General features: G+C 40.1%; 57 protein-coding genes, 4 pseudogenes and 1 riboswitch (2 of these 62 only partly in view). Of the genes and pseudogenes, 53 read left to right on the top strand and 8 right to left on the bottom strand.

The genetic code is table 11. The features are described from left to right. The 26 genes and pseudogenes from BN1356_RS10350 to BN1356_RS10215 all read left to right on the top strand — a co-directional run. Nucleotides 1-310, top strand: the final stretch of a protein-coding gene (locus BN1356_RS10350) for a DEAD/DEAH box helicase (protein ID WP_093651307.1). 1034 nt of this gene lie to the left of the window's left edge; the window shows 310 of its 1344 coding nt (coding positions 1035-1344); its start codon lies off the left edge, out of view; its stop codon occupies nucleotides 308-310. A gap of 117 nt (nucleotides 311-427) precedes the next feature. Then, nucleotides 428-655 (top strand): DUF4059 family protein, encoded by a 228-nt coding sequence (locus tag BN1356_RS10345; protein WP_093651306.1) that lies wholly within the window; start codon nucleotides 428-430, stop codon nucleotides 653-655. Between the two features lie 59 nt (nucleotides 656-714). Further along, nucleotides 715-1632, top strand: a complete 918-nt coding sequence (gene trxB, locus BN1356_RS10340; RefSeq protein ID WP_093651305.1) for a thioredoxin-disulfide reductase — start codon at nucleotides 715-717, stop codon at nucleotides 1630-1632. Nucleotide 1633: 1 nt separating this feature from the next. Beyond that, nucleotides 1634-2176: a YceD family protein gene (locus BN1356_RS10335; RefSeq protein ID WP_093651304.1), complete on the top strand. Its 543-nt coding sequence runs from the start codon at nucleotides 1634-1636 to the stop codon at nucleotides 2174-2176. A gap of 571 nt (nucleotides 2177-2747) precedes the next feature. Next, on the top strand, nucleotides 2748-4169 hold the full coding sequence (gene gndA, locus BN1356_RS10330; RefSeq protein WP_093651303.1) for an NADP-dependent phosphogluconate dehydrogenase: 1422 nt from the start codon (nucleotides 2748-2750) through the stop codon (nucleotides 4167-4169). A 3-nt stretch (nucleotides 4170-4172) separates the two neighbouring features. Continuing rightward, entirely contained in the window at nucleotides 4173-4862 is a 690-nt protein-coding gene (locus tag BN1356_RS10325; protein WP_093651302.1) for a response regulator transcription factor, read from the top strand. 199 nt (nucleotides 4863-5061) lie between these two features. Continuing rightward, complete coding sequence (locus BN1356_RS10320; protein WP_093651301.1) at nucleotides 5062-6177, top strand: AI-2E family transporter; 1116 nt, start codon at nucleotides 5062-5064, stop codon at nucleotides 6175-6177. 470 nt (nucleotides 6178-6647) lie between these two features. Next, nucleotides 6648-7784: a group II intron reverse transcriptase/maturase gene (gene ltrA, locus BN1356_RS10310; RefSeq protein WP_093651299.1), complete on the top strand. Its 1137-nt coding sequence runs from the start codon at nucleotides 6648-6650 to the stop codon at nucleotides 7782-7784. A 175-nt stretch (nucleotides 7785-7959) separates the two neighbouring features. Continuing rightward, a pseudogene (locus BN1356_RS10305) lies at nucleotides 7960-8151 on the top strand (ISAs1 family transposase); the annotation flags it as partial. Between the two features lie 171 nt (nucleotides 8152-8322). Further along, nucleotides 8323-8790 carry a transcriptional regulator NrdR gene (nrdR, locus tag BN1356_RS10300; protein WP_093651298.1) on the top strand — a complete coding sequence of 156 codons (468 nt, stop codon included), beginning with the start codon at nucleotides 8323-8325 and terminating at the stop codon, nucleotides 8788-8790. Between the two features lie 2 nt (nucleotides 8791-8792). After that, nucleotides 8793-9959 carry a replication initiation and membrane attachment family protein gene (locus BN1356_RS10295; RefSeq protein WP_245620337.1) on the top strand — a complete coding sequence of 389 codons (1167 nt, stop codon included), beginning with the start codon at nucleotides 8793-8795 and terminating at the stop codon, nucleotides 9957-9959. Further along, nucleotides 9956-10852: a primosomal protein DnaI gene (dnaI, locus tag BN1356_RS10290; protein WP_093651297.1), complete on the top strand. Its 897-nt coding sequence runs from the start codon at nucleotides 9956-9958 to the stop codon at nucleotides 10850-10852. Before BN1356_RS10295 ends, dnaI begins: the two co-directional genes overlap by 4 nt. Continuing rightward, nucleotides 10849-11562: an NADPH-dependent oxidoreductase gene (locus BN1356_RS10285; protein ID WP_093651296.1), complete on the top strand. Its 714-nt coding sequence runs from the start codon at nucleotides 10849-10851 to the stop codon at nucleotides 11560-11562. The genes dnaI and BN1356_RS10285 overlap by 4 nt, the downstream gene beginning before the upstream one ends. A 20-nt stretch (nucleotides 11563-11582) precedes the next feature. Continuing rightward, nucleotides 11583-12893, top strand: a complete 1311-nt coding sequence (gene der, locus BN1356_RS10280; protein WP_093651295.1) for a ribosome biogenesis GTPase Der — start codon at nucleotides 11583-11585, stop codon at nucleotides 12891-12893. Nucleotides 12894-13000: 107 nt separating this feature from the next. Next, complete coding sequence (locus BN1356_RS10275; RefSeq protein ID WP_093651294.1) at nucleotides 13001-16093, top strand: pilus expression-regulating Snf2 family helicase; 3093 nt, start codon at nucleotides 13001-13003, stop codon at nucleotides 16091-16093. A gap of 58 nt (nucleotides 16094-16151) precedes the next feature. Continuing rightward, a complete protein-coding gene (gene zapJ, locus BN1356_RS10270) occupies nucleotides 16152-16832 on the top strand; it encodes a divisome accessory protein ZapJ (protein WP_093651293.1) in 681 nt (226 codons plus the stop codon). A 4-nt stretch (nucleotides 16833-16836) separates the two neighbouring features. Continuing rightward, a complete protein-coding gene (murC, locus tag BN1356_RS10265) occupies nucleotides 16837-18168 on the top strand; it encodes a UDP-N-acetylmuramate--L-alanine ligase (RefSeq protein WP_093651292.1) in 1332 nt (443 codons plus the stop codon). A 163-nt stretch (nucleotides 18169-18331) separates the two neighbouring features. Further along, nucleotides 18332-19756: an endolytic transglycosylase MltG gene (gene mltG / locus BN1356_RS10260; RefSeq protein WP_245620336.1), complete on the top strand. Its 1425-nt coding sequence runs from the start codon at nucleotides 18332-18334 to the stop codon at nucleotides 19754-19756. A 79-nt stretch (nucleotides 19757-19835) separates the two neighbouring features. After that, entirely contained in the window at nucleotides 19836-20318 is a 483-nt protein-coding gene (gene greA, locus BN1356_RS10255) for a transcription elongation factor GreA (RefSeq protein WP_093651291.1), read from the top strand. A 281-nt stretch (nucleotides 20319-20599) separates the two neighbouring features. Next, nucleotides 20600-21522 (top strand): annotated as a pseudogene (locus BN1356_RS10245) (reverse transcriptase domain-containing protein); the annotation flags it as partial. Between the two features lie 301 nt (nucleotides 21523-21823). Further along, nucleotides 21824-23146 carry a trypsin-like peptidase domain-containing protein gene (locus BN1356_RS10240; RefSeq protein WP_093651289.1) on the top strand — a complete coding sequence of 441 codons (1323 nt, stop codon included), beginning with the start codon at nucleotides 21824-21826 and terminating at the stop codon, nucleotides 23144-23146. A gap of 557 nt (nucleotides 23147-23703) precedes the next feature. Beyond that, nucleotides 23704-24399, top strand: coding sequence for a cell wall-active antibiotics response protein LiaF (gene liaF, locus BN1356_RS10235; protein WP_093651288.1), 696 nt, complete (start codon nucleotides 23704-23706; stop codon nucleotides 24397-24399). Continuing rightward, entirely contained in the window at nucleotides 24399-25388 is a 990-nt protein-coding gene (locus tag BN1356_RS10230; protein ID WP_176694272.1) for an envelope stress sensor histidine kinase LiaS, read from the top strand. Before liaF ends, BN1356_RS10230 begins: the two co-directional genes overlap by 1 nt. 20 nt (nucleotides 25389-25408) lie before the next feature. Continuing rightward, nucleotides 25409-26056 carry a response regulator transcription factor gene (locus tag BN1356_RS10225; protein ID WP_093651286.1) on the top strand — a complete coding sequence of 216 codons (648 nt, stop codon included), beginning with the start codon at nucleotides 25409-25411 and terminating at the stop codon, nucleotides 26054-26056. 82 nt (nucleotides 26057-26138) lie between these two features. Beyond that, on the top strand, nucleotides 26139-27536 hold the full coding sequence (locus BN1356_RS10220) for a Cof-type HAD-IIB family hydrolase (protein WP_093651285.1): 1398 nt from the start codon (nucleotides 26139-26141) through the stop codon (nucleotides 27534-27536). A gap of 6 nt (nucleotides 27537-27542) precedes the next feature. Then, on the top strand, nucleotides 27543-27920 hold the full coding sequence (locus BN1356_RS10215; protein ID WP_093651284.1) for a S1 RNA-binding domain-containing protein: 378 nt from the start codon (nucleotides 27543-27545) through the stop codon (nucleotides 27918-27920). Between the two features lie 396 nt (nucleotides 27921-28316). Here the strand turns inward: BN1356_RS10215 and cysK are convergent, their stop codons facing one another. Together cysK and BN1356_RS10205 are read right to left on the bottom strand one after the other, a co-directional pair. After that, nucleotides 28317-29240: a cysteine synthase A gene (gene cysK / locus BN1356_RS10210; protein WP_093651283.1), complete on the bottom strand. Its 924-nt coding sequence runs from the start codon at nucleotides 29238-29240 to the stop codon at nucleotides 28317-28319. An 88-nt stretch (nucleotides 29241-29328) separates the two neighbouring features. Then, nucleotides 29329-29961 carry a YigZ family protein gene (locus BN1356_RS10205; protein WP_093651282.1) on the bottom strand — a complete coding sequence of 211 codons (633 nt, stop codon included), beginning with the start codon at nucleotides 29959-29961 and terminating at the stop codon, nucleotides 29329-29331. A 56-nt stretch (nucleotides 29962-30017) separates the two neighbouring features. Between BN1356_RS10205 and BN1356_RS10200 the strand changes: the two genes are divergently transcribed. The 3 genes from BN1356_RS10200 (at nucleotide 30018) to hpf (ending at nucleotide 32582) form a co-directional block, all read left to right on the top strand. Then, on the top strand, nucleotides 30018-31307 hold the full coding sequence (locus tag BN1356_RS10200; RefSeq protein WP_093651281.1) for an ATP-dependent helicase ComFA: 1290 nt from the start codon (nucleotides 30018-30020) through the stop codon (nucleotides 31305-31307). 238 nt (nucleotides 31308-31545) lie between these two features. Next, complete coding sequence (locus tag BN1356_RS12925; protein ID WP_245620335.1) at nucleotides 31546-31965, top strand: ComF family protein; 420 nt, start codon at nucleotides 31546-31548, stop codon at nucleotides 31963-31965. A gap of 77 nt (nucleotides 31966-32042) precedes the next feature. Continuing rightward, complete coding sequence (gene hpf / locus BN1356_RS10190; RefSeq protein WP_093651280.1) at nucleotides 32043-32582, top strand: ribosome hibernation-promoting factor, HPF/YfiA family; 540 nt, start codon at nucleotides 32043-32045, stop codon at nucleotides 32580-32582. A 130-nt stretch (nucleotides 32583-32712) separates the two neighbouring features. On the opposite strand, the gene BN1356_RS10185 is transcribed toward hpf, so the two are convergent. Further along, nucleotides 32713-33666, bottom strand: a complete 954-nt coding sequence (locus tag BN1356_RS10185) for an IS30 family transposase (protein WP_093651279.1) — start codon at nucleotides 33664-33666, stop codon at nucleotides 32713-32715. 75 nt (nucleotides 33667-33741) lie between these two features. Between BN1356_RS10185 and BN1356_RS10180 the strand changes: the two are divergent. From BN1356_RS10180 to BN1356_RS10165, 4 genes and pseudogenes are all read left to right on the top strand, one after another. After that, nucleotides 33742-33960, top strand: a pseudogene (locus tag BN1356_RS10180) (IS30 family transposase); the annotation flags it as partial. Between the two features lie 270 nt (nucleotides 33961-34230). Beyond that, complete coding sequence (locus tag BN1356_RS10175) at nucleotides 34231-34779, top strand: tRNA (cytidine(34)-2'-O)-methyltransferase (RefSeq protein WP_093651278.1); 549 nt, start codon at nucleotides 34231-34233, stop codon at nucleotides 34777-34779. 59 nt (nucleotides 34780-34838) lie between these two features. Next, a riboswitch (FMN riboswitch) is annotated at nucleotides 34839-35053 on the top strand. A 77-nt stretch (nucleotides 35054-35130) separates the two neighbouring features. Beyond that, nucleotides 35131-35703 carry an ECF transporter S component gene (locus tag BN1356_RS10170; RefSeq protein WP_093651277.1) on the top strand — a complete coding sequence of 191 codons (573 nt, stop codon included), beginning with the start codon at nucleotides 35131-35133 and terminating at the stop codon, nucleotides 35701-35703. A gap of 20 nt (nucleotides 35704-35723) precedes the next feature. After that, the gene (locus BN1356_RS10165) at nucleotides 35724-36374 is read left to right on the top strand and encodes a phosphatase PAP2 family protein (RefSeq protein ID WP_093651276.1); all 651 of its coding nucleotides are present in this window, start codon (nucleotides 35724-35726) and stop codon (nucleotides 36372-36374) included. Between the two features lie 217 nt (nucleotides 36375-36591). Here the strand turns inward: BN1356_RS10165 and BN1356_RS10160 are convergent, their stop codons facing one another. The 3 genes from BN1356_RS10160 to BN1356_RS10150 all read right to left on the bottom strand — a co-directional run bounded on the left by BN1356_RS10160 (nucleotide 36592) and on the right by BN1356_RS10150 (nucleotide 39348). After that, on the bottom strand, nucleotides 36592-38442 hold the full coding sequence (locus tag BN1356_RS10160) for an acyltransferase family protein (protein WP_093651275.1): 1851 nt from the start codon (nucleotides 38440-38442) through the stop codon (nucleotides 36592-36594). Continuing rightward, nucleotides 38432-38857 carry an MORN repeat-containing protein gene (locus BN1356_RS10155; RefSeq protein ID WP_093651274.1) on the bottom strand — a complete coding sequence of 142 codons (426 nt, stop codon included), beginning with the start codon at nucleotides 38855-38857 and terminating at the stop codon, nucleotides 38432-38434. The genes BN1356_RS10160 and BN1356_RS10155 overlap by 11 nt, the downstream gene beginning before the upstream one ends. A gap of 68 nt (nucleotides 38858-38925) precedes the next feature. Then, complete coding sequence (locus BN1356_RS10150) at nucleotides 38926-39348, bottom strand: low molecular weight protein-tyrosine-phosphatase (RefSeq protein ID WP_093651273.1); 423 nt, start codon at nucleotides 39346-39348, stop codon at nucleotides 38926-38928. A gap of 169 nt (nucleotides 39349-39517) precedes the next feature. Between BN1356_RS10150 and BN1356_RS10145 the strand changes: the two genes are divergently transcribed. Both BN1356_RS10145 and BN1356_RS10140 read left to right on the top strand, forming a co-directional pair. Beyond that, a complete protein-coding gene (locus BN1356_RS10145; protein WP_093651272.1) occupies nucleotides 39518-39835 on the top strand; it encodes a MazG nucleotide pyrophosphohydrolase domain-containing protein in 318 nt (105 codons plus the stop codon). Then, nucleotides 39832-40368, top strand: a complete 537-nt coding sequence (locus BN1356_RS10140) for an LOG family protein (protein WP_093651271.1) — start codon at nucleotides 39832-39834, stop codon at nucleotides 40366-40368. The genes BN1356_RS10145 and BN1356_RS10140 overlap by 4 nt, the downstream gene beginning before the upstream one ends. A 66-nt stretch (nucleotides 40369-40434) precedes the next feature. Here BN1356_RS10140 and BN1356_RS10135 read toward each other — a convergent pair whose 3' ends face one another. Continuing rightward, on the bottom strand, nucleotides 40435-41223 hold the full coding sequence (locus BN1356_RS10135) for a peptidylprolyl isomerase (RefSeq protein ID WP_093651270.1): 789 nt from the start codon (nucleotides 41221-41223) through the stop codon (nucleotides 40435-40437). Nucleotides 41224-41494: 271 nt separating this feature from the next. On the opposite strand from BN1356_RS10135, the gene BN1356_RS10130 reads away from it, so the two are divergent. The 3 genes from BN1356_RS10130 to gloA2 all read left to right on the top strand — a co-directional run bounded on the left by BN1356_RS10130 (nucleotide 41495) and on the right by gloA2 (nucleotide 44905). Next, entirely contained in the window at nucleotides 41495-42007 is a 513-nt protein-coding gene (locus tag BN1356_RS10130; protein WP_093651269.1) for a hypothetical protein, read from the top strand. A gap of 122 nt (nucleotides 42008-42129) precedes the next feature. Next, entirely contained in the window at nucleotides 42130-44517 is a 2388-nt protein-coding gene (locus tag BN1356_RS10125) for a DNA translocase FtsK (RefSeq protein WP_093651268.1), read from the top strand. Nucleotide 44518: 1 nt separating this feature from the next. After that, nucleotides 44519-44905, top strand: a complete 387-nt coding sequence (gene gloA2 / locus BN1356_RS10120; RefSeq protein ID WP_093651267.1) for an SMU1112c/YaeR family gloxylase I-like metalloprotein — start codon at nucleotides 44519-44521, stop codon at nucleotides 44903-44905. Between the two features lie 212 nt (nucleotides 44906-45117). On the opposite strand, the gene BN1356_RS10115 is transcribed toward gloA2, so the two are convergent. After that, nucleotides 45118-45474, bottom strand: coding sequence for a DUF3397 domain-containing protein (locus BN1356_RS10115; RefSeq protein ID WP_093651266.1), 357 nt, complete (start codon nucleotides 45472-45474; stop codon nucleotides 45118-45120). 154 nt (nucleotides 45475-45628) lie between these two features. Here BN1356_RS10115 and rplK point away from each other — a divergent pair, with 154 nt between their 5' ends. From rplK to BN1356_RS10045, 15 genes and pseudogenes are all read left to right on the top strand, one after another. Then, the gene (rplK, locus tag BN1356_RS10110; RefSeq protein ID WP_093651265.1) at nucleotides 45629-46054 is read left to right on the top strand and encodes a 50S ribosomal protein L11; all 426 of its coding nucleotides are present in this window, start codon (nucleotides 45629-45631) and stop codon (nucleotides 46052-46054) included. Nucleotides 46055-46148: 94 nt separating this feature from the next. Beyond that, a complete protein-coding gene (rplA, locus tag BN1356_RS10105; RefSeq protein ID WP_093651264.1) occupies nucleotides 46149-46838 on the top strand; it encodes a 50S ribosomal protein L1 in 690 nt (229 codons plus the stop codon). A 155-nt stretch (nucleotides 46839-46993) separates the two neighbouring features. Beyond that, nucleotides 46994-48628 (top strand): putative polysaccharide biosynthesis protein, encoded by a 1635-nt coding sequence (locus BN1356_RS10100; protein WP_093651263.1) that lies wholly within the window; start codon nucleotides 46994-46996, stop codon nucleotides 48626-48628. Nucleotides 48629-48820: 192 nt separating this feature from the next. Next, a complete protein-coding gene (locus BN1356_RS10095) occupies nucleotides 48821-49324 on the top strand; it encodes a transposase (RefSeq protein ID WP_093651262.1) in 504 nt (167 codons plus the stop codon). After that, nucleotides 49321-50202, top strand: coding sequence for a transposase (locus tag BN1356_RS10090; RefSeq protein ID WP_245620334.1), 882 nt, complete (start codon nucleotides 49321-49323; stop codon nucleotides 50200-50202). Before BN1356_RS10095 ends, BN1356_RS10090 begins: the two co-directional genes overlap by 4 nt. A gap of 189 nt (nucleotides 50203-50391) precedes the next feature. Beyond that, on the top strand, nucleotides 50392-51120 hold the full coding sequence (gene pyrH / locus BN1356_RS10085; protein ID WP_093651261.1) for a UMP kinase: 729 nt from the start codon (nucleotides 50392-50394) through the stop codon (nucleotides 51118-51120). Between the two features lie 9 nt (nucleotides 51121-51129). Continuing rightward, complete coding sequence (gene frr, locus BN1356_RS10080) at nucleotides 51130-51687, top strand: ribosome recycling factor (protein WP_093651260.1); 558 nt, start codon at nucleotides 51130-51132, stop codon at nucleotides 51685-51687. Between the two features lie 264 nt (nucleotides 51688-51951). Beyond that, on the top strand, nucleotides 51952-52809 hold the full coding sequence (locus tag BN1356_RS10075) for a CvfB family protein (RefSeq protein ID WP_093651259.1): 858 nt from the start codon (nucleotides 51952-51954) through the stop codon (nucleotides 52807-52809). A gap of 291 nt (nucleotides 52810-53100) precedes the next feature. Then, nucleotides 53101-53316 (top strand): YozE family protein, encoded by a 216-nt coding sequence (locus BN1356_RS10070; RefSeq protein ID WP_093651258.1) that lies wholly within the window; start codon nucleotides 53101-53103, stop codon nucleotides 53314-53316. Between the two features lie 328 nt (nucleotides 53317-53644). After that, entirely contained in the window at nucleotides 53645-54088 is a 444-nt protein-coding gene (locus BN1356_RS10065) for a MarR family winged helix-turn-helix transcriptional regulator (protein WP_093651257.1), read from the top strand. Nucleotide 54089: 1 nt separating this feature from the next. Beyond that, a pseudogene (locus BN1356_RS12920) lies at nucleotides 54090-54692 on the top strand (ABC transporter permease); the annotation flags it as partial. Nucleotides 54693-54743: 51 nt separating this feature from the next. Beyond that, on the top strand, nucleotides 54744-55664 hold the full coding sequence (locus BN1356_RS12915) for a glycine betaine ABC transporter substrate-binding protein (protein ID WP_245620342.1): 921 nt from the start codon (nucleotides 54744-54746) through the stop codon (nucleotides 55662-55664). Between the two features lie 35 nt (nucleotides 55665-55699). Further along, nucleotides 55700-56470 (top strand): ABC transporter ATP-binding protein, encoded by a 771-nt coding sequence (locus BN1356_RS10055; protein ID WP_093651255.1) that lies wholly within the window; start codon nucleotides 55700-55702, stop codon nucleotides 56468-56470. Further along, complete coding sequence (locus BN1356_RS10050; protein ID WP_093651254.1) at nucleotides 56463-57095, top strand: ABC transporter permease; 633 nt, start codon at nucleotides 56463-56465, stop codon at nucleotides 57093-57095. Before BN1356_RS10055 ends, BN1356_RS10050 begins: the two co-directional genes overlap by 8 nt. A gap of 90 nt (nucleotides 57096-57185) precedes the next feature. Continuing rightward, a protein-coding gene (locus tag BN1356_RS10045) for a PhoH family protein (protein ID WP_093651253.1) crosses the window boundary here: on the top strand, nucleotides 57186-57671 show its 5' portion. The gene runs 474 nt beyond the window's last position; the window shows 486 of its 960 coding nt (coding positions 1-486); the start codon lies at nucleotides 57186-57188; its stop codon lies off the right edge, out of view.

Here is a 57671-nt window from a genome sequence, read left to right as displayed (position 1 = left end):
GTACCAACCTAGCGATGATGCAGACATTCGTGAGTTGGAAAAACTCAACATTAAGTTTCTTCCGAAAGAAATGAAAAATGGAGAGTTTAAGGATACTTATGACCGTGATCGTCGTGTCAATCGGGAAAAGTCCCATGAAAAATTGGATTTGGAAATGATTGGTTTGGTCAAGAAGAAAAAGAAAAAAATTAAGCCTGGTTACAAGAAAAAAATTAAGTGGGCTGTTGACGAAAAACGCCGCATGACCAAACGAGTTGAAAACAGAGCTAAGGGGCGTGCGGAACGCAAAGCCAAACGCCAAGATTTTTAAAGCTTCAAGAAAAGTAGGAGGGGAAATTGAATTCTTTTCCTCTCTTTTCACACTAAAAACAAATGCGACTCTATCTATTATTTTGTAGATAGACTGAACTAGAAATTAGGAAGTCAGATGTTACAGACCATACTAAGCCTCTATCTTCAAAGTCTTCTCTTTTCAGCTATTGCAATAGTTATGACAAGCTTGATATGGTTTGTCTTTAGAGCCAGCAAGGGTCTAGATAGGACGCTTGATGAAAGAAAAGATTTTTTATATGACCTGCTCATTATCAATGTTATGACCATTCCCATTTTTGCCTTTGGAATCATTGGTATCCTCTTGATGGTGAAAGCATGGTAGCGTTTTTTGTAAAAATATAAACCAGTACGACTGGTTACTATTCGAGGGAGAAAAATAGAATGTACGATACACTCATTGTTGGCTCTGGTCCAGCTGGTATGACAGCGGCTCTCTATGCAGCCCGCAGTAACCTCAAAGTTGGGCTTTTGGAAGGCGGAATTTACGGTGGCCAGATGAACAACACAGCTGATATTGAAAATTATCCAGGATATGAATTGATTTCGGGTCCTGATTTGGCCGAAAAAATGTACCAACCATTGGAAAAATTTGGTGTTGAACACCTTTTTGGCCAAGCAGTGGATGTCCAAGTGGATGGTCGAATTAAAAAAGTCATCACGGAAGAAGAGGTTTTTGAAACAAAATCTCTCATCCTTGCTATGGGTGCTCAACACCGTCCACTGGAAGTGCCAGGTGAAGCCGAGTACAACAGTCGTGGTGTTTCCTACTGTGCGGTTTGTGATGGAGCTTTTTTCCGCGGCCAGGATCTGCTAGTGGTTGGTGGTGGTGACTCGGCAGTTGAGGAAGCTATTTTCTTGACTCAATTTGCTAAAACTGTAACTATTGTTCACCGTCGCGATGAGTTGCGTGCTCAGAAAATTATCCAAGATAGAGCTTTTGCTAATGAAAAAATTAAGTTTATCTGGGACTCGGTTGTAACAGAAATCAAAGGGGATGAGCGTAAGGTTCAGACTGTAGAGATTAAAAATGTCAAGACAGGCGAGATTTCAGAGCAGGCTTTTGGTGGAGTCTTCATCTATGTTGGATTAGATCCAATGTCCCAATCTGTTGTACAACTTGGTATCACAGATGAACAAGGTTGGATTGTGACAAATGAAGCGATGGAAACCAGTCAGCCTGGTATCTTTGCGATTGGTGATATTCGTCAAAAACAACTTCGTCAAATTACGACAGCAGTGGGTGATGGAGCAACCGCTGGTCAACAAGCTTATCACTATATTACCGAGTTGGAGGGATAGGATGACACAATTTCATATTTATGATCTAAAGAAAAATCCTGAAGGTCTTCATTTCGAGGAAAGTTTAGACTTAAAAGCTGAACTAATGGAACGAAATGCAGAAATTTTGGATTTATCTCCTGTAGATGTCGTTGGCGAAATTCGCTTTGAGGCCGGTTTTTATTTCTTAAATTATCAACTCTCTTATCAGATAAGTATGGCCTCCAGTCGTTCAATGACCCCAGTTCAATGGGCAGAATCCTATCCGGTCATGGAACTCTTTGTGGAAAACCAAGCCCTCCTTAAGGAAAAAGACTTGATAGATGAGGATTTAGTTCTCATCATCGAAGGAGATAGTATCGTTTTGGAGGATAGCATAGCGGATAATATCCTTCTCAATTTGCCTGCTAAGGTACTCACTCCAGAAGAAGCAGCAGGACAAAATATGCCATCTGGTGAAAACTGGACCGTCATGACAGAAGAAGATTTCCAAGCCCAAATGCAAGAGGAGAAAGAAGCAAATTCACCTTTTGCTCAATTAACTGGGCTATTTGACCAAGAATGAAATTGACAGAAAATTTGCAAAATCTTATTATACCGTGTATAATGAGGTAGATACGAGTAGGAAAGAGTAAGGGATTGCTACGATTTCTTTCTTGTTTTAATTGAACACGACCTAGGAGTTGTGCAAAAAAGATAATTTCTTCTAGAGCTTTTTCTGCTCTTCGTCAAAATTCCTATTTTTGCTCTACTCCTTACGGTCTTTGTATCTTATTTTTTTAATTGAACACGGCTACGACTCTTTGCAAATAGACAAAGCTTTCCTAGATGCTTTGCATCTTCGTCAACTTTTCTAATTTGCTGTGAATCGCTAACGCCTTTGTATCTTACTTAATTGAACACGACCTAGGAGTTGTGCAAAAAAGATAATTTCTTCTAGAGCTTTTTCTGCTCTTCGTCAAAATTCCTATTTTTGCTCTACTCCTTACGGTCTTTGTATCTTATTTTTTAACTGAACACGGCTACGACTCTTTGCAAATAGATAAAGCTTTCCTAGATGCCTTGCATCTTCGTCGACTTTTCTAATTTGCTGTGAATCGCTAACGCCTTTGTATCTTATTTTTAGGAGAAAAATCATGACTCAAGCTAATTTTGGTGTTGTTGGTATGGCCGTTATGGGTCGTAACCTTGCCCTTAACGTAGAATCACGTGGCTATACGGTAGCTATTTATAACCGTTCAGCAGACAAGACAGAAGATGTTGTTGCAAGCAACCCAAGTAAAAACTTGGTACCAAGCTACGATGTAGAAAGTTTTGTCAAATCCATTCAAACACCTCGTCGTATTATGTTGATGGTGCAAGCAGGACCTGGTACAGATGCTACTATCCAAGCGCTTTTGCCGCATTTGGATAAAGGCGATATCTTAATTGACGGCGGGAACACTTATTTTGAAGATACGATCCGTCGTTCAAAAGAGTTGGCTAATTCAGGGATTAACTTCATCGGTACAGGTGTGTCTGGTGGTGAAAAAGGAGCCCTTGAAGGGCCCTCTATCATGCCTGGTGGGCAAAAAGAGGCCTATGACTTGGTTGCGGATGTTTTGGAAGAGATTTCAGCTAAAGCTCCTCAGGATGGCAAGCCATGTGTCACTTATATCGGTCCAGATGGAGCAGGTCACTACGTGAAAATGGTTCACAATGGTATCGAGTACGGGGATATGCAATTGATTGCGGAGTCTTACGATTTGATGCAAAATCTTCTTGGTTTGGATGCTGCTGAAATGGCTGAAATCTTCACAGAATGGAATGCGGGTGAATTGGATAGCTACCTCATCCAAATTACAGCGGATATCTTGACGCGTAAAGACGATGAAGGTCAAGATGGTCCAATCGTAGACTACATCTTGGATGCTGCCGGTAACAAGGGGACTGGTAAATGGACCAGTCAAAATGCCCTTGATTTGGGTGTGCCATTGTCCCTCATTACAGAGTCTGTATTTGCTCGTTATATCTCCACTTATAAAGAAGAACGTGTGCATGCCAGCAAGATCTTACCTGGTGTAGACTACAAATATGAAGGCGATAAAGCGGAATTGATTGAAAAAATCCGTCAGGCCCTTTATTTCTCAAAAATTATTTCATATGCACAAGGTTTTGCTCAATTGCGTGTGGCTTCAAAAGAAAACAACTGGAACTTACCGTTTGCAGACATCGCTTCCATCTGGCGTGATGGCTGTATCATCCGTTCACAGTTCTTACAAAAGATTACGGATGCTTATAACCGCGAAGCTGACTTAGCGAACTTACTTCTTGATGAGTACTTCTTGGATGTAACAACCAAATACCAACAAGCGGTTCGTGATATCGTAACCATTGCCGTTCAAGCCGGTGTTCCTGCACCAACCTTCTCAGCGGCCATCACCTACTATGACAGCTACCGTTCAGCAGATCTCCCAGCCAATTTGATTCAAGCGCAACGTGACTACTTCGGTGCTCATACATACCAACGTAAAGACAAAGAAGGTACATTCCATTATTCATGGTATGACGAAAAATAAGCTATGGCTAAAAAGATTTTAATAGCAGGGAAAGAGCGTAATTTATCGCACTTTGTTTCTATGGAATTGCAGAAATATGACTATCTTGTTGATTATGCCTCCAATGGACAAGAAGCACTTTCTCTAGCTCAGGAAACAGATTTCGATTTACTACTTGTCAGTTATCAATTGGCTGATATGACTAGCACGGATTTGGCAAAAGATCTTCATCGTTTCAAACCAGCAGTTGTTATGATTGTTGTCGTTGAAAGTGATGAGGCTAAAAAATATGGTCAAGAAATTGAAAAATATGCTGTTTTCTATACCATCAAGCCTTTTGTTATTTCTGATTTGGTTGAGCAGGTCAATACCATTTTTCGTGGACGTGATTTCATTGATGAAAACTGTCAGCAAGTAAAACTTCATGCAGCTTATCGTGATTTGAAAATTGATTTTCAAAATCGAACGGTTCACCGTGGTCAGGAGTTAGTTGCTTTGACTCGGCGAGAATATGATCTTCTTGCCAACTTGATGGAAAGTCAAGAAACCATGACTCGTGAACAACTCTTGGAGCGAGTTTGGAAATATGAATCTGCGACGGAAACGAATGTTGTAGATGTTTATATCCGCTACCTAAGGGGTAAATTGGATGTGCCTGGTCAAGAGTCCTATATCCGTACAGTCCGTGGGATAGGTTACGCTATGCGAGATTAATAAAAGTAAAAAGTCTGGGACTTGTGAATACCCAGGCTTTTTACTTTTATGGCTTGAGCAGTTAGAAAAAGTTGAATGGCAATCTTGGATGAACTATCTTTCTCAACTTTTTCTAATTTTATTCTAGTTTTGTTTTAAGACTTTTGCTGATAGATAAGGTATACTAAGATAGTAAGCTAGTTTATGAAAGGGAAAATATATGAAAAATGCCATGAAAGAAAAAATGTTTTTGATTGCTTTTGCAGCTTTTGTATTATTAGTAGTTTTGAATTTTAACGATATTTATGGCCTCGTTGAGATTCTGTTAGCTTCTATGAATTCGCTTTTCATCGGTGCAATTTTAGCTTTTGTTCTTAATGTACCTATGAAAAAACTAGAGGAGTTGATTGCTAAAGTTCATTTCTTAGAGAAAATGAAACGCTCTTTGTCCCTAGCTGGAGTCTTGGTCGGCTTTTTCCTCATTGTGACAGGGGTGGTCATGATTATCTTACCAACTTTAAGCACGACCATTTCGCAAATTGTAACAGTTGCAAATGAAGCAGTGCCTAAGTTACTGGATAGTCTTCATGATAGTGGTTTCTTATCTGATAAATGGTCTGAACAGATTACAGATTATATTTCCCGTTTTACAGATTGGAGCAATCTTTCCTCTTATGCAACGGGTTTTCTCTCCGGTTTAGTAACTAATGTTGGAGGAATTTTCTCCAATGCTCTAACAGTTATCATGGCATTTTTCTTTACATTAGCAATTCTTACTAGTAAGGAACATTTGCAAAGCATGACTCTGAAATTTCTCTATGCTCTCTTTCCTGAAAAGTTTGTCAAAAATGTTACTTATGTTGGTGAAGTTATACTAGATACATATGATAAGTTTTTAATGAGCCAAATTGTAGAGGCTGTCATCATCGGTATGCTTATCTTTGTTTCCTACAGTCTTTTTGGTCTTCCCTTCGGAGCTATGGCTGGGATTCTAGCGGGTGTTCTTTCGTTTGTCCCTTATATTGGTCCCTTGGCGGCCTGTCTTATTAGTGCTCTTTTTATTTCCGTACAAAGTCCTCTTCAAGGACTAGGTTCTATTGTCTTATTTCAAGTCCTTCAGTTGATTGAAGGAAATATCATCTATCCTCGTGTAGTGGGACAATCGGTTGGTTTGCCTATTCTTTTCACTCTGGCAGCTGCTCTTATAGGCGGGAACCTCTTTGGGCTTTTGGGAATGGTCTTTTTTACACCAATTTTTGCAGTCATTTATCGCTTGGTCAGAGAGTGGACTTACCGTCGCTTGGACGAGAAATCTATCCAAGTTGATATAGAGTGAGAATGAAGAAGTCAGATTGAAAAAGAAAAAATGAGAAAAGTCTGGTTTTTCCAGTCTTTCTTTTCAGTACGACGGGCATGTCGTACATCTGAGGTGCAAGTCCTCCGTGGGCACCCGCTACCGGTGAACCCAATAGCGACTCCCAAGCCTGACTATCGCGAGGTAGCGGGGAGAGGAAGGGATAGCGAAATCGTGGCTCTACGAACAGAAACATGATATTAAGGCGTATATAGCGGATGAGGGGGCTGAAAACTCTAAAGTCCAAACAGGTAGTCGTAACCTATATGCGTAAATCACGAGAGTAATTGAAGTGGAGCGAAGGGCTTAACAATTAACCGAAGTAATCCTACTTCACTTGTGTCTGTAAAACTAGCGGTCTGATAGAACTGGATGCGGTCATGTATTGACTAGAGGAAGGTTCACCAATATAAGATGTCCCTCAGACACCGAAACAAGAAAGGAATACGCACATGTCACAGTTACTAGATACTATTCTATCTCGCTCCAACATGGTGGAAGCCTACAATCAAGTGAAAGTCAACAAGGGTTCAGCTGGAATTGATGGCATCCCAACAGTAATGGACAGAATGATTCAACAGGCCATCGTCCAAGTTATCAGCCCTCTGTGTGAACCTCATTTCTCCGAAACGAGCTATGGGTTTAGACCGAAACGGTCATGCGAAAAAGCCATCATCAAGTTACTAGAATACCTTAATGATGGCTATGAGTGGATTGTGGACATTGACCTTGAGAAATTCTTCGACACAGTTCCCCAAGATAGATTGATGTCTCTTGTCCATAACATTATCCAAGATGGAGATACAGAGTCTCTGATTCGTAGGTATCTTCATTCGGGTGTAGTTATCAATGGACAGCGCCATAAAACGCTGGTGGGAACACCACAAGGTGGGAATCTATCTCCCCTCCTGTCCAATATCACGCTCAATGAGCTGGACAAGGAATTGGAAAATCGAGGGCTTCGTTTCGTCCGGTACGCAGATGACTGTGTCATCACAGTTGGGAGCGAAGTATCTGCCAAACGTATCATGTATTCAGTTAGCCGATTCATTGAGAAGCGACTGGGATTGAAAGTCAATATGACCAAGACTAAGATTACCAGACCGAGTCAACTGAAGTACCTTGGATTCGGATTCTGGAAATCAGCTGAAGGTTGGAAAAGTCGTCCACATCAAGAGAGTATCCAGAGTTTCAAGAGGAAACTTAGGAAGCTCACAACACGCAAATGGAGCACTGACTTGGGTAGCCGTATTGAGAAACTCAACTGGCTTATTCGCGGATGGATAAACTACTTCGCATTGACTAACATGAAGTCAGTCATGGGAGAAATTGATAAACGATTGAGGACACGAATTAGAGTTATTATTTGGAAACAATGGAAGAAGAAGTCAAGGCGACTTTGGGGACTACTTAAACTAGGGACTCCCAAATGGATAGCTGATAAGGTATCTGGCTGGGGTGACCACTATCAATTAGTGGCACAAAAGTCAATTCTAAAACGAGCTATATCAAAACCAGTCCTCGCTAAACGTGGACTGGTTTCATGCCTAGATTATTATCTTGAACGACATGCGTTAAAAGTTAGTTGAACCGCCGTGTGCCGAACGGCACGCACGGTGGTGTGAGAGGGGCTAGGAATTAGTCTCTACTCGATTGCACGCCAAACGCATGAAGAAAATTTCGTTTTCAGAAATCGAAAAACATAATGACAAAATCAATCAAAGTAGTACACTATAGATAGAGGTGACTAGTATGATTGATTTTATTGTTTACCGAGAAGACCACAACCAGACCTTAGACAAGCGAGCAGCCTTCAATCTAAACGCCATTCGAAAATTGTGTCTTTATTTCTTGAAGGTTATTCAATTTCCTAAGAAGGATCTCAGTTATCGCAGAAAACAACGCTATATTTCTGTCCATTTGAATGATTATTTACCACAGTTATTTGGAAAGTAGGGACCAATTAATGATCAAACGAACTTTCTACCTTCTTAAAAATCGTTTCTAGGCACAAAAAGGTTAAGGGAAACTTTTCATGCGTACGGCGTGACTCGATTGAAGGCATTCTTTCATTCTAGTCCAATTTATGGTACAATGAGGTGATAATGATAAAATGGGGGAGATAAGATGCGTTGCCCGAAATGTAATAGTTTGAAATCCAGCGTTGTGGACAGCCGACAAGCCGAAGATGGCAATACCATCCGTCGCAGAAGAGAGTGTGAAAATTGCCATTTTCGCTTTACAACTTATGAGCGTCTAGAAGAAAAAACCCTCGTTGTGGTCAAAAAAGATGGAACGCGGGAACAATTTTCGCGTGAGAAAATCTTTAATGGCATCATTCGTTCGGCACAAAAACGTCCTGTTACCAGTGCAGAAATTGATGAAGTTGTTAACCGCATTGAGCAAAGAGTAAGAGCTCAAAGTGACAGTGAGATTGAAAGTGATGTCATTGGTAATCTGGTTATGGAAGAATTGATGGATTTAGACGAAATTACCTATGTTCGTTTTGCATCTGTTTACCGTTCCTTCAAGGATGTCAGTGAGATCGAAAACCTCCTCAAGCAGATCACAAAAAGTGATCGTCAGAAGAAATAAAGATGATTATGAGACCTAACCACACCTATTCTTTTGTGGGTAAGCTAGCAATTTGGCCGGACTCGGTCAGTCTGAGTACTTGTTATCAGCCCATTATCGGCTTGCAGGCTTTCGCCCTCTATCACTACCTTTGTGTAAGCAATGACCAGGGTTTTGGTCGCTATCGATTTAGTCAAATTTTAAACCATCTCAATTTTGGTACTCAGGCTCTAGAACAAGCTTTTGACCTTCTGACTGCCATGAAACTTCTGTCCATTTACCAAAAAGATGAGGAGTTCATCTTAGTATTACAAGCACCTCTGTCAAAACAAGAATTTTTAAACAATGAGCTCTATCGTGCTCTTTTGGTCAAAAAAATCGGAGAGTCAGCTGTGGAGCAGATGAAGATTAACCTGCCAAATCCAGAAAAGAATATCTCCAAGCCTTTTTCTGAAGTTTTCCAAATGGATGGTCAAATTGATCCTCTTAAGAATATAGTCCATCGCTTTGATTTGGGTGCTTTTAAGCAAACCATGGCCCGCAACCATCTCCTGTTTCAGGATGAAGAGACGGACATCATTGGATTGTATCATTTGGCGGAACAAGAGAACTGGACTTGGATGGATGCCTATCAAGTGGCTCGTCAAACGGCTGTTAATCACAAAATTTCACTCAAACGGATGCAGGAAAAAGTTCTTTCTGAACAGAAACAAGAGAGAACAAAAGGGCCGTTTTCTGCAAGCGAAGAAGCCATTATTCGTGAGAGTAAGTCCTTGCTTCCCTTAGATTTTTTGACAGCTATCAAGAGCAGTAAGAAAGCTGCAGTGATTGCTTCTGAGAAGAAATGTCTGACGGAATTAGCTAATCTAGGCTTGTTGAATGAAGTCATCAACATTATTGTTCTCTATACCTTTAATAAAGTTGACTCAGCTAATCTTAATGAAAAGTACGCTCTCAAGCTAGGGAATGATTTTTCTTACAAGGAAATCAGAACTGCTGAATCAGCGATCGAAGCCCTACGAGATAGGTCTAAACCCGGGGCTAAAAAGGAAAATACCAATCAAACATCGAATGTCCCAAGCTGGAGTCAAGAAGAAGTAGATACCAAACAGACTGAAGCCGGTCAAGCAAAGTTAGCCGCTCTTTATCGTGAGTTAGAAGAAATGGAAAGTAAAGGAGGGAATGCATGAAATCTGTTCAAGAAAAATTAGAAAAAAATTCACATCGTGGTCAGTCCTATGAAGAACTTGTCGCAAGTATTTTACAGGATAAAGATGTAGCTGATTTCATCAAGGAGAACCATCTGAGTCAAGATGAAATCAACCGTTCTATTTCCAAATTCTATGAGTTTATTAACGAGCGGAAACATTTTTTGGATGGAGATTCAACCTACATTGCAAAAGGTTACCAACCAGTTCTCATTATGAATGAAGGTTATGCAGATGTTTCCTATTTAGAAACAGAAGAATTGGTAGAAATTCGCAAACTAGAAAGTATAAAAAATAGGATCCAACTGATTAACATGCCTAATGTGTTGCGCAATATTACGGTATCTGATATTGATCGCAGCGATGAGAATCGTGTTGAGGTTATGTTGGCCATTACCGATTTTGTGAAGAGGGTTGAGGAGAAACCAAAAGGTATCTATCTCTATGGGCAATTCGGAATTGGTAAGAGTTACCTGATGGCCTATCTCGCTAATCTACTGTCAAAGACCTGTCTATTGTCTACCACCATGATCCATTATCCAACCTTTGTTGTGGATATAAAAAATGCTATCAAAGATGGTTCAGTTAAAGAGAGAATTGATGCGGTTAAAATGTCGCAAGTTTTGGTATTAGATGATATTGGAGCTGAGCAACATAGTCCCTGGGTCCGTGATGATGTTTTGCAGGTCATTCTTCAGTACCGTATGCAAGAAGACTTACCTACATTTTTCACCTCAAACTTTTCACTTAAAGAGTTGGAACGTCATTTTGCATCTGGAAAAACGGGTGACGAAACCTGGCAGGCAAAGAGAGTCATGGAAAGGATTCGCTATTTAGCCAATGAGATGTTTTTGAAAGGAGTCAACCGCCGATGAATGAAAGCATTAAACTGATGATGGCTCATTCTTCTGTTCGCCGTTTCAAAGATGAAAGTATTCCGGATGAAGACCTGCAAAAAATTTTAGAAGCAGCTGGTGCAGCTTCCTCTTGGAAAAATTTCCAATCCTACTCCATCATCGTGGTACGGTCGGAGGAGAAAAAGAGAGCTCTCTGCGAGTTGACCCCTCAGCCAGCTATTATACAGGCTGATACCATTTTACTTTTTGTGGGAGATCACAACCGAGCGAGCAAGGCAGCAGAACTTCATAGTGCGACCTTTGATGCAAAAGGTACGGAAAATCTTCTTATTTCATCCGTGGATGCTGCTCTTGCTGGTCAAAATGCCATGCTGGCAGCGGAAAGTTTGGGTTATGGCGGAGTTTTCATCGGTATGATTCGTCATTCGGCTCTAGCGGTAGCGGAAATATTCAACTTGCCTGATTACACTTATCCAGTTTTCTGTATTGCCTTGGGTGTTCCCAATCAGAACTTCCCGGTCAAACCGCGCCTAGCCCTAGATACTTTTGTTTTTCAGGAAGAATACAAGGAGCAGACGGTAGACACTATTGAAGCTCACGATGCGATTCAAACAGAGTATGCAGGCGCTCGTCAGACAGAACTCTGGTCTGAACGTCTAGTAAACCAATTCAAAGAAACTGAACAACCTGAAACCAAGGCTGTTCTCGAAAAAAATAAATTACTTTAGAAACGAAAAGAGGAGGCCTCATGGCTTTACCAACCATCGCCATCGTGGGACGTCCCAACGTTGGAAAATCAACACTATTTAATCGAATTGCAGGAGAACGGATTTCCATTGTCGAAGATGTCGAAGGCGTAACCCGTGATCGCATCTACGCAACAGCCGACTGGCTCAACCGTAAATTCTCTATCATTGATACGGGTGGTATCGATGATGTAGACGCCCCTTTCATGACCCAAATTAAGCATCAGGCTGAAATTGCCATGGATGAGGCAGATGTCATTGTTTTTGTTGTATCTGGAAAAGAAGGGATTACGGATGCGGATGAATATGTTGCTCGCATTCTTTACAAGACCCATAAACCAGTTATTTTAGCTGTCAACAAAGTAGACAATCCAGAGATGCGAAATGAAATCTATGATTTCTATGCTCTTGGCTTGGGAGATCCTTACCCCGTTTCATCTGTTCACGGTATCGGTACGGGTGATGTCTTAGATGCCATTGTCGAAAAACTTCCGACAGAAGTAGAGCCTGAAAACGAAGATGTCATTCGCTTCAGTCTTATCGGCCGTCCAAATGTTGGGAAGTCCAGTCTAATCAATGCGATTTTGGGTGAGGACCGAGTCATTGCTAGCCCAGTTGCTGGAACGACTCGAGATGCGATTGACACTCATTTTACTGACAGCGAAGGCCAAGAATTTACCATGATTGATACGGCAGGTATGCGGAAGTCTGGTAAGGTCTATGAAAACACAGAGAAATACTCTGTTATGCGTGCCATGCGTGCCATTGATCGCTCAGATGTTGTCCTCATGGTCGTCAATGCTGAAGAAGGCATTCGCGAATATGACAAGCGGATTGCTGGTTTTGCCCATGAAGCGGGTAAAGGAATCATCATTGTTGTCAACAAATGGGATACTTTGGAAAAAGATAACCATACTATGAAGAACTGGGAAGAGGACATTCGTGACCAGTTCCAATATTTGGCTTATGCACCGATCGTCTTTGTATCTGCCTTGACCAAACAGCGCCTGCATAAGTTACCGGACATGATCAAACAGATCAGTCAAAGTCAAAATACCCGTATCCCATCAGCTGTTCTGAACGATGTCATCATGGATGCCATTGCCATTAACCCAACACCAACAGATAAGGGCAGACGTCTTAAAATCTTCTATGCAACCCAGGTTGCGACCAAGCCACCAACATTTGTGGTCTTTGTCAATGAAGAAGAACTCATGCATTTCTCCTACCTGCGTTTCTTGGAAAACCAAATCCGAAAAGCCTTTGTCTTTGAAGGGACACCAATTCATCTGATTGCACGTAAGAGAAAATAAAATTTAAATAAAAGAATAGAACCTCTCTTTTTGATGTGAGGTTCTTTTTGTTTCTTGGTAAGTGTGCTATAATGAAAGGATGAATTGAAAAGGGTATGAATTGAAAAATGAGTAGAATGATGCCGGGCCGTGTACGCCAAGAAGGAATTGAATATTATGAAAAAGGCCAATTATCCCTTGAAAAAGTAGACGGTCAAAAACTTTTTTTGCGAATTGCAGGAGAGGATTTTTACTACCATTTGGACGGACAGGATTTGTCCTGTACTTGTTCTCTTTTTTCTCAAAAAGACTATTGCCAACATCTAGCAGCAACGGAGTACTTTCTCAAGAACGACTCTTCTGTTAAGGAGATGATTGAGCAAGTCCAGAAAGAGAGTCAAAAAGAAGAGGAAAGAGAACGTCACAATTACTTTGGTGGCCTCTTTTTGGATAAGATTTTGGGGTCACTAGAGCCCAAACTAGTTAAGTACCGACTGGTGGCCGAAGGTTCTTTAGGAGCTTATGATAAGCAAATTGACTGGACCTTGAAAATCAGCCGTATACCGGATCAACGTAGCTATGTTATCCGTGATATTGGAGCTTTTCTAAAAATTTTGGATCATGGTGGACACTATCAGATTGGAAAAAATTATTACGAACCACTTTCCTTTGAGGAGTTTGATAGAGCCAGTCAAGATTTGATTGAATTTCTATGGCAGCTGATTCCAGAAAAAAACTTAGTGGCTAGTGATGTTTTAGTCAATTTTGGCCGTAGTTTACGCCTTCCACTGGCCTATTTTGAGGAAGGATTGGAACTTTTACAAGGACTCTCCTCCTTTCAATTTTCTCACGGAGTTAGTGTTTACTCGAATGTTTTTGTATTGCCTTATGATGCAAATTTAGGTCTTTTTCATTTTGAACTAAAGGCTCATACCCACATGCTGGAGCTTCTCATTAAGGAAAGACCGATTCAAGACTTGATGCAAGGTCGCTACCTCATAATAGACAACAGTCTTTATTATTTAAACCGCCAAGAAAGGGCCTTACTTGCCTCTCTAAAAAGTCTTATTGTTGCGGATGATGGCCTTAAAAAAATCCAGGTTGATTATCAGGATCAGGAAAAGTTAGCTTTGGTGCTTGAAGATCTACAATTGCTTGGCAAGGTTATTGCTCCTAAGAAATTCAGAATTCACAATTTTCAAGCTGCCTTTTATTTATCAAAAGTGGATCAACTCTTATATTTAGAAACCACCCTCGATTTTGCAGGTATCTTAGTCAAGAGTCAAGAAGATTTAGAAGAGCTTCCTTTTCTACCCAATTATCATCATCTGCAAAGAATAGTTGCAACTATTGAAAATTTGGGGTTCAGAGGAAAATTCCATGCCCAACGTGAAGTCTTACAAGCAAAAGATCTCTATCAGTTCTTTACGGATGGCTTGAGTAATCTGCGAACTTTAGGAGTCTTGACTCTGGCACAGGAAGTAGAAGATTTGCTAGTGGAGGACGCTCCTCAAATCTCAGTGTCTACATCAGGCTCTCTTCTGGATATCTCCTTTGATTTTTCGGGTATTGCAGTAGATGAGATCCAGGCAGCAACACAGGCCCTTTTGAACCAAGAAGCCTACTTTACTAGTAAAACGGGCCATCTGCTTGTTTTTGATGAAGAGACGAAGAAAATCAGCCAGACCTTGCAGTTCTTGCGAGCTCGCCATGCGTCTGGTGGCCATCTGACCCTCAACAAATTAGCTGGCTATCAGTTGGCTCAGACTCTTGAAAATCGTCATCAAGTCCACTTGTCTACAGATTTTCAAGAATTAGCTCATGATTTGGCTCATCCTGAATCGTATCCACTTTCCAAGTTGAACCTTCAAGCGGATTTGCGAACCTATCAAACAGAGGGTGTCAAGTGGTTATCCATGCTTGATAAATATGGTTTTGGTGGAATTTTAGCAGATGATATGGGCTTAGGGAAAACTTTGCAAACCATTGCCTTTCTCAGTCAGCAAATTAAAAAAGATTCTCGCGTGCTCATCTTAGCACCTGCCAGTCTGATTTATAACTGGCAAGAAGAGTTCCATCGCTTCGCCCCTCAATTGGATGTTGCTGTAGTCTATGGCCACAAGTTAGAGAGAGATGCTATTTTAGCAAAGGACCATCAGGTACTTGTGACCAGCTATGCCTCTTTTCGACAAGATATTGAGACTTATCAAGCCAATAAACATTACGATTACTTGATTTTAGATGAAGCTCAAGTCATGAAAAACTCTCAGACCAAAATTGCTCAACACTTACGAGACTTTGAGGTCGGGAATTGTTTTGCTCTGTCGGGCACGCCGATTGAAAATAATCTAGCTGAAATCTGGTCTATTTTTCAGATTGTTCTACCCGGTCTATTGCCCAATAGGGTGGACTTTAGTAAATTATCAGCCTCACAGGTAGCGCGTATCATAAAACCGTTTGTCCTCCGCCGGAAAAAAGAGGATGTCTTGCTGGAATTGCCTGATTTGATTGAGGTGAATGTTCTCAATGAATTGACAGATAGCCAGAAGGCAATATATCTGGCTCAATTGCAGCAGATGCAGGCCAGTATCGTTGGTGCCAGTTTAGCGGAAATCAATCGTCGCAAAATTGAAATTCTTTCTGGTATAACGAGACTCCGGCAAATTTGTGACACGCCCAAACTCTTTATGGATGATTATCAAGGTGATAGTGGAAAACTAGACAGCCTTCGTGACCTCCTAGTCCAACTAAAGGAGGGCAATCACCGTGTCCTAATCTTTTCTCAGTTTAGGGATATGTTGGAAATCATTGAGTCTGACTTGACTAGATTAGGTTTGTCTAGTTACAAATTGACCGGCTCAACACCAGCTGGCCAAAGGCAAACCATGACCCGAGCCTTTAATGCGGGGAGTCGAGATGTCTTCCTTATTTCCCTCAAGGCTGGAGGAGTGGGATTGAATCTCACAGGAGCAGATACCGTTATCTTAGTGGATCTTTGGTGGAATCCAGCTGTTGAAGCTCAGGCTATCAGTCGGGCCCATCGCATGGGACAAACGGAAAAAGTTGAGTTTTATCGACTGATTACCAGAGGAACCATTGAAGAGAAAATTCAGGCTCTACAGGAGACCAAGAAAAATTTGGTCACAGCTGTTCTAGATGGCAATGAGAGTCGAGCAAGTATGACTGCCCAAGAAATTAGGGAGATTTTGGGGATTTCCTAAACAAGTAGAGGCTAAAATAAGCTAAATATGCTATAATAATTTCTTGAAAGGAATTCCTATGAGAAGAACAGTATTTCCAATAGTTGCAGATGATGAGCCAATCTTAGAACCAAGTCCCCAGATGTCCCTCTATGATGAATCAGATCTCATTAGCAACATCAAAGGTCATTACCAAGAAAAAGAATACGATTGGCAGGAAGAGCCAAGGCCTAGAAGACAGGAAAGTCATGTGGAGAGAGATATCCCTGAAGATCTTTTGCCTCCTCTTTTTCATGCTGAGCCGAGTCCCTATTCAAGGCGTGACCGAATGCAAAAAACAATTCGACCGGCTGTCCTAGATGCCCACCATCCAGACCATAAGACTCAAGGACAATTAGCTAGGGAGCAAGCTCGTGAAGATTTAAAGAAAAAACGTTCCGCAGCTTATCTTAAGGATGAAAAACCAACCTTACATAGTCAGGTGATCAAAGCAGAACCCACAGCCCATTTGGTTAAAAAACGTAATGAGCACTTGACTCAATTAGCAGACCGTTTACGCCAAACGACCTATATTTTAGCAGATATGCCTGCTGTTTATTCACTCGATAAAGAAGATCGTGGGAAAGAAGTTAATCAGCGCAAGAATTCTTATGATTTCTTGAAAAAAAGCCAAATATATAATTACCCTGAGCGAAAAATCAATCAGGAACGCCGCATGGCGCAAGAATTGAATTTGACGCATATGGAAGAGGAAGTATAATCTAATGACAAAAACCTATCATTTTATCGGGATTAAGGGTTCAGGAATGAGTGCCCTTGCCCTCATGTTGCATCAAATGGGCCACAAGGTTCAAGGGAGTGATGTCGACAAATATTATTTCACCCAACGTGGTTTAGAGCAAGCAGGAATTGATGTTTTACCATTTGATGAGAAAAATATCACATCAGATGTGGAGTTGATTGCGGGTAACGCCTTTCGTCCAGATAATAATGTTGAAATTGCCTATGCGGATAAATTAGGTCTAACCTACAAGCGTTACCACGAATTCCTTGGTGATTTCATGCGTCAATTCACTAGTTTTGGTGTTGCCGGTGCCCATGGGAAGACATCTACTACAGGTCTCTTTGCTCATGTTATGAGCCATATTACAGACACTTCATTTTTGATTGGGGATGGTACAGGCCGTGGTTCTGCCAATGCCCAGAATTTCGTCTTTGAATCTGATGAATATGAACGTCATTTCAAACCCTATTATCCAGAGTATAGCATCATTACTAATATTGATTTTGACCACCCGGACTACTTTACTAGTTTGGAAGATGTCTTCAATGCTTTTAATGACTATGCCAAACAGGTTAAAAAAGCTCTTTTCGTCTATGGAGAAGATGAGCAATTGCGTCGGATTACTGCCAATGCCCCTATTTACTACTATGGTTTTGAAGAAAATGATGACTTTATCGCTTATGACTTAAAACCATCGACGACAGGTTCCCAATTTAAAGTTCGTCACGGTCAAGAAGAACTTGGTCAGTTCCAAATTCCAACCTTTGGAAAACACAATATCCTGAATGCGACAGCAGTTATTGCCAATCTTTATGTAGCTGGTTTTGACTTGGCTTTAGTAGCAGAACACTTCCCAACTTTTGCTGGTGTAAAACGTCGTTTCACGGAGAAAGTGGTTAATGAGACCGTTATCATTGATGACTTTGCTCATCACCCAACGGAGATTATTGCAACAATCGATGCAGCTCGTCAGAAGTATCCAAGTAAGGAAATTGTAGCTGTTTTCCAACCTCATACCTTTACACGAACCATTGCCCTCTTGGATGAATTTGCCCAGGCGCTTAATGATGCAGATGCAGTTTATCTAGCTCAAATTTACGGTTCTGCGCGTGAAGTGGACAAGGGAGAAGTTAAGGTTGAAGATTTAGCAGCTAAAATCAGCAAAAAAGGCGGTTTAGTTACTGTTGAAAATACTTCACCACTCTTAGATCATGAAAATGCTGTATATGTCTTCATGGGAGCAGGCGATATTCAATCTTATGAATATTCCTTCGAAAAACTCCTATCCAACCTATCTAGGAATGTCCAATAATGTAAAAATAAATCGGCAGATTCAGTCTGCTGATTTGTCTTTTTTTACCAAAGGGAATTTTCAGGAAAAAGTGCTCTAAGAGGCCTATAAATGGGGAAATTCTTGCTTTTAAAAGACATTTAAGATATAATATCAAGTAATTGTGTGAAAGGAGTTTCATTAGGTGGACGAGTTAGAACCAAAAGACACACAAACCCCTAGTTTTCGAGAACGGATGCTTCGCGCCTTAGAAGAAGGAAAATTGAGCCCTGCTGATGAGGAAGTATATGAAAAAGCTTCTGAGAAAAATGAAGTCAAACATATTGAAGCCAAGTCGAAGCTAGAATGGACCATGCCCACTATTGGTTCTATACAAGAATTGGGAGATACGCTTGTTACTCCAGCAGTGGATAAACTAAAAAAATCGTTAGAACAGGAGGATCCAGATGTGAGAAAGCGTAGAAATCGTCATCGTATCAAGCAAGAGACAGCAGCTAAACGCATTGCAACAGTGGTTGTGGTCATTGCTCTACTGGCTTTAGCTATTACAGGTTACACCGGTTACTCCTATGTTAAATCTAGTTTAGATCCAATCAATCCAAGTGCTAAAGAAATTGTGCAGGTTGAAATTCCGCAAGGTTCGACAACCAAAGAAATTGGAAATATTCTGGTTGAGAACAAATTAATTAAGAATGCATCTATCTTTAACTATTATTCAAAATTGAAAAGTTACAATAATTTTCAAAGTGGTTTCTATAATCTGAACCAATCCATGTCTGTAGATGATTTGGCTAAGGCTCTTCAAGAAAGCGGGACACCTGCCCCAGTTGAACCGATTGCTGGGAAAGTTCTCATTATTGAAGGATATACTGTAGACCAGATTGCCAAGGCAGTTACCGATAATGTTAATACCAAAGATAAAGATGATCAAACTGGATTTTCTTCAGATGAGTTTTTAGCGGTTCTTAAAAATCCTGATTTTATCAATAAGATGAAAGGCAAATATCCTAACTTGCTAGCTAGCTTGCCTGCAGCCGACAGTGGTGTCAAATACCAACTGGAAGGTTATCTTTTCCCTGCAACCTATGATTATAGCAAAGGAACCAGTATGGAAGAGTTGGTTGAGAAAATGCTTGCTGCTACGGATGCCAATCTTCAACCCTATTATGGTGTTTTGGCAACCAAGGGATTAAATGTTAACCAGCTATTAACGATAGCTTCTCTTGTTGAAAAAGAAGGTTCAACAGACGTAGATCGAAGAAATATTTCCAGTGTCTTCTACAACCGTTTGGCTATTGATATGCCCCTTCAATCTAATATTGCTATTCTCTATGCCATGGGTAAGTTAGGAGAAAAGACAACCTTAGCAGAGGATGCAGGGATTGACACGAACATCAATTCCCCTTATAATATTTATGTCCATCCCGGATTAATGCCAGGACCGGTTGCCAGTCCAAGTTTGTCGGCTATTGATGCAACAGTCAACCCAAGCAAGACAGAATATTATTATTTTGTGGCTGATGTTACAACTGGAACAGTGTATTATTCCGCTAACATTGAAGAACATAATAAAAATGTCGAAGAACATGTTAACAGTAAGTTAAGATAGTCTTTTTAACCTAAAATTATGTGGTGCCAACCGCATAATTTTGTTTTAGTATAAATGAAAAAAGAAATGAGAAAGAATAATGGCAGAAAAAACATATCCAATGACAATTGAAGAAAAAGAAAAATTGGAGAAAGAATTAGAAGAATTAAAATTAGTTCGTCGTCCAGAAATTGTTGAGCGTATTAAAATCGCTCGATCATATGGAGATCTCTCTGAAAATAGTGAGTATGAAGCGGCGAAAGATGAGCAAGCCTTTGTTGAAGGTCAAATCTCTAGTATCGAAACAAAGATTCGTTATGCCGAAATTGTCAATAGCGATTCAGTAGCAAAAGACGAGGTAGCCATTGGTAAAACAGTAACTATTCAAGAAGTAGGCGAAAGCGATGAAGAAGTCTATCAAATCGTTGGTTCCGCGGGTGCAGATGCTTTTTCTAATAAAGTTTCGAATGAAAGCCCAATTGGTCAGGCCTTGATTGGAAAGAAAAAAGGAGCAACTGTTACAGTCAAGACTCCTGCAGGTAGTTACGATATCAAGATTTTGAAAGTTGAAAAAACAAAATAAGGTAACAAGCACCAGGGGTGCTTGTTGCTTTTCCGTACGACGGGCATGTCGTACATCTGAGGCGCAAGTCCTCCGTGGGCACCCTCTACCGGTGAACCCAATAGCGACTCCCAAGCCTGACTATTGCGAGGTAGCGGGGAGAGGAAGGGATAGCGAAATCGTGGCTCTACGAACAGAAACGTGATATTAAGGCGTATATAGCGGATGAGGGGGCTGAAAACTCTAAAGTCCAAATAGGTAGTCGTAACCTATATGCGTAAATCACGAGAGTAAACGGTCATGCGAAAAAAGCCATCATCAAGTTACTAGAATACCTTAATGATGGCTATGAGTGGATTGTGGACATTGACCTTGAGAAATTCTTCGACACAGTTCCCCAAGATAGATTGATGTCTCTTGTCCATAACATTATCCAAGATGGAGATACAGAGTCTCTGATTCGTAGGTATCTTCATTCGGGTGTAGTTATCAATGGACAGCGCCATAAAACGCTGGTGGGAACACCACAAGGTGGGAATCTATCTCCCCTCCTGTCCAATATCACGCTCAATGAGCTGGACAAGGAATTGGAAAATCGAGGGCTTCGTTTCGTCCGGTACGCAGATGACTGTGTCATCACAGTTGGGAGCGAAGTATCTGCCAAACGTATCATGTATTCAGTTAGCCGATTCATTGAGAAGCGACTGGGATTGAAAGTCAATATGACCAAGACTAAGATTACCAGACCGAGTCAACTGAAGTACCTTGGATTCGGATTCTGGAAATCAGCTGAAGGTTGGAAAAGTCGTCCACATCAAGAGAGTATCCAGAGTTTCAAGAGGAAACTTAGGAAGCTCACAACACGCAAATGGAGCACTGACTTGGGTAGCCGTATTGAGAAACTCAACTGGCTTATTCGCGGATGGATAAACTACTTCGCATTGACTAACATGAAGTCAGTCATGGGAGAAATTGATAAACGATTGAGGACACGAATTAGAGTTATTATTTGGAAACAATGGAAGAAGAAGTCAAGGCGACTTTGGGGACTACTTAAACTAGGGACTCCCAAATGGATAGCTGATAAGGTATCTGGCTGGGGTGACCACTATCAATTAGTGGCACAAAAGTCAATTCAGCTATATCAAAACCAGTCCTCGCTAAACGTGGACTGGTTTCATGCCTAGATTATTATCTTGAACGACATGCGTTAAAAGTTAGTTGAACCGCCGTGTGCCGAACGGCACGCACGGTGGTGTGAGAGGGGCTAGGAATTAGTCTCTACTCGATTTATCAAGAGTATTTAAGAGAGATACAAAAGTCAATTCTAAAACGAGCTATATCAAAACCAGTCCTCGCTAAACGTGGACTGGTTTCATGCCTAGATTATTATCTTGAACGACATGCGTTAAAAGTTAGTTGAACCGCCGTGTGCCGAACGGCACGCACGGTGGTGTGAGAGGGGCTAGGAATTAGTCTCTACTCGATTTATCAAGAGTATTTAAGAGAGATACAAAGGAGAAGTAATGAAGAACAGGATTTACCAAAGTCTGCTCTGTCTCATTTTATTGGGAAATCTTGGGGGAGTATCTGTTACAGCGCTAGAATCTAATACTTACGGACAAGCTAATTTTTCAGAGACAAGCCTCTCTACTGATAGTGAAAAATTGGTCGATGGAACTAGTTCATCGCTGGATTCAACTATAGATTTAGAAAGTCAAGTTACGCCTGATTCTCAACCAATAAAAGAAGGGATTATCCAGTCAGATGATCAAGTTTTAATAAGAAATACTACAGTGGATCCCTATCGTAAGATTGTCTCTCTAGAATCTTATTTTCCAATTGGTTCAGGTTTTGGAACAGGTGTTATGATTGGTCCGGACCTAGTTTTGACAGCTGCTCATAATGTTTATGATGTCAAGAGAGGACAGTGGGTTCAAGGAGTTCAAGTGGTTCCTGCACGAGATGGTCAGAACTATCCCTATGGTAGTTACCAAGCTAGTCAGGTCTTTATCCTAAAAGGCTATAAAGATGAAGTGACAGGAAATTCAGCATCTTTTGATATGGCCCTTATCAAATTGTCTCAAAAAGTTGATAGTCGAGTTGGCTATCTAGAAGTCTCAACTCAGCAAGATCCTGGTCAACGTATTCAAATTGCTGGTTATCCTGCAACCACATTTGAGAAAATTGGTTTCATGTATGGCATGTTTGGAGAAATTTCCGGTATAGATGGGGATTTAATTAATTACCAAATCGATACAGAATCTGGACAAAGTGGATCTCCTGTGCTCAATGAAGCCAATCAAATCATCGCAATTCATATTTTAGGTTTTGTTAACAGTCAACAGGAATATATTCATAATGCAGCTCGACGTGTGCAAGAAGATAGTTTAGATATGATTGCCTTTGCCAAGGGAGAACAGGTAGCAAATGATGCTGTCGATAGCCATTGGCTCCTAGAAAATCCTGTTTATCGTCTTTATCATGCAGGGGTTAAACGTCACCTCTATACACAGGATGAAAATGAAATCAATGTTCTGAAATTTCGAGGTTGGCAATTTGAAGGAAAAGCTTTTGCGACTGCTGAACAAGGAAATCCTGTTTATCGTCTATACAGTCCAGTTACCAAGGAACATCTCTATACAACCAATCAGGCTGAGAGGGATGTTTTGGCCACGAGTGGTTGGAACAGTGAAGGGACAGCTTGGTATTCATATGGAGAGAGGCCGGTCTATCGCCTTTACCACACTGGTTTAAAAGTGCATTTGTATACAAGCGATCCCGGAGAGAGAGGCTTTTTGATAAATAATGGGTGGAATGATGAAGGTATTTCTTTTTATGCTTTGTAAGAGCCAACTTAAGCCACTTCACTTATCAAAATTTACTGAAAAGCTATAAGCTGGAGAGAACCAAATTTGGTCCTCTCTTTTTAGGTATTTAAGTGTCTACTTGAAAAAGGCATTCCTCACTATAGTTCAAAAGGATCGATCTTTTTGAAAATCATGATTAAAAGTATCCTTCTTTATGAGATAGATGAAGTGGCAGTCCCTAGAACTGTCATTCGGAAGTGCAATTGGAGGCAGAAGTAGAAAATTTGAAAGATTTCTTGATGATTCTTCATGCTCTCTAGATAATGAAGTTATTTTTCGAAAATTTTTAGTGGCACTGTCTGCTAATAGGTATCTTTTTTCTTTACTCAGACCATTTCAATCAATTCCCAAATCCTGATAATAAAAATGTGCTGAATAAATCCAAGAGCCTCGACGCTTTTAGGAGGACTTTTATTAGACTATCCTATTTGCTTGAGGTATTTTAGGGAGCTAAATTACTTTTTTACTACCCAAGTAGGATGAAAATACATTAAAATTTGGTACAATAGATAGGAAAGTTGGAAAGGATGAGTTGAATGCGGAAAGTACAGTTTTTTATACTGATTGAAACAATCATTTTTATGATGGCTTTCTTTGATATTTTGGCCAATGAGGGAGCAAGGGCTATCCTTCTTTTCTCAGTGATCCTCCTCTTAATTCGACACTTGATAGGTAGCAAAGAGATTGATTTTCTCTTAATTAGTGCGGGTAGTCTCTTTTTCCTTGTCTTCATGCTCAATCCTTACTTTATTTTGGGGATGCTTTTGATTTCCGTTTATATGATTGTTAACTTCTTTTCTCGCTATGAAAAGAAGAATCAATATACCCATATCATTCTGGATGATCAACCATTGGAAGCTCAAAAAGAAAAATCACAATGGTTTGGTAACCAAATTCATGGCAAAGACCAGTATGGTTTTGAAGATATTAATATTATCCGTCTTTTTGGGAACGATATTATTGATTTGGACGAGGGTGTTTTAGTTGGTCGAGACAATATTGTTGTTATCCGAAAGACCTTTGGCCGTACCAAGATTGTCGTGCCAATTGATGTCGAAGTTTCACTCTCAGCGTCCAGTCTCTATGGCCGTGTTCAGTTTTTAAATCTTTCTTTCTGGGATCTACGAAATGAAAGTTTTTCCCTCTCTAGCCCAGGGTATAAGGAATCTCATAAGCGTGTTAAGATTGTCGTCAACTGCCTCTTCGGTGATGTGGAGGTGATTCGCGTATGATAAAAAAAAGTACGGTATTCCTCTTGGTCTGGTATGCGGCTATCATGGTATTTGTCGTTTTATCTGCCATCCTACCTCTCTTTAATTATTCCATCTTAGATCTTTCACTTTGGATTTCAACGGAGCAGTTGATTTTTACCCTTGTTTTACTGATTGTTATTCTAACCTTCTTTCTTATTGTCTTGGTCCAAACCTCCAATATTTTGGCGACTCAAGGTATTAGGCAAAATTTACGTCTTATTTTGCAAAATAAAAGTATCCGAGCAACAGCTGATGAGGACCAACTCTTATTACAGCTTTCAAAAAAAGTGACCAGTTTGACTAGACAAGTCCAAATGATTGATAATCAAGATTTGGTTAAACGCGAAGAAATTGTGGAAGACGAACGAAGACGAATTGCTAGAGATTTGCATGATACAGTCAGTCAAGAATTATTTGCGACTAGTATGATTTTGTCTGGCTTAACCAGTAATTTATCGTCCATTTCATCAGATAATATGAACCATCAGTTGCAGACGGTTAAGCAAATGATTGAAACCGCTCAACGTGATTTGCGGATTCTTCTTTTGCATTTGCGACCGAGTGAACTGGATGGTAAGAGCTTAGTAGAAGGTTTTGATTTGATTTTGAAAGAGGTCAGTGACAAAAGTTCTATTGAGGTCCAATTCAAACATGAAGTTAAGCTTCTACCTAAGTTAGTAGAAGAACACCTTTTTCGGATCGCCCAAGAAATTATTAGCAATACCCTCCGCCACGCTCACGCCAAACACTTGGATATTTATCTGATTCAATCGGATAGTGAATTGCAACTGAAGATGGTAGATGATGGAGTTGGTTTTGTGAACAATGATCAGCAAAATATCAGTTATGGTCTTGGGAATATCCAAGAGCGTGTAGAAGATATGGCTGGTACGATAAAAATTCGGACGGCTCCAAATAAAGGTGTGGCTATCGACATTCGTATACCCTTGTTGAATGACACGGATTAAAAAGATAGAAGGAAACGATAATGACTAAAGTTAAAGTAAAAGTAATGCTAGTGGATGACCACGAGATGGTTCGCTTGGGATTAAAGAGTTTTTTGAATTTGCACGAGGATATTGAGGTTATCGCTGAAGCAGATGATGGCCAGGAAGGTCTTGAGAAGGCTCTTGCCATTAAACCTGATGTTATCGTCATGGACTTGGTCATGCCAAAAATGACAGGTGTAGAAGCGACCTTAGCTATCCTCAAAGAATGGAAGGAAGCTAAGATTGTTATTCTAACCTCTTATTTGGATAATGAAAAAATTTATCCAGTTTTGGAAGCTGGAGCCAAAGGCTATATGTTGAAAACATCTAGTGCTGAAGAAATTTTGGCGGCCATCCGTAAGGTGGCTAAAGGTTATTTAGCTATTGAAACAGAAGTTGAGAAAAAAGTTGAAGACTACCGCAACAATCCTGCCCTTCATGAAGACTTAACGGCACGTGAACGTGATATTTTAGCTCTCTTGGCCAAAGGTTATGATAACCAACGAATCGCAGATGAATCGTTTATTTCTCTTAAAACAGTTAAAACGCACGTTTCCAATATCCTTTCTAAATTACAGGTCAGCGACCGTACTCAAGCGGTTGTTTATGCCTTTCAACATGGGCTGGTAGCACAGGAAGAGGAATAGTGGTATAATAATAAAGATTGACACATAAAATAATGTCTCAAAGGTTGATAACTCAGCCAAGGATAAAAGAGTTAGGAGAAGTATGGACGCAAAAACGAAATACAAAGCAAAAAAAATCAAAGCAGTCTTCTTTGATATTGATGATACTCTCAGAATTAAGGACACTGGTTTTATGCCAGACTCCATTAAAAAAGTTTTTTCAGCCTTGAAGGCAAAGGGAATTGTAACTGGACTGGCTTCTGGTCGTGCGCTTTACGGTGTTGTTCCTGAAATTCGAGCGCTAGAGCCGGACTATTATGTGACCATTAATGGTGCATATGTAGTTGATAAGAAAGGCCAAGAAATTTATACAGACGCTCTACCCAAGGAAGTCATTGAAAAGTATGTGACCTGGTGTCGTCAAGTGGACATCGAATTTGGTTTTGCTGGTGGACAGAAACCAGCTGTTTCAAAACGAGATGATCTAGTAGATAATGCCATCGGCCCAGTATATGGCCAAGTGGATGTGGATCCAGATTTTTATAAACATTCATCTGTTTATCATATGTGGACATTTGAAGATCAAGGTGATGTTCTGCAGTTATCAGATGACTTGCTGAAAGATGTTCGACTAGTGCGTTGGCATGAAAACTCTTCCGATGTCATTAAGAATGGGATTTCGAAAGCTTCTGGTCTTGCACATGTTTTAGAAAAATTGAATCTGAAACCAGAAAATCTTCTTGTCTTTGGCGATGGTCCAAATGACATGGAACTTTTCGATTATGCTGGACTTTCTGTAGCTATGGGAGTATCAGATCCTGAACTACAGAAAAAAGCAGATTTTATTACAAAAACAGAAGAAGATGGCATTTTGTATGCCTTGGAGGAATTAGGTTTGGTAGAAAAAGAATTACATTTCCCGCAAATGGATTTGACGGCAGTTCAAGGTCCGATCGCAACGATTAAAACAAATCATGGAGATATGAAGATTAAACTCTTTCCTGAGCATGCTCCTAAAACTGTCGCAAACTTTGTGGCTTTATCGAAAGATGGCTACTATGATGGCGTGATTTTCCATCGTATTATTAAAGATTTCATGATCCAAGGTGGGGATCCAACTGGTACTGGCATGGGTGGTAGCTCTATCTACGGAGATAAATTCGAAGATGAGTTTTCTATGGAAGTCTTTAATCTTCGCGGAGCCCTTTCCATGGCTAACGCTGGCCCTAATACCAATGGCAGCCAATTTTTCATCGTTCAAAATAGCAAGTTGCCATATGCTGCTAAGGAATTGGAACGCGGAGGTTGGCCAGCTCCTATTGCAACTCTCTATGCTGAAAAAGGTGGGACACCTCATCTTGACCAACGTCATACAGTATTCGGTCAGCTGATGGATGAGGCTTCGTTCCAAATTTTGGATGCTATTTCTGCGGTTGAAACAGGTGCTCAGGACAAACCAGTTGAAGATGTTGTTATCATCGGTGTTGAAATTGAGGACTAAGTCAAGATGAAAATCGGAGATAAAATCCAAGGTCTCATCACAGGTATTCAACCTTATGGAGCATTCGTTGACTTGGAAAATCAGACACGAGGTTTGATCCATATTTCAGAAATTAAAACTGGTTTTGTAGACAATATCCATGATGTTCTCAAGGTGGGTCAAAAAGTTCTGGTCCAGGTAGTGGATTATGACGAATTTTCAGGAAAAGCTAGTCTCTCCCTGCGCACCTTAGAAGAAGAAAAACAATCTATTCCACGTCGTCACCGCTATACCAATGAACGCAATAAAATAGGCTTTGCACCTTTTGTCCAACAACTACCCATTTGGATAAAGGAATCAAAAGAATTTCTACAAGAAAAAAAAGAAGAGTCTGAGACAAAATAGTTCTCACACTCTTCTTTTTTAGAATAATATTCTAACTCTGAAGGGCTTAGAAGTTGTGCAATAGAATTGTTGCTTAGACTCTTTGAAAATCAACATTACAGTCAGGGGAGTGACTGTTGAAGGCGGGAAAAAAGAACTGTCGACAGTCAGCTCACCTTACAGTCTGGGGATAAACAGTTGGAGGTCCGAAATAAAAGAAACTAAGTTTCTCTCAACTGGAGTACGGCAAGCTAATAGTGACGATGTATCAAAGCAAATTCAAAAGACTATACGTTGTTAAAGTTCCTGGTCTACCATAGGCATGCCTGCTTTACTGCTTCTATCGTTGGTTTTCTTTGTGTATGTGGCATACAAAAGAGGCTCTCCAATTTTTCGGAGAGCCTTATTTTATAGTATTTATTCAAAATCATAGAGTGCTGTGGACAGGTAACGCTCACCATTGTCTGGCAAAATGGCCAATACTTTTTTGCCAGCTCCCAATTCTTTAGCTACCTCAATTGCTTCATGGATGGCTGCCCCTGAAGAAATCCCTACCAAGAAACCTTCTTTAGCACCGATGCTACGTCCTGTTAAAATAGCATCGTCACTGCTTACTCGAACAATTCCATCATACGATTTTGTATCCAAGGTTTCAGGAATAAAACCTGCTGAGATTCCTTGAATTTTATGAGGGCCAGGTTTCTCACCAGAAAGAATAGCAGACTCATCAGCTTCTACCGCATAGATTTTTATCGCTGAATTTGCTTTTTTCAATGTATGAGAAACTCCTGAGACAGTTCCGCCTGTTCCAACACCCGAAACAAAAGCATCCAAGCCAGTTGGACCAAAGGCATTCACAATTTCTACACCAGTTGTTGATTCATGAATAGCTGGATTGGCAGGATTGTTAAATTGGAGTGGCAAGAAAGCGCCTCTCTCAGCCACAATCTCTTCTGCCTTGGCAATGGCCCCCTTCATCCCTTCTGAACCAGGTGTCAATACTAACTCTGCTCCATAGGCTTGAATAATTTTACGACGTTCGATGGACATAGTTTCTGGCATAACAATGATGACCTTATAGCCCTTAGCTGAGCCAACCCATGCCAAGCCGATTCCAGTATTTCCGCTGGTTGGCTCCACAATGGTGTCACCTGGCTTAATAGTACCAGCCGCTTCAGCCGCTTCAATCATAGCCAAGGCAATCCTGTCTTTGACAGACGAACCAGGGTTGAATGCTTCTAACTTCACATAAACGTCAGCAGCTCCCTCAGGTACAATTCGGTTTAATTTGACGATAGGCGTATTTCCAACCAATTCAGTAATATTTTGATAAATGGCCATGAGGCACCTCCATGTTTTCTTTCTATTAGTATAACGCGCAGCCTCTCCTTTGTAAAATATATAAAACCTATCGAAACGATAGGCTTTTTTAATGCAAATTCAACTCAATTATGCGTACATCAGACTGCTTAGCCGTTACCTTGCCACTGTAATAGTCCTCCAAATCCTGTAGTAGACGGTTAACATTTTCCTTATCAGCATAGATGTTGGTCATTATGTCAGCTAAAAACTCAGTACCATATTCTTCCAAGTCATGTTTGCTGCGCCAGTTGGCAAATTCCTGATACTGAGCGTAGGACAGTTTGACAGAAATGCCTTGCTGTTCCTTGACCAATAATTTGCCAATTTCTTCTATGGCGTGAGCGACACTACCGGCATAAGCACGAATCAGACCGCCAGCCCCCAATTTGATTCCACCAAAATAGCGGGTGACGACTGCGACAGTATCAGTTAAGTTGTGATTTTCCAAAACAGTCAACATAGGAACACCAGCAGTACCAGAAGGTTCACCATCATCGGATGACCGTTTGATTTCAGAGTTTTCGCCCAAAATAAAAGCAGAACAGTTGTGGTTGGCTTTGTAATGCTCCTTTTTGATAGAATTGATAAAGTTTCTAGCTTCCTCTTCGGTTTTTACGCGCTTGAGATGGCAGATAAAGCGAGATTTTTTGATTTCTTGTTCGACGATTCCGTCTTCTTTTATGGTAACAAATTCTTTCATAGCTTGATTCTACTAATTTTTTGCTAACCTAGCAAGTTTTTACGAATAAATAAGTGATGAATGATTTAGATAACTATTATGGAAGAAGCTTTACGAAGTATCAATTAAGTCAAGAAGAACGTCAATTAGCAACAGTTCTTCCTATTAAAACGAAAAAAGCCTGTCCTCGATGTGCCAGCAACTATTCCGAAGAGCATCAATTACCAAATGGTTCTTTCTATTGTAGGGCATGCATTCTTCTGGGGCGGGTTCGATCAGATGAGGGCATGTATTATTTCCCTCAAAAGGGCTTTCCGCAGCAACAGTCTCTCAAGTGGCAAGGACAACTGACACCCTTTCAAGAAAAAATCTCACAAGCCCTTTATCAGGCTGTCGATGATCGAAAACCGAGTTTGGTCCATGCGGTAACAGGCGCTGGGAAAACAGAGATGATCTATGCTGTGGTCGCTAAGGTAATTGATGCAGGAGGTTCGGTTTGTATTGCGACTCCACGAATCGATGTCTGTATTGAATTGCACAAGCGCCTCATCCATGATTTTGCTTGTCCGATAGCCCTCTTGCATGGCGAATCAGAAGCCTATTTCAGGACACCTTTAGTGATTGCCACCACTCATCAGTTACTAAAATTTTACAGAGCTTTTGACCTACTTATCATAGATGAAGTGGATGCTTTTCCTTATGCAGATAACCCCATGCTTTATCATGCGGTAGAGCAATCTACGAAAGAAGATGGTCTGCAGCTTTTTTTGACAGCTACCTCTACGGATGAATTAGACAAAAAAGTCAAAAGAGGAGAATTACAACGATTAAGTTTGCCAAGACGTTTCCATGGCAATCCCCTGGTTGTACCTCAAAAAATTTGGTTGCAGGGATTTGACAAACAGTTGGCAAAGAATCAATTGCCAAAAGCATTTAAAAATCGAATAGCAGAGCAAAGAAAAACAGGGTATCCGCTCTTGTTATTCGCACCTGAAATTAAAACAGGGCAAAAACTCACAGCAGTTCTTGAAAAACTGTTCCCCCATGAGAAGATTGGTTTTGTCTCCAGTCAAATAGAAAATAGACTTGAAGTTGTTCAAGGATTTCGTGATAAAGAGATTACAATTCTAGTTTCTACTACTATATTAGAACGGGGAGTCACATTTCCTTGTGTGGATGTTATGGTAGTTCAGGCCAATCATCGACTTTATACGAGTTCCTCTCTTGTACAGATTGGAGGTCGAGTAGGACGCAGCATGGATCGTCCGACAGGAGATTTACTCTTCTTTATAGAAGGGACTAATCGTGCCATAGAAAAGGCTATTGCAGAAATAAAAGATATGAACAAGGAGGCAGGCTATGAATAAGTGTTTACTGTGCCAGGAAGCAAGCCAAGAAAAACAACTTTTTACAGAAATTTTTCTTATTAGATAAAGAAAGACAAGTCTTTGTCAATACTGTCAGTCACAATTTGAACCAATATCTGATGGCGTTTGTCCATTTTGTTGCAAAAAAATTCAAGAAGAAAACTGTTCAGACTGTGCTTACTGGAGAAAGAAAGGGAAAGAAACAGATCATCTAGCACTCTATCATTACAATGAGAAAATGATGGATTATTTTAGTCAATATAAGTTTTATGGCGACTATTGTTTAAGGAAAGTTTTTGCTAAAGATGTTAGACTAGCTTTACTGGAATATAAGAATTATATCGTTGTTCCAATACCTATTAGCGATAAGAGGTATGAGGAGCGTGGCTTTAACCAAGTCACAGGTATTTTGGAAGCAGCAAGTGTGGACTATCAGCCTATTTTGAAGAAACATCATGCTCAGAAACAATCTGAAAAAAGTAGAAAGGATCGACTAAGAACCATCCAATCTTTCTATATTGAAGAAAAAAATCTTGTCCCAGAAAAAATAATTTTAGTTGATGATATTTATACCACAGGAGCCACAATTCAGCTTGCTAAAGCGCTTTTAATGAAAAATGGTGCGAAAACAATCAAGACTTTTTCAATTCCAAGGTGAGAAAACGGTTGCAAAAAAAGTTTTAAATGGTATAATAATAGTGAACAAAGGCGAAAGCCAAGAAAGAGGTACTTATTATGATTAAATTTAGTATTCGTGGAGAAAACCTCGAAGTGACTGATGCTCTCCGTTCTTATGTTGAAGATAAGGTTACCAAGATTGAAAAATACTTTAATGAAGAACAAGAACTGAATGCAAAAGTAAACTTGAAAGTCTATCGTGAAAAAACCGCAAAAGTTGAAGTAACTATTCCTTTGGGTTCTATAACACTCCGTGCAGAAGATGTTTCTCAAGATATGTATGGCTCCATTGACTTAGTCGTAGACAAGATTGAACGCCAAATTCGACGCAACAAAACCAAAATTGAAAAGAAACACCGTCAAAAAGTTCCGGTTGGACAAATCTTCACAGCTGACTTAGTAGAAGAAGTTGAAGAGGAAGTAAAAGTAGTTCGTACAAAACAAGTTGATTTAAAACCAATGGATTTGGAAGAAGCTGTTCTTCAATTGGAACTCCTTGGCCATGACTTCTTTATCTACACAGATGCTAAAGACGGAACCACAAATGTGCTTTATAAACGTGAAGAGGGTGACCTTGGCTTGTTAGAAGTTCGTTAGTATGCTAAAGAGAGGAATTTCCTCTCTTTTTATCTGACCTAAAATATATTTTCTTTTTAAAAACTAATAATAAGAAGATAAAACTAAAAAGAAGCTGCAACCAAATATATTGCCAAATTTCAAGTCCAAGTTAGCCAGTCTTTAAAAACTCTCTAGGAGATTTGTAGTTTAATATTTTCTTGGGATAATTATTTATCCAATTTTCAATGAATGCGACCTGTTTTAGGGTCGTTTTCTTTGTTCCTTTTGGTAACCATCTTCTGATAAGTCTGTTGTGGTTCTCATTCGTTCCTCTTTCCCAAGAAGCGTAGGGATGTGCGTAGTAGATGTTTTCTTCAGGAAACACTAATGACAATCTATTAAACTCTGTACCATTATCTGCAGTAATAGAGTAAATCGTATCTTTCTCTAATATACTTTCTAAGGCCTGATTCACCAATCGGGCAGATTTATCCGGAATGAGTCTGATGATCTGATGACGACTACGACGGTCTGTTAGTGTCAGTAGACATTCGTTTTTAGCTCTTGTCAGAATGACAGTATCAATTTCATAATGCCCATTTTCAAGTCTACGATTGATAGCATCAGGTCGTTCTTCAATGGATTGACCAACAGGTTTAAAACGTGGACTAGCCTTCTTTCGTTTTCCTCTCTTTTTCCTTGGATACAACATCCAATCAGAATCAATGCCAAGGTGTCCTTGATGAATCCAGTAATAGATAGTTGAGATAGGAACAGCTACACCTTTTGTTTTTACCATCATTTCTGGAGAGAAGTTCTGTTTCATATAATGTAGGATTTTATCTTTCGTATCTTTATCCAAACCGACAGAACGAACAGATTTCCTCCTTTTCATCTCGTAGCTATCTTGAGCGTAGTCCGCTTGATAAACCATTTCAAATTTACCTCTACGAATTTGTTGTCTGACAAGTCCACGCTTGACTTCGTTATGAATGGTTTGAGGTGCTTTCCCTAACAAGCCAGCAATGGTTCTATTAGACTTCCCTTCTGATTTCCATTTCTCGATGAAGTATCGCTCAGCTATTGTCAAATGTTTTCCTTTTGGGGTATAATGTTCTTGCATCTCAAAGTGTCCTATCTTGTGTTTGTGGTGAACTACAAGTATATCTCTTTGAGATTTTTTTTCATACCCTCAGCTGTTGATGTTTACTTTGCACATCCATATTCTTCACATGAGAGAGGTACAAATGAGAACTTCAATGGTCTCCTCAGAGAATATATCCCTAAAGGAAACTCTTTTAATTCACTAACCTCTGAAGAACTTGACAACTATATCACAGCCATCAATGAGCGCCCGAGACGACTTCTTCAATACCAATCTTCAAAATTCCTATTTGGGATAGCCCAAATAGCTTAACCTCTGGATCTCTAGTTATCAATCAACTTGTTGCACTTGACTTGACAACATGCGGTCAAAATTTTGCTTAAAAAAATCATAAAAAAATAGCCGTTATGCTTGATTTGAGCTGATTTTGTGTTATACTATTCATGTAATATTCATTTATTTAAATCAAACCTGTTGTGATTTAAGTGAATGAGTTTTCATTCACCATACTGTTTGCTGAGCTTGACTCCGGGCAGTATGGCATTTTTTTTGTCACATTCACCGAATAGTATGGAGCAACTGATGAATATTGAAGAATTATCCTACCAAGAAGAAAAATCTCGCAACCACGTGGTCTTATTTGAACCACAAATTCCACAGAATACGGGCAACATTGCTCGTACGTGTGCTGCAACAAATGCTCCGCTCCATATCATCAAGCCTATGGGCTTTCCGATTGATGATCGTAAGATGAAGCGGGCTGGATTGGATTATTGGGATAAGTTGGACGTTCGTTTTTATGAGAATCTAAATGAGTTTATAGAAAAAGTACAAAATGCTTGTGTGCATCTAGTTTCAAAATTTGCTGAAGAGACCTATTCAGATGTAAAATATGATGATGACAAGCTTCACTATTTCATCTTTGGTCGTGAGGATACGGGTTTACCAGAAGAGTTTATGCGGCAGTATGCGGATAAAGCTATCCGTATTCCGATGAATGATCAACATGTCCGTAGCCTCAATGTTTCCAATACAGTTTGTATGGTCATCTATGAAGCTCTACGCCAGCAGAATTTTTCTGGTTTGGAACGTGTTCATACCTATGAGACAGATAAACTCAAGTTAATGTGAAAAGAGTAACAAAAACAGCCTTTTAGCCTTGCAATTGCAAGGTTTTTTTGTTATGATAGAGGTGTCTTCAGGGCAGGGTGAGATTCCCGACCGGCGGTGATAAAGGAGACTTTTTTTCTCTAAAACGAGGCAGCGAGTTGTAGGCTATACTAGAGTATGCCAAGACGAGCTAAGGAAGTGACAGAAAAAAAGAGATTCTTTGAAGTCCGCGAGCGAAAGCTGATGTGGTGCAATTCCACAACCGACAGTAAAGTCTGGATGGGAGGAGACGAAGGGGTTTTTATGCTTTTTTAGCTGCATCTAAATACTCTTTGGGACTCTTTCAATTGTAAAAATTGGAGGAATTTTTTTATGTCGCAGACAAACAATAACACACGTAAGATGGCTTACATTGCCATTCTTTCAGCTATTTCATTCTTATTAATGTATGTGCAGTTTCAAATCTTACCAGGTGCAGATTTCCTTAAACTGGATTTTTCTATCCTACCAATCTTGATTGGTTTAGTGATTTTGGACTTAAAGAGTGCATTTTCAATTCTTTTGATTCGCTCACTTTTGCAAGTACTTCTCAATAATAATGGAGCATCTACTATGATTGGGATGCCCATGAATATCATCGCCTACGCCTTCTTTATCTTGGCCTTGGCTGTTATTTGGAAGAAAAATAAAAATTTTAAAAACTATATTTTAGCAAGCTTGCTGGGTACAATTAGCTTAACTTTAGGGATGTTAGTACTCAACTATGTTTACGCCATGCCGATGTATGCAAGTTTCGCTAATTTTGATGTTGGTAAACTACTAGGTGTAGGCAATTATCTTTTTGGTATGGTCTTACCATTTAATTTCATACAAGGGATCATTTTTTCGATTGTTTTCTACTTTGTCTATGTTGGAATGAAGCCTGTTTTAAAGAAATTTCAATAAAAATATGCTATGCTAGAAACATGAAAAATTCATTGAAACACTATAAAAATGCTTCTTATGCAGCCCTCTTTTTTGTTATGTTAGGCTATGTTGTTAAGTTCTATCCGGATTATCTGGTAGGATTTGATCGTACTATCCAGATGGCTATTCGAGGAAACTTGCCACAAATGGGCACTAGTTTCTGGACAACAGTGACCAAGTTGGGAAATGTCGTCTCCATTTTTGGCTTCGTCTTTGTTCTTGCAGTCTTTTTCTATTGGAAGAGATGGAAGGCAGAAAGCTACTTTTTGGTGGGAAGTCTTATCTTGATGGCTGGAGTTTCGTCAGCCCTGAAGTTCCTCTATCAAAGACCGAGACCGACCATTGAATGGCTTATTGATACGGTTGGCTATTCCTACCCAAGCTGGCACACCGCTTCAACCATGCTAGTTGCTGGTGTACTAGTGATTGTCCTCAATCAACGCTGTCAGAACAAATGGCTCAAATATCTTGGACAGGCTCTTCTTGTGATCATAGCTATATTGGTTGCTCTATCTCGTGTTTATATAGGAGTTCACTTCCCAACAGATATTATTGGTGGTTGGCTACTGGCTTTAGCTCTCTTATTTGGACTTTATCCAACTTATGACCGTTATCGTTTTACTTGGCGTTTTCAAAGCAAACAAAAATAAACTCTTTCTTGACCACCTATGATTTAAAGATAAGTTAGAAAATGGAAAGTAAAAGCAACCAATATTTTCTGAGAATCAACGCTATTGATATTAAAACTCCTTTACTATCAATAGATATGTATGCCTTGCTTTGCTTCCGTTATTTCTGATTTTTTTGAATATAAGTTAGCTGATTAGAAAAAACACATTTGAGCCATGTACTCAAATGTGTTTTTTTCTATTCAGTTGTGGAAGTTTCTTCTGTATTTTGTGCAACATTTTTGACCGGTCGTTCTTTAGCTAGGCTCAAAGCATCTTGAATAGCTTGGGTATAAATCGTACCACCTTGGATTTCGGTATCACGGTTACCACCAAAATGGATGTAATCGCTACCTTCCCAGATTTGTGGATTACTTTTAGAAGCTTGGTTCCAATCGGCAACTGTAATGAAATCATAGGTTTTAGCTAATTTATAGACATATTGGGCATGTTTTTCAGCAATAGGATCATCATAGTAAGCTGAATTTCCATCATAAGGAGTGAGTAGAATGAGATGATGGCCATTTGGAAGGTCGTTGACAATCTTATTCAACTCTCCTTCATAATTTGGAATAGGGTTGACACCTGTGGCAATAACCACATCTTTCATCAAGGTACCGCTCTGGATGTTTGCTAACATAAGTTCATGAGCCTGTTGTGTGTTTCGGCTACCTTGTGCATCTATATAAGCTTCGGGCATTGCTGCCTGTAACTGAGGTGTCGCACGAAGTGTAACGGAATCACCAATGATTGTGACTCCTTCCTGAACCTCAAATGAGGAAGCTTTTCCTTTTTCAGCAAAGGATTTGGTCTGGTGCAGGCGAGTATCAGCTTGCTGAAGTCCTTTGACCAACAAATCGGTTTCAAATGCTCCTATTTTGGGAGCAAAGAGGGTGATGCCGAGTGTCACTAATGCTAGGATAAGTCCAATTCCAGCAACCCAATTTTTATAGGGTTTTAGCGAAATAATTTTGCCAAATAATTTGCCATCTCTTCCAGCTAGATAAGGTTCGAAGATATAAAAAGAGAAGCTTGCTAAAAGAAGTGAGAGAAGGCTGGTTAAAAGAATACCAATGAGATTACCAAAAAGCTGACTAAAGACAATATAGAGAGGCCAGTGAAAGAGATAGATTCCATAGGAAATATTGGAAATAAAGCCGATGAAGGCAGGCTCCTCTTTTTCTGGTAGACGCTCATGCAAGATGCGACAAACTACAATCAATGTAGCTGTTGCTAGACTAGAGAGTAAGAATCCAAAGAGGTAAGTCCAGATGCTAGTAAACTTAAAGAAAAAGAGAAGTACTAGCATGATGGTGGAGGCACCAGCACCAGATAGAATCAGCTTTTTCATTGGGACTCTTGAGCTGAGACGCTTGAAGGCTGGAGTTGTAGTTTGAATGCCAAGAAGGGTAGCTAGGAGAGCTCCGATAAAGAAAGGGAAAATGTGGGTCCAACTCGAGAAGTAGATTCTGGAAAACTCATCCACAAAGAAGCTAGAAATAAACATGGATAGGAAGCTTAAGACTGCGATAAGCCCGGAAGTGAGAAAGATAAACCCTTTTAGGTGTCCAATTTTCTTTGCTTTGCTCGCCATAAAACGAACAGCCAAAATCCAAAGAATGTAGAAATGGATTTCGATAGCTAGTGCCCATGTGTGAACAAAAAGATGTGGCGTGAACTGGTTTTCATAAGATCCACCAGATAATATTTCAAAATAATTGGTAACGAAACCTAAAGCGGCAGCGATTTGATTGCCGATATTGGCTATAAAATCATTGCGAATGAGAAGAGCCAGTGGTGTAGCTAGAAGAATCATCAAAACCAAAGGCGGGAAAATCCGATAGAAACGTTTTCTGAAAAAAGAAGTGATGTCAATCGATTCGTTTTTCGCATACTCGTCAATAAGATTGGCGGTCATCAGATAACCTGATAAGGTAAAGAAAAGGTCCACCCCAAGGAAGCCACCAGGAAAGTATTTTACGAAAAAGTGATAAAGTAGTACCCAAATTAGGCCCGTTGTACGAATAAAAGAAAACCATCTAATCTTCATGTTGATAAATCCCCTGTTTAAATCTTCCTTCATAGACAGTTTTCGTCTGAGTTGTTAGCTTGCCTTGCCCTTCGGCTTGTCCTTTTTTAAATTCTCCAACATAGGTCCAACCGTCTTTAGCTGTGAATTTACCTTTCCCATCGAAAATCCCGTTTTTGAAGTCGCCTTCATAGCTATCTCCATTGGCAAAAGTTACTTTCCCTTGACCGTTTAGCTTGTTGGCCTGTACAGTTCCTTGGTAGGAGATCTTTCCTCCATCAAAGGTCAGTTTCTTTTGAAGCGGAATCCGTCCTATAAATAGGGTCAGGGTGCACAAAATAATCAACCCCAAGCTGGCCCACTCGGCATTTTTCCGAGTCAGATGAGGCTTAATTTTGTCAAAAAAATCGTTAAAGTTCACTGCAATCTTTTTCATCTTTTTATCTCTTTCATGAAGTTATTACTATTCTATCATTTTATAAGGATTTCTACAAAAAGATTTGGTCATCTTTTCAAGTCTTCTAACCATTGCTGACAACCTTTTTCTACCCTCTGGTAAGTTTCTTCAAAACGTCCAGTAAAGTAGGGATCAGCAACACCAGTCTGGTCAAAAAGTTTAATCTTGGCTCTACAATCAGTGGGAGCTATCTTTAGCATATCATGAACATTCTCTTGGTCCATGCCAATTAAATAGTCAAATTCATCAAAATCGGACTTGGTTAATTGAGTAGAACGTTTTCTTTTATCATAAGAGATGTCGTGGTCTTGAAAGATCTTCAGGGTCCCGCTATGGATAGGATTCCCGTGTTCCCAACTAGAAGTAGCTCGACTCTCTACATGTATTTGATTGGTCAAAGATTTCATGACAAATTCAGCCATGGGACTTCGACAAATATTTCCTAAACAAACAAAGGCAATTTTTTTCATCTTATTTTTCTCCCGTTTCCTTATATATCCTATTATACAACAGCTAGATAGGGACTTCAAACGAAATGAGAGAAAATGCCAATTTTTCTGAAACACAAGAGGATAGTCATCTACTAGGTTAATCAACGAAGATTTGTTATAATGAGTCCAAATAGAAGGAGGTTTTATCATGGATATTCAAGCCTATCAAAAATGGGTTAGCGATTTTTATAAAAAAAGAAATTGGTACCAGTATGATTCCTTTGTTCGTAGCAATTTCTTGATGGAGGAGGTAGGAGAGTTAGCCCAATCTATCCGTAAAAGGGAAATAGGGCGTGATCGACCAGATGAGGATGTGACCTCTGATATTGAAAATATAGCAGCTATCAAGGAAGAATTAGGAGATGTTTTGGACAATATTTTTATTCTTGCTGATAAGTATGAGATTTCTTTGGAAGAGATTATGGAGGCTCATAAGGAAAAGTTGGAAAGGAGATTTGCGGAATGAATATAGCTATTTTCTGTGGAGCTAATCTGGGAGTAGATGCCCTTTATAAAGAAAAGTCAATAGAGCTGGTGGACTGGATGGCCTCTCAAGAACATGATTTGGTGTTTGGTGGTGGGAAGGTTGGTCTGATGGGTGTCGTCGCTGATTGCATGATTGCTCAAGGTCGTAAGACTATTGGTGTTATTCCAAGTTTTCTTAAAGAGCTAGAAATTGCACATGAGGGTCTGAATCAATTGATAGTAGTTGAAGATATGCACCAAAGAAAGGCTAAGATGATGGACTTGAGTCAGGTCTTTATTGCTTTGCCTGGTGGTCCTGGTACTTTGGAAGAAATCGCGGAGGTTATCTCTTGGGTCAGAGTGGGTCAGTGCCAAGGTTCATGTATCCTCTATAATATTAATGGATATTGGGATTGCTTAAAAATGATGTTTGACCAGATGGTGGATCAAGGTTTCTTGACCAAGCAAGACAGAGGGAAAATCCTCTTTTCAGATGATATAGATGAGATTTCTTGCTTTATTCAAAATGATTAGGCACCGAAACTGAAAGGATACAATTAAAAACCAGACTCCACTTGAAAGGACCCTGGTTTTTATAGTTTATTTAAAGGTATAGTCTTTGAGGATTTCGATACTATCAATGGTAATATTGCTGGTAGGTTTGTCGCTACTATCCGTTTGACTACTTGCGATCTTATCAACAACATCCATACCTTCGGTTACCTGACCGAAGACAGTATATCCGCCATCTAAGCTAGGATTTCCACCATTTTTGTAGGCTTCAATGATCTTACTTGGTGTCTTTGCACTGCTGAGTTGGCCAGAGGCGTCAGCTGGATTTTGGTTGATAAAGAATTGGCTGCCATTGGTGTTGGCTCCCGCGTTCGCCATAGCCAGGGCCCCACGAATGTTGTAGAGGAAAGCAGATGGTTCATTTTTAAACCCTCTTCCGGCATCAATTTTATCGTCTTTACCAGCCCATATAGATTGGCCACCAGTTCCTTTTCCATCTGGATCACCACCTTGGATCATAAAACCATTGATCACACGATGGAAGATGATTCCATTGTAGTAGCCTTCCTTAGCGTGGGTCAAGAAGTTTTCAACAGCCAGAGGAGCCTCTTCTGGGAAAAGTTTGAGAGTAATGTCCCCAAGATTTGTCTTCAATTTTACGGCTGCTTCATTGTCCGCAATTTCTGTTGATAATTGTGGGAAGTTGGCATTTGGATTGTTAATGGCATAGGCCAAATCTTTAGCATATTTGCTGACAGTATCGGTCTCCAAAGTTTGAGCAGGTGTCTCAGAGGAGTTTGCCGGTACCTCTTTTTTTGAAGAACAAGCCGCCAAAAGTAAACTTGAAGCTAAAGTTAAGTAAAGAAACTTTTTCATAATAAACCTTTCTAAAAATGTCTGTAATAAGCGATAAGAATTGCATTACTGATAAATGTTGTAATTTTAGTTCCATGCAAGGAATGTTTCTGCGCTTGCAAATTTCCTTTTGCTCCAATAGACAAGGGAATCTCTTAAGCTGGTAAACTATAACAAGTATAGTTCTTTTCTTTGATGAAAAATAGACTAGCACTCCTCGTAATCAACATTATATCACAAAATTTTAAACTGTGATATACTAGTTTAATCAGAAAGAAGAGAGTGAATTTTTATGGCACTATATGATGATTATGAAGTCAAACCTTATATTTCACCAGATCGTGATTTGGAAACAGAAGATTTTAAACCCGTTCCTAGAAAAAATATGGAACTCTTAGGCAAGGGATTACTGGCTGGAGATATTATCTTACTTTGGCGGATTCGTTTTGGTACCTTTACCAATGACACAGTTTATAGTAAATATTTCGAGTATTCTTATGGAATTGATGGACCAACACACATGCAATCCTTGCTTGCTAAAGGATACGCGTTTGAAGAGTCTGCCTTTGATTCCTTGGACCATATTGCTGCTGGCCTAAAGAAAAAAATATTAAAAACAAAAGATGTTAAGGGTTTGTCAAAAATGAAAGCAGCAGACTTAGATCAAGCCTTAAAAGATCATTTTTCTGAAGAAGAATTAGGAAGTTTCTTTGTGGTTCGTGGATACGCATTGACAGAAAAAGGAAGCAAAGCCATTGATGATAACCCCCAGGTTATTGATCGTCATCCTAAAAAGAAATTTTAAAGTGATAATGAAAAATGGTATGAAAAGTAGCAGATGCAAACCGAATGGAGCATCTGCTTTTTTGCTGAAAAATAGGTAGCTTTGTGGTAGAATGAAATGATATTGCTTAAAATGAGGGAATTATGTCTAAAATGATAAAAAAAGGGAAGTCAACTCGCCGCCCAACTAAGGCGGAATTGGCTCAAAGAAAGAAAATCAAGTCTATTCTGATCCGACTTGTTCTGATTCTGTTGTTAGTTTTTGCAGCAACTAGGATGGGAGTATTGGGTGTAACGGCCTATAATCTCTTGCGATTGCTCTTTGGTTCGGCCACCTACCTTTTGATGGCTGGATTGCTTATGGCCATTCTTTTTTGGAATAAGATTACCAAGCATGAAGGTATCATCTCTGGCTTTCTTCTCTGTTTTGCAGGTGTTCTGCTAGAATTTCAAGCCTATTTGGATTTGCATTATAAGGGTAGCCAACTTCTCCAACATACGGTTCAATTGGCCTTTAATGAAATGAAACTCATGCAAGTTAAGGAGTTTTTGGGCGCTGGAGCTCTGGGTGGCGTTCTTTATATGCCAATTTCTTTCCTGTTTGCCAACATTGGCACCTTTTTTATAGGAGCTCTGCTGATTTCCTTTGGTCTCTTTTTCATGAGTCCTTGGACAGTTTATGATTTAGCCGACGGTTTTGCCTATCTGAGAGAAAGACACAAGGAAAAATCGGCTATTCGTGCTGAAAAAAGAGCTATTAAAGAGGCTGAAAAAGCTGAAAGAAATGCACTCAGAGAAGCTCAACGTTTGGAAGAAGAATTGGCTTTTGAAGCTGAACTAGAGTCTCAAAGACAGGCTCGTTTGCTGGAAGAACTAGATAATAAGGTTGATTTGGAGACAGGGGAAATTCTTGACGTTGAACCTGCAATTGAGGAGCATGCTCTCCCACTCTCCATTAAGGCTCAGCTCAGTTCAGAGATCTTGCCGGAAGATGAATTTCCCATCCATTTGGCTCAGGAAGAAATTCTTGCTCAAGAAGGCGATCAAGAAGAAGCACAGGTCCTTGAAGATGTTGTTATCGACTTCAAGCCAAAGCATGGCCTAGCCTATAAATTACCAACGGTTGATTTGTTGGCTCCCATTAAGGTTAAGAGCCAATCTAATGAAAAGAAAATTGTCCGAGAAAATATCCGAGTATTGGAGGAGACCTTTGCTAGCTTTGGTATTAAGGTAGCGGTGGAGCGAGCTGAAATTGGTCCATCTGTTACCAAGTATGAAGTCAAACCAGCTGTCGGTGTCCGTGTCAATCGAATTTCCAACCTAGCCGATGACTTAGCCCTGGCCTTAGCTGCCAAGGACGTCCGAATCGAAGCACCTATCCCGGGGAAATCTTTGGTGGGTATAGAAGTGCCTAATTCGGAAGTGGCGATGGTACCTTTCCGTGAGCTCTGGGAGCAGTCAAAAACAGATTCTGGTAAACTGTTGGATATTCCTCTTGGGAAGGCTGTCAATGGCTCTGTTCGCTCCTTTGATTTGACAAAGATGCCCCACTTATTGGTGGCTGGTTCGACCGGTTCTGGTAAATCGGTGGCCGTTAATGGTATCATTGCTTCTATCCTCATGAAGGCTGGACCGGATCAGGTCAAGTTTATGATGATTGATCCAAAGATGGTTGAATTATCAGTTTACAACGATATCCCTCACCTCTTGATTCCTGTTGTGACAAATCCTCGCAAGGCTGCGCGCGCTCTTCAAAAAGTCGTAGACGAAATGGAAAAACGCTATGAACTTTTCAGCCATCTTGGAGTCCGCAATCTAGAGGGATATAATGATAAGGTAGCTGAGTTCAACAAGCAATCGCAGGAAAAACAAATTCCTTTACCACTGATTGTGGTTATTGTGGATGAGTTGGCTGACCTGATGATGGTGGCTAGTAAGGAAGTGGAAGATGCGATCATCCGACTGGGACAAAAAGCACGGGCAGCTGGTATTCATATGATTTTGGCTACACAGCGGCCGTCTGTAGATGTTATTTCTGGTCTTATCAAGGCCAATGTTCCATCCCGTGTTGCCTTTGCTGTATCCAGTGGAACCGATAGTCGGACCATTTTGGACGTCAATGGGGCTGAAAAACTACTGGGACGAGGAGATATGCTCTTTAGTCCAATTGGGGAAAGTCACCCAGTTCGATTGCAAGGTTCTTTCATCTCGGATGGAGATGTAGAGGCTATTGTAAACTTTATTAAAAATCAAGCAGATGTTGAATACGATGAAAACTTTGATCCTGGTGAAGTATCGGATGGAGATTTTGATTCAGGTTCAGGAACTTCTAGTGATGATGGTTCTGATCCCCTCTTTGAGGAGGCACGGGCCCTGGTTTTAGAAACTCAGAAGGCTTCAGCTTCTATGATTCAACGGCGCCTCTCAGTTGGATTTAACCGGGCAACTCGTCTCATGGAAGAACTAGAAGCAGCAGGCGTCATCGGTCCAGCCGAAGGGACCAAGCCACGTAAAGTATTGGAGACTCAGTAAGATGAAATTAGATACCGTTCACCATATCGCCATCATCGGGCGAAACTACGAAAAAACGAGAGAGTTTTATGTTGATAAATTAGGTTTTCATCCACTTGACGAACATATCCGTCCAGAAAAAAAGGACATCCTTTTCAATGTCCAAAAAGGCCATCTGATCTTAGAAATTTTTATTAAAGAAGATGCACCGCTACGACCTGCCTATCCCCATCCAGAACATACAGGTCTACGCCACCTGGCTTTTAAAGTGGAAGATGTGGAAGCCTGCTTGGCTGAGTTTGACCAACTGGCCATCCCTCATCAAGGCTTGCGAGTAGATGATTTTGATGGGAAGAAGATGGCTTTCTTCTTTGATCCAGACGGTCTACCTCTGGAAATTCATGAATGACGGTAAGCCAAAAGAAATAGTCCGGGAGACACTTTCTTCATGAGTTTTGAGATTAGAGAGAAAATCGATAGATTAAGAAATCAATTTTTCAGACTTCGGAGAAAAAATGCTCTTTTCTTTATTTACAGTTTCAAGTCTCCAAATCTGAGAGATGTGGAAGCTTAAGTGGCTAAGGATATCAAAAAAAGACTCAGTTCATCTGGGTCTTTTTGCTAATTTTTTATAAGGAAAAGAGATATGGTCATAGCCAGGTAGATAAGAAAAGTAAGGAGAAAACCAGCTCGCCAGAATAATTTGAAAAAGCGACCATAGGTAAAATCTCTTTTTTTCCACAGAAAAAGGGAGGCAATAACGATAGCTAGGATAGAGAGAGCCAAGATTAAGTGTGGAAGAAAACTATGGTAATAAGCCTTGTCCGTAATCAAATAAAATTCTACAGCAAACAAAGGAAAGGCGATGTCAGCAAAGTTCCAGCCTCTTTTTTGTAACTTGAGCAATTTTACCAAAAGAATGGAAATGATTAGGTTTAAGAGGATAAATAATAGAGATGCAAATTTCAAGAATGTCATAGCTTTATTCTATAAGAAAAAAGAGAAAAAGTAAACATTTAGCTTGCATTTTCTTGGTTTTCGTGTATAATAAAAAGGTATGTGTAAATCACATATTTGTGGGAGGTAAAAATCTGAAATTACCGCCAAAACCACAATAGGAGGATTTTATATCATGGCTAAAAAAGTCGAAAAACTTGTAAAACTTCAGATTCCTGCAGGTAAAGCTACTCCAGCTCCGCCAGTTGGTCCAGCTCTTGGTCAAGCAGGTGTCAATATCATGGGATTCACAAAAGAGTTTAACGCTCGTACAGCTGATCAAGCTGGTATGATCATCCCAGTTGTTATCTCTGTGTATGAAGATAAATCATTCACTTTCATCACAAAAACACCACCAGCTGCTGTTCTTTTGAAAAAAGCTGCAGGTGTTGAAAAAGGATCAGGCACACCAAACAAAACAAAAGTTGCAACAGTTACTCGTGCACAAGTACAAGAAATTGCTGAAACTAAAATGCCAGATTTGAACGCTGCAGATCTTGAAGCTGCAATGCGTATGATCGAAGGTACTGCTCGTTCTATGGGATTCACTGTAGCTGACTAATCAGCTGGGATTCCATGACCCGCTCACTTCATCATTAACTGAGTGACGTGGGAGATGAAAATCGATTTAACCACATTACAAGGAGAAAATTAACATGGCTAAAAAAGGCAAACAATTACGTGCTGCTCTTGAGAAAATCGACAGCACAAAAGCCTACAGCGTAGAAGAAGCTGTAGCACTTGCACAAGAAACTAACTTTGCAAAATTCGATGCAACTGTAGAAGTTGCTTACAACTTGAACATTGACGTTCGTAAAGCTGACCAACAAATCCGTGGTGCAATGGTATTGCCAAACGGTACTGGTAAAACTTCACGCGTTTTGGTTTTTGCACGTGGTGCTAAAGCTGAAGAAGCAAAAGCTGCTGGTGCAGATTTTGTTGGTGAAGATGACTTGGTTGCTAAAATCAATGGCGGTTGGTTGGACTTTGACGTCGTTATCGCGACTCCAGATATGATGGCACTTGTTGGTCGTCTTGGTCGTGTGCTTGGCCCTCGTAACCTCATGCCAAACCCTAAAACTGGTACAGTAACTATGGATGTTACCAAAGCAGTTGAAGAGTCTAAAGGTGGTAAAATTACTTACCGTGCGGATAAAGCAGGTATCGTACAAGCTATCATTGGTAAAGTTTCATTTGAAGCTGACAAGCTGGTCGAAAACTTCAAAGCTTTCCACGATGTAATGGCTAAAGCTAAACCAGCTACAGCTAAAGGGACTTATATGACTTCTGTAACCATCACTACTACACAAGGTGTTGGTATCAAAGTTGATCCTAATTCACTTTAATAAAAAAATAAAAACATGGCCTTGGTCATGTTTTTATTTTTCTTAAGACTGAAAAACTGTCAAATGCCTCTGACTCAAAAAATGTTTTGGTTTTACAAGTTTCTTGGAAAAGTTTATAATGAGAATTCAGAATAGAAAAAATGAAAGAGAAGATCATGTCAGAAAATAAGCAGCAAAGCCACCAGCAGGAAACCATGGTACGTGGCATGGCCTGGTTGACAGCTGGGAACTTTATCAGTCGTTTGCTAGGTATCATCTATGTTATCCCTTGGTTTATCTGGATGGGAGAACATCGTTTCGAGGCCAATGCCCTCTTTAATATGGGCTATCAGGTTTATGCTACCTTCTTATTGATTTCAACTGTTGGCTTGCCAACGGCAATGGCAAAACAAATCGCTAAGTACAATGCCTTGGATAGACAGGATGTATCCTACTATTTAGTTAGAGAATTTTTCAAACTCATGTTGGTCTTGGGGCTAGTCTTTGCTGGATTCATGTACCTTTTTTCTCCCATCTTAGCGGATATGTCTGGTTCAAAGGAACTACTGACACCGGTTATGTATAGTCTGGTGCCACCTATCCTCATCTTCCCAGCTATGAGTATCATGCGAGGCTTTTTCCAGGGCCACAATAATATGAAACCCTATGCTATCAGCCAAATAGCTGAGCAAATTGCTCGTGTTATCTGGATCTGGGGAGCAACATTTTTTATCATGAAAATGGGCTCGGGAGATTATCTAAAAGCAGTGGTGCAATCGACCTTTGGTGCTTTTGTCGGAATGATTGCTAGCATCGCTGTTCTGATTTTTGCCTTACAAAAAGGTTCTTATATCCGTCGCGTCCTCAAAAAACCGGATTCAGTTATCTCCATTGACCTCAAGGCTTTGATTATTGAAACGATAAAGGAAGCCATCCCATTGATTGTTATCGGGTCAGCTATCCAACTCTATCAGTTTGTAGATCAAATCACCTTTGTTAACTTTATGGAAACCATCACTAGTTACACAAATAAAGAACTTTTGGTGGATTACTCTTACATGATTTCCAATCCAAGTAAGATTACGATGGTTATTATCGGGGTGGCGGGTTCCATTGGTAGTGTGGCCATCCCAATGATTACAGAGTCTTTTGTTAAGAAGGATATCAAGGGGACATCCAATCTGATTACAGATAATATTCGGATGTTGTCCATTGTTATCATCCCAGCTATCGTTGGCACAATTATCATGGCAAAACCTCTCTATGTGGTCTTTTATGGGGCATCAGAGTCAGCAGCAATCGGTCTTTTCAGAGCTAATTTGCTTCTTATTTTATTCCAAGGACTTTATACGCTCTTTGGCGTCGTCATTCAAGGGGTTTTTGAAAATCGCAAGGGAATTATCTTCTTTCTCACAGGTTTAGCGGTGAAAATTATCCTACATTTTCCCTTTATTTATTTATTCCATGCCTACGGCCCGCTTTTGTCGACTGCTTTTGGCCTCTTTGTGTCCAATGCCTTGATTTTCCGTCGAGTAGATAAGGTCATCGGTATTAATAAAATTGCTGTCAAGAAAAATGTTGTTGGGATTAGTATTCTTTCCCTCATGATGGGACTTGTCGTTTTTGTTCTAGAAATTGGTCTGAGTCAACTTCTTCCGCCTGTTGGTCGAATCGCCAGTGTGCTTCATCTCTTAACAGTTGGTTCAGTCGGTGTCTTCATCTATGCTTACTTGACTCTTAAGACCCGTCAGTTGGATAAACTGATTGGGGCAAAAGCGGATGCCTTGAGACGGAAACTTCATATATCGTAAGAGAAACCTGGAAACAGGTTTTTTTGATAGGAATCATTCCCCTTTTTCTTGAACTTAGATTTATCAAGGTTTAAGGATCACCTAAAAAGAAAAATCGCCACGGTCTGTAGCGATTTTTCCCTTTATGAGCCATCATTCAACGTCAAAGCGTTATAATAGTAGTGCAAACTATAGCTATTAGCGAGGTCTCACATGAAAATTATAACACAACTCAACCTCTTTGAGGACCATGAAATGGGTGATTTAGAAAAAATTTTGACTGTTCTGGATGGTTTGCCAGAAACCAACCTCTTCCAGTGTCTGGAAGAAAGACGTCGTCATGGACGTCGAGATTACAGTGTTCAATCTTACTTCATCGCCTACGTGTCTAAATTTATTTTACAGCTGGAAACCGACCAACAATTGATACGGCATCTGAATATGAATAGTCAGCTTCGACAAATATGTGGATTTGAAACGCACGGTGTCAAATTAAAGAACGGAACAAGGAAACGGGTTCACGCTCCCTCCAAATCGGCCTTTTCACGTTTTATTCAAGATTTGGTAGAACTCTGTCCCGATGTTGAGTACTGGGTTCAGTCAGGAGTTTCAGGCCTCTATGAGCTCCTTCCTGATTTCGGTAAGGAGCTGACTTTAGATGGGAAACTAATTGAAAGTTATGCGACTCCTTATGGTCAGAAAAAGAAAAAATTTTGACTGTTCTGGATGGTTTGCCAGAAACCAACCTCTTCCAGTGTCTGGAAGAAAGACGTCGTCATGGACGTCGAGATTATAGTGTTCAATCTTACTTCATCGCCTACGTGTCTAAATTTATTTTACAGCTGGAAACCGACCAACAATTGATTCGGCATCTGAATATGAATAGTCAGCTTCGACAAATATGTGGATTTGAAACGCACGGTGTCAAATTAAAGAACGGAACAAGGAAACTGGTTCACGCTCCCTCCAAATCGGCCTTTTCACGTTTTATTCAAGATTTGGTAGAACTCTGTCCCGATGTTGAGTACTGGGTTCAGTCAGGAGTTTCAGGCCTCTATGAGCTCCTTCCTGATTTCGGTAAGGAACTGGCTTTAGATGGGAAACTAATTGAAAGTTATGCGACTCCTTATGGTCAGAAAAAGAAAAAAGATAAGCGATCTGATCTGGATGCCGATTTCACTTGTAAAGAAAGACATGGTAAAAATGGGTACGTGAAAAAAGAAAATTACTATGGATTTCGCTGTCATCTCATCGTGGATGCCCATTACGAACTCCCGATTACCTGGGAAGTGACACCTGCTTCAAAGGGGGAACAGACTGTCGCTAAGAAGATGATTAGTCACCTAAGTGAGAAAGTTTTAGACAGAGCTCAGTATCTGATGGCAGATCGCGGTTACAGCGGTGAACCGCTTCAACACCTCTTAGAGGATGCGGATATTCTCCCTATTATTGATGCACCTCATCGATGGAAAGAGGAGGAAACACGACAATATTTAGATACTGATATTGTCTATAACCAGTCAGGTCAAGTCTTCTGGGTAGATGATCAATGTGAAGAAATAGAGTTATTGTATAACGCCTTTTTTCAAGATTAGCTTTGAAATGACTAGTCAAGGTTAGAAAAATACCATTCTGCGGACAAGTCCACTCTCCATTCTTTTTAAAAATATACGAAATTATGAGAAAAAGGCAACAAGGGGAATGGTTTGATAGAGATAATACTATTTAAAAATTAGATTTTATGGTAGAATAATAAGGATTAAAAATAGGAGTAAGAGGGAACGATGAAACCAAAATACGAACGTATTCTCATTAAATTGTCTGGAGAAGCACTTGCAGGTGACAAAGGTACGGGTATCGATTTAGCGACTGTTCAAGCAATGGCAAAGGAAATTGCGGAAGTACATGATTCAGGTATCCAAATCGCCTTGGTTATTGGTGGTGGCAACCTCTGGCGTGGAGAACCCGCAGCAGCAGCAGGTATGGACCGTGTACAAGCTGACTACACCGGTATGTTGGGGACAGTTATGAACGCTTTGGTCATGGCCGATAGTTTGCAACAATATGGTGTGGATACTCGTGTCCAAACAGCCATCCCAATGCAAAATGTGGCAGAGCCTTATATTCGTGGTCGTGCCCTTCGCCATTTGGAAAAAAATCGTATTGTCATCTTCGGAGCGGGTATCGGCTCCCCTTACTTCTCAACCGATACAACAGCTGCTCTTCGTGCTGCAGAAATCGCAGCGGATGCTATTCTTATGGCAAAGAATGGTGTGGATGGTATTTATAATGCTGATCCAAATAAGGATGCGAATGCCGTTAAATTTGATGAACTGACTCACCGTGAAGTCATTCACCGTGGTCTCAAAATTATGGATGCGACTGCATCAACTATTTCTATGGATAACGATATCGACTTGGTTGTTTTCAATATGAATGAGCCAGGTAATATCAAGCGCGTTGTTTTTGGTGAACCAATTGGAACAACTGTTTCCAACAAGGAAGAAAAATAAGGAGATTTTATGACTAAAGAAATCATAGCAAAAGCTAAAGAACGTATGGCTCACTCGCATCAAAGTTTGGCTCGTGAGTTTGGTAATATCCGTGCAGGTCGTGCCAATGCTAGTCTTTTGGACCGTATCTCAGTTGATTACTATGGGGCTCCAACGCCATTGAATCAGCTTGCTGGTATCACAGTACCTGAAGCACGTGTTCTCTTGATTACGCCCTTTGATAAGTCCATCTTGAAAGACATCGAACGTGCCCTCAACGCATCTGACCTTGGTTTGACACCACAATCCGATGGTGTTGTTATCCGTTTGGTTATCCCTGCCCTGACGGAAGAAACGCGGAAGAGTTTAGCTAAAGAAGTGAAAAAAGTAGGTGAGAACTCAAAAATAGCTATCCGTAATATTCGTCGTGATGCTATGGATGAAGCTAAGAAAGCTGAAAAAGCGAAAGAGATTACTGAAGATGAGTTGAAAGGTCTAGAGAAGGATATCCAAAAAGTAACGGATGATGCCATCAAGACCATCGACCAAATGACAGCAGAAAAAGAAAAAGAATTGCTTGCAGTTTAAGCCCTCTTTTTCCAACTATTAGTCTTATAGAGTCTGAGACAATTATCGTTTCAGACTCATTTTGGACTCAAAAAAGAGTGGATGACGGACATCTGAATTTAGGGATCTTCATGCGAAAAGGGTCTAGTAGATTTTTAAAGTGGGAACTCAATGAAATGATATATTTCTCATGTAAGATAGGAACTGGATTTTCCAACCGGCCATTTCTTCCTTGGTTTCAGTTCGTGAGGAAAGAGTTTCTATGCTCTTTTAGAAAGAAATAATATGAATACAGTACTTGCAACTTTTGTTACTGGTTTGGTAACAGATGAAAATAAGGATTTTTACTTTGTACAAAAGGATGGTCAGACCTTTGCTTTGGCAAAAGAAGAAGGGGACCATGCTTTGGGGCAGTCAGTGACAGGTTTTTCCTATACTGATATGAAACAACGTTTGCGGTTGACCACGAAAGAAGTGACCGTCAGTCGTACCAACTTTGGCTGGGGTCGGGTTACGGAGGTCCGCAAGGACTTGGGTGTTTTTTTGGATACGGGGCTTCCTGATAAAGAGGTAGTAGTTTCACTAGATATATTGCCTGAAATAAAGGAATTGTGGCCTAAAAAAGGGGATCAACTCTATGTCAAATACTATGTTGACAAGAAAGACCGCATATGGGCTTCCCTTGCTTTCCCAGAAGATTTTCAAAAAATGGCCGGACCTGGCTATGACAACATGCAGAACCAAGAGCTACGCGCCATCGTATACCGTCTCAAACTTAACGGCACCCATGTTTACTTACCAGATAACAATATGCTCGGTTTTATCCATCCAAGTGAACGGTATACGGAGCCGCGTTTGGGTCAAGAGTTGAAAGTCCGTGTTATTGGCTACCGTCAGATAGATCGTACCCTCAACCTTTCCCTCAAACCGCGTTCCTTTGAAATGTTGGAAAATGATGCTCAGATGATTGTGACCTATCTAGAAGCAAATGGTGGTTTCATGACGCTTAATGATAAATCATCGCCGGATGATATCAAGGCAACATTTGGGATTTCAAAAGGACAATTTAAAAAAGCGCTGGGCGGTCTTATGAAAGCTAAGAAAATCAAGCAAGATGCAATCGGAATTGAGTTGATCAACTAAGAAAAACAAGTGAGATGCCTTGTTTTAGATGCTAATAATTGGTCCGTTTTGACAGGTCTATTATCACAAGGAACATATAGTTAAGAGATGATTTCTACCAGTGAGAAGTCTTCTAGCTAGTAAAGCAAAGGATTGATTGCTTGATTTTAATTGACCGGAGCTACCTTTCTCTCTTATCTAGAATGGTAGATTGATAAGGGATGCATTTTGATATAGAAAGACATTACAAAATCTCAGACTTTCTGAGATTTTTTTGCTACAATAAGAACATTATGAGAAGGCGGTAGACCGATGAGAAAATCCTTTTATACATGGTTAATGACCCAACGAAACCCAAAATCCAATGAACCACTGGCGATTCTAGCAGATTTAGCCTTTGATGATTCAACTTTTCCAAAACACACAGACTCCTTTGATGAAGTCAGTCGTTATTTGGAAGACGCGGCCAGTTTTTCTTTCAATCTTGGTCAATTTGATCGTATTTGGGAACAATATTTGACCCATTAGAAACTCTTTGATACCTCAAATGTAAAGTCAAAGAAAATCACTGTTTGGGTGTTTTTTTCTTTTTGGCCGTGCAACTGTTATCTAAGACCAACATAGGGGTAATAGAATCGACATGGGATTGCAATACTTACTTGTTATAGTAAAAACTAATTAGTATCACTTGAAATGGCGATTTTTTTTTATGGAGTCAAAGTGCTTTACTGATTGAGGAAATGGTGTTACTCTTTTCTTAGTTAGAAAATGCAGCTTATCTAATGGGGATAAAATGATTAGATAGAAAGAGATTCATCATTTGTTAAGCTTATCAATTGAAATAAAGGAGAATAAAATGAACAATAAAAAAGCAAAAAAATATGCAGCCTTGAGAGATGAACAATTCTCTCTCTTTGAAAATTATGCTCGTCAGAATGGCATTAATAGTAAATTCCTTATGGTTTTTACATGGCTTTATAAAAATCCGCAAGGTTTGACACAGGAGTTTCTTTGTAGGAAGACCTATTCCAGTAAGCAGGTGATTCAATCCATTGTTAAAAATCATATGAGAAAAGGTTGGTTTTATCTAGAAACTATTTCAAATGATAAACGGAAAAAATTGGTCATGATGACTGATTTGGGTAAGAAAGAATTAGCAGCTTTGATAGAGCCTCTCAATGCTTATGAAGCTCAGGCAATGGCAAGTTTGACTTCGGACCAGCAAAAGGCCTTAGTAGAGGCTACACAGATTTTTTCAAATTCGCTAAAAGAACTTTTAGACAGTCACCAGGTAAACTAAGATGCTAGAGGCTATTGGCAGCTACCTTGCTGAAAATGGAGAATCTTATTGGGGATATGTTGGACAACACTTGCTCTTAAGTAGTCAGGCTTTGTTTTTGGCTATTCTGATTGGATTACCCCTTGGCTATCTATCTTATAAAAATCAGACAATCAAACAAATTGCGGTTCTCTTGACTCAGGGTCTAAGGGTTATCCCCAGTCTGGGTGTACTCTTTATTCTCATTCCCCTTATCGGTGTGGGACATTTTCCAGCTCTCATTGCTCTCCTTATTTTAGCTCTCCCACCGATTTTGCTCCACACAATTGTTGGATTTTCAGAAGTATCGGCTTCACTAATTGAAACAGGTTTGGGAATGGGGATGACCAAGAGGCAGTTGCTTGGAAAAGTGACATTTCCCTTAGCCCTTCCACATGTTCTCAATGGAATCAAGTTGGCCCTCATTGAAATTATCGCCTCTGCCACTTTAGCAACTTATATCGGAGCTGGTGGACTTGGAACCTTGATTTTCACAGGTTTGGGTCTCTATCGTTATGACCTTTTACTTCTAGGTGGTGGCTCGGTAGCCGCCCTGTCTTTTATCAGCATGCTGATTTTTGATGGCTTAATCAAGCATTTATCTAGTCAAGGTCGTCCATCAAGGGAGAAAGAAAAAATGAAGAAAAGAAAGTTAATTTTAGGCGGGGCGTTGGCAATTATCCTCATGGGTCTGGTTGGTTTCATTTGGACGGGTCTTAATAGTAGAAGTAGGTTTAAGACAGCTGATACTGCCATTCGTGTGGGATCTAAGGACTTTACAGAAAACTTAATTGTGGCTGAAATCTATGCCTTGGCTTTGGAAAACAATGGTTATCATGTGGAACGTAAGTCCAATATTTCTAGCTCCCTTGTTCACAATGCTATTCTCAATAAAGAAATTGATCTTTATCCTGAGTATACAGGAACGGGACTGCTTTCCATTCTTAAGGAAAAGATGGAAACTGATCCTAATAAAGTCTACGAAATTGTCAAATCTGGTTATGAAAGAGAATTTAACTTGACTTGGTTGGATTATGCGGCAGCGAATGATAGTCAAGGCTTGGTTATTCGAACTCAGCTAGCTGAGAAACTAGGTATTGAAACAATTTCCGACTTGCAAAAGCATGCTAATCAGGTCCGGTTTGCTTCTCAGGGTGAGTTTGACCAACGAGAAGATGGTCTTCCTGGCTTAGAAAAAGTCTATGGTACTTTCGACTGGAAATCCACCAAAGTTTATGATAACAGTCTCAAATATTCTCTTTTAGAAAATGATGAAGCAGACGTAACACCTGCCTATACAACAGAAGGACAGCTAGTTAATAGGCAACAATTTACTCTGTTGGAGGATGACAAAGCCTTTTGGCCACCCTATAATCTAGCTCCAGTCGTTCGAAATGAGATTCTGGAAGAAAATCCTGAAATGGCTGCTCTTCTCAACCAAGTTTCAAAAAACTTAAATACTCAAACAGTGACCCAGCTCAATGCCAAGGTTGATGTTGAGGGAGAGGATTATCGTGCAGTAGCAGAAGAATACTATGAGAAAATAAAGGACAAATAGTCTCTTTCACTCTCTTTAAAGTTAAAGGAGACACTATGACAAAAAACATGATTCAATTCGACCATGTCTCTAAAATTTATCAAGATAAGGCGGTGGTGGATGATATTTCTTTGACCATTCAAGAAGGAGAATTGATCACTATTTTAGGAACTTCTGGTTCCGGTAAAACCACTACTCTCAAGATGATGAATCGCTTGGTTGAAGCGACTTCTGGAAAGATTTATTTTAATGGACAAGACATTGCGGACTTGGATGCTGTTGCTCTTCGGCGCCAAATCGGTTATGTAGTGCAGGAAATAGGCTTATTTCCTCATATGACAGTGGCTGAAAATATGGCCATAGTTCCGAAACTCTTAAATTGGGATCAGAAAAAGATTGATCAGCGGATCTTAGAACTTATGGACTTGATTCAGCTAGGTGCAGAGGATTTTTCCCATCGTTATCCAAGTGAGTTGTCCGGTGGACAACAACAGCGGATTGGAGTAGCAAGGGCTTTAGCTGCTAACCCCAATATCATGCTTTTTGATGAGCCGTTTGGGGCCATTGATGCTATTACTCGTGGTGCTTTGCAAGACCAACTTCTAGCGATTCACCAGAAACTCCGTGATAAGACTTTTGTCTTTATTACCCACGATATTTATGAAGCTTTTAAGTTAGGAACACGTGTCTTAATTATGGATGAGGGAAAAATTGCTCAGTTTGATACTCCAGAAAAAATCATGGCAAAACCTAAGAATGACTTCGTAAAAAAATTGATTGAAACGGCTCGTGACCAGCAAACTCTGTGGGGGGCTGTCCATGCTTGACTATTTACGAACTTCTTCGGATTATTTGTTTCAAGCACTCATGGAACATGTAGAAATATCCGGCTTAGCTATGGTTTTTGCTTTAATCTTTGCTAGTATTAGTGCTGTATTTCTGCTTTTTCATGAAGAGATTCGACAGGCTTCGGTCTATCTTTTGTCTCTACTTTATGCAGTGCCCTCCTTCGCCCTCTTTGCCCTTCTTATTCCTTTGACAGGCCTAGGGAGGACAACAGCTATTATTGTTTTGGTTCTTTATGCCCAATACAGCCTGGTTCGGACCTTTTTGGAAGGTTTTTTGCAGGTGGACTCCGCTATCATTGAGGCAGCGAGAGGGATGGGAATGACTGATTGGCAAGTATTTTTAAAGATTCAGTTGCCTTTGGCTAAGTCTTCTGTCTTTGCAGGTTTGCGTCTGGCTTCCTCTTCTATTATCGCTATTGCGACCATTGCTTCTACCATAAATGCTGGTGGTTTGGGGACTATTCTCTTTGATGGACTTCGTACCATGAGTATGACAAAACTGGTCTGGGGAATTTTTTTGACAGTTGGACTCAGTTTATTGTTCAACCTCATCCTTTACCTGATAGAAGAATTGTTGAAAGAGGATAAGCTAGTTGCTAGGTAATTTTTATATTCAGGAATCACGCGGTGCGTGATTTTTTTCTTGTAATAGGCTATAATAAAACTATTGAAACGAAAGAAAGAGGAACTCTATTTGCAAGAGTATTCTGTTGAAATAAGCTTACAACATCCTGATGATGTCCTTTCCCTTTTTGGTTCCAATGAAAGACATTTGCGTCTGATTGAGGAAAATATTGGGGTTGTTATTCATGCTCGGACCGAGCGGGTGCAAATTTTAGGTGATGATAAAGAAAGTGTAGAAGTAGCTCGCTTGACTATTCAAGCCCTTTTGGTCTTGGTTGGTCGTGGGATGGTGGTCAATACTTCAGATGTGGTAACAGCTCTGTCTATGGCTCAGAATGGAACCATTGACAAGTTTGTTGCTCTCTACGAAGAAGAAATCATCAAAGATAACTTTGGTAAAGCTATCCGTGTCAAAACGCTGGGTCAAAAAGTCTATGTGGACAGTGTCAAGAATCATGATGTGGTCTTTGGGATTGGTCCAGCAGGGACCGGTAAGACTTTCCTGGCTGTGACACTTGCGGTGACGGCTCTCAAACGAGGTCAGGTTAAGCGGATT

This window comes from Streptococcus varani (assembly GCF_001375655.1).
GTDB classification, from domain to species: Bacteria; Bacillota; Bacilli; order Lactobacillales; family Streptococcaceae; genus Streptococcus; species Streptococcus varani.
This window is presented reverse-complemented; position numbering and strand designations above follow the sequence as displayed.

Coding starts and splice junctions, on each gene's coding strand:
- BN1356_RS10345 (WP_093651306.1), top strand. CDS start 428: ATGTTACAGACCATACTAAGCCTCTATCTTCAAAGTCTTCTCTTTTCA.
- trxB (WP_093651305.1), top strand. CDS start 715: ATGTACGATACACTCATTGTTGGCTCTGGTCCAGCTGGTATGACAGCG.
- BN1356_RS10335 (WP_093651304.1), top strand. CDS start 1,634: ATGACACAATTTCATATTTATGATCTAAAGAAAAATCCTGAAGGTCTT.
- gndA (WP_093651303.1), top strand. CDS start 2,748: ATGACTCAAGCTAATTTTGGTGTTGTTGGTATGGCCGTTATGGGTCGT.
- BN1356_RS10325 (WP_093651302.1), top strand. CDS start 4,173: ATGGCTAAAAAGATTTTAATAGCAGGGAAAGAGCGTAATTTATCGCAC.
- BN1356_RS10320 (WP_093651301.1), top strand. CDS start 5,062: ATGAAAAATGCCATGAAAGAAAAAATGTTTTTGATTGCTTTTGCAGCT.
- ltrA (WP_093651299.1), top strand. CDS start 6,648: ATGTCACAGTTACTAGATACTATTCTATCTCGCTCCAACATGGTGGAA.
- nrdR (WP_093651298.1), top strand. CDS start 8,323: ATGCGTTGCCCGAAATGTAATAGTTTGAAATCCAGCGTTGTGGACAGC.
- BN1356_RS10295 (WP_245620337.1), top strand. CDS start 8,793: ATGATTATGAGACCTAACCACACCTATTCTTTTGTGGGTAAGCTAGCA.
- dnaI (WP_093651297.1), top strand. CDS start 9,956: ATGAAATCTGTTCAAGAAAAATTAGAAAAAAATTCACATCGTGGTCAG.
- BN1356_RS10285 (WP_093651296.1), top strand. CDS start 10,849: ATGAATGAAAGCATTAAACTGATGATGGCTCATTCTTCTGTTCGCCGT.
- der (WP_093651295.1), top strand. CDS start 11,583: ATGGCTTTACCAACCATCGCCATCGTGGGACGTCCCAACGTTGGAAAA.
- BN1356_RS10275 (WP_093651294.1), top strand. CDS start 13,001: ATGAGTAGAATGATGCCGGGCCGTGTACGCCAAGAAGGAATTGAATAT.
- zapJ (WP_093651293.1), top strand. CDS start 16,152: ATGAGAAGAACAGTATTTCCAATAGTTGCAGATGATGAGCCAATCTTA.
- murC (WP_093651292.1), top strand. CDS start 16,837: ATGACAAAAACCTATCATTTTATCGGGATTAAGGGTTCAGGAATGAGT.
- greA (WP_093651291.1), top strand. CDS start 19,836: ATGGCAGAAAAAACATATCCAATGACAATTGAAGAAAAAGAAAAATTG.
- BN1356_RS10240 (WP_093651289.1), top strand. CDS start 21,824: ATGAAGAACAGGATTTACCAAAGTCTGCTCTGTCTCATTTTATTGGGA.
- liaF (WP_093651288.1), top strand. CDS start 23,704: ATGCGGAAAGTACAGTTTTTTATACTGATTGAAACAATCATTTTTATG.
- BN1356_RS10225 (WP_093651286.1), top strand. CDS start 25,409: ATGACTAAAGTTAAAGTAAAAGTAATGCTAGTGGATGACCACGAGATG.
- BN1356_RS10220 (WP_093651285.1), top strand. CDS start 26,139: ATGGACGCAAAAACGAAATACAAAGCAAAAAAAATCAAAGCAGTCTTC.
- BN1356_RS10215 (WP_093651284.1), top strand. CDS start 27,543: ATGAAAATCGGAGATAAAATCCAAGGTCTCATCACAGGTATTCAACCT.
- cysK (WP_093651283.1), bottom strand. CDS start 29,240: ATGGCCATTTATCAAAATATTACTGAATTGGTTGGAAATACGCCTATC.
- BN1356_RS10205 (WP_093651282.1), bottom strand. CDS start 29,961: ATGAAAGAATTTGTTACCATAAAAGAAGACGGAATCGTCGAACAAGAA.
- BN1356_RS10200 (WP_093651281.1), top strand. CDS start 30,018: ATGAATGATTTAGATAACTATTATGGAAGAAGCTTTACGAAGTATCAA.
- BN1356_RS12925 (WP_245620335.1), top strand. CDS start 31,546: ATGATGGATTATTTTAGTCAATATAAGTTTTATGGCGACTATTGTTTA.
- hpf (WP_093651280.1), top strand. CDS start 32,043: ATGATTAAATTTAGTATTCGTGGAGAAAACCTCGAAGTGACTGATGCT.
- BN1356_RS10185 (WP_093651279.1), bottom strand. CDS start 33,666: ATGCAAGAACATTATACCCCAAAAGGAAAACATTTGACAATAGCTGAG.
- BN1356_RS10175 (WP_093651278.1), top strand. CDS start 34,231: ATGAATATTGAAGAATTATCCTACCAAGAAGAAAAATCTCGCAACCAC.
- BN1356_RS10170 (WP_093651277.1), top strand. CDS start 35,131: ATGTCGCAGACAAACAATAACACACGTAAGATGGCTTACATTGCCATT.
- BN1356_RS10165 (WP_093651276.1), top strand. CDS start 35,724: ATGAAAAATTCATTGAAACACTATAAAAATGCTTCTTATGCAGCCCTC.
- BN1356_RS10160 (WP_093651275.1), bottom strand. CDS start 38,442: ATGAAGATTAGATGGTTTTCTTTTATTCGTACAACGGGCCTAATTTGG.
- BN1356_RS10155 (WP_093651274.1), bottom strand. CDS start 38,857: ATGAAAAAGATTGCAGTGAACTTTAACGATTTTTTTGACAAAATTAAG.
- BN1356_RS10150 (WP_093651273.1), bottom strand. CDS start 39,348: ATGAAAAAAATTGCCTTTGTTTGTTTAGGAAATATTTGTCGAAGTCCC.
- BN1356_RS10145 (WP_093651272.1), top strand. CDS start 39,518: ATGGATATTCAAGCCTATCAAAAATGGGTTAGCGATTTTTATAAAAAA.
- BN1356_RS10140 (WP_093651271.1), top strand. CDS start 39,832: ATGAATATAGCTATTTTCTGTGGAGCTAATCTGGGAGTAGATGCCCTT.
- BN1356_RS10135 (WP_093651270.1), bottom strand. CDS start 41,223: ATGAAAAAGTTTCTTTACTTAACTTTAGCTTCAAGTTTACTTTTGGCG.
- BN1356_RS10130 (WP_093651269.1), top strand. CDS start 41,495: ATGGCACTATATGATGATTATGAAGTCAAACCTTATATTTCACCAGAT.
- BN1356_RS10125 (WP_093651268.1), top strand. CDS start 42,130: ATGTCTAAAATGATAAAAAAAGGGAAGTCAACTCGCCGCCCAACTAAG.
- gloA2 (WP_093651267.1), top strand. CDS start 44,519: ATGAAATTAGATACCGTTCACCATATCGCCATCATCGGGCGAAACTAC.
- BN1356_RS10115 (WP_093651266.1), bottom strand. CDS start 45,474: ATGACATTCTTGAAATTTGCATCTCTATTATTTATCCTCTTAAACCTA.
- rplK (WP_093651265.1), top strand. CDS start 45,629: ATGGCTAAAAAAGTCGAAAAACTTGTAAAACTTCAGATTCCTGCAGGT.
- rplA (WP_093651264.1), top strand. CDS start 46,149: ATGGCTAAAAAAGGCAAACAATTACGTGCTGCTCTTGAGAAAATCGAC.
- BN1356_RS10100 (WP_093651263.1), top strand. CDS start 46,994: ATGTCAGAAAATAAGCAGCAAAGCCACCAGCAGGAAACCATGGTACGT.
- BN1356_RS10095 (WP_093651262.1), top strand. CDS start 48,821: ATGAAAATTATAACACAACTCAACCTCTTTGAGGACCATGAAATGGGT.
- pyrH (WP_093651261.1), top strand. CDS start 50,392: ATGAAACCAAAATACGAACGTATTCTCATTAAATTGTCTGGAGAAGCA.
- frr (WP_093651260.1), top strand. CDS start 51,130: ATGACTAAAGAAATCATAGCAAAAGCTAAAGAACGTATGGCTCACTCG.
- BN1356_RS10075 (WP_093651259.1), top strand. CDS start 51,952: ATGAATACAGTACTTGCAACTTTTGTTACTGGTTTGGTAACAGATGAA.
- BN1356_RS10070 (WP_093651258.1), top strand. CDS start 53,101: ATGAGAAAATCCTTTTATACATGGTTAATGACCCAACGAAACCCAAAA.
- BN1356_RS10065 (WP_093651257.1), top strand. CDS start 53,645: ATGAACAATAAAAAAGCAAAAAAATATGCAGCCTTGAGAGATGAACAA.
- BN1356_RS12915 (WP_245620342.1), top strand. CDS start 54,744: ATGAAGAAAAGAAAGTTAATTTTAGGCGGGGCGTTGGCAATTATCCTC.
- BN1356_RS10055 (WP_093651255.1), top strand. CDS start 55,700: ATGACAAAAAACATGATTCAATTCGACCATGTCTCTAAAATTTATCAA.
- BN1356_RS10050 (WP_093651254.1), top strand. CDS start 56,463: ATGCTTGACTATTTACGAACTTCTTCGGATTATTTGTTTCAAGCACTC.